Source organism: Paracoccus marinus, from assembly GCF_007018965.1.
Taxonomy (GTDB): Bacteria; Pseudomonadota; Alphaproteobacteria; order Rhodobacterales; family Rhodobacteraceae; genus Paracoccus; species Paracoccus marinus.
Map to the genome: position 1 here is coordinate 498,459 of NZ_VJYZ01000033.1, position 55,477 is coordinate 553,935.

General features: G+C 69.8%; 54 protein-coding genes and 2 tRNA genes (2 of these 56 only partly in view). 33 read left to right on the forward strand and 23 right to left on the reverse strand.

Annotated elements, in window-relative coordinates:
- The 3 genes from FNF32_RS14585 to prfB form a co-directional block, all read left to right on the forward strand.
- Positions 1-106: the 3' portion of an N-acetylmuramoyl-L-alanine amidase family protein gene (locus tag FNF32_RS14585; RefSeq protein WP_131674512.1), read on the forward strand. It extends 1,196 nt beyond the left edge of the window; only the last 106 of its 1,302 coding nucleotides appear in the window; the start codon falls outside the window, past its left edge; its stop codon occupies positions 104-106.
- 116 nt (positions 107-222) lie between these two features.
- Positions 223-2,757 carry a penicillin-binding protein 1A gene (locus tag FNF32_RS14590; protein ID WP_131674511.1) on the forward strand — a complete coding sequence of 845 codons (2,535 nt, stop codon included), beginning with the start codon at positions 223-225 and terminating at the stop codon, positions 2,755-2,757.
- A 147-nt stretch (positions 2,758-2,904) separates the two neighbouring features.
- Positions 2,905-4,032: a peptide chain release factor 2 gene (gene prfB / locus FNF32_RS14595; protein WP_131674510.1), complete on the forward strand. Its 1,128-nt coding sequence runs from the start codon at positions 2,905-2,907 to the stop codon at positions 4,030-4,032.
- A 7-nt stretch (positions 4,033-4,039) separates the two neighbouring features.
- Here prfB and FNF32_RS14600 read toward each other — a convergent pair whose 3' ends face one another.
- Positions 4,040-4,459 (reverse strand): DUF2267 domain-containing protein, encoded by a 420-nt coding sequence (locus FNF32_RS14600; protein WP_131674509.1) that lies wholly within the window; start codon positions 4,457-4,459, stop codon positions 4,040-4,042.
- Positions 4,460-4,473: 14 nt separating this feature from the next.
- Entirely contained in the window at positions 4,474-5,106 is a 633-nt protein-coding gene (locus FNF32_RS14605; protein WP_131674508.1) for a LysE family translocator, read from the reverse strand.
- 138 nt (positions 5,107-5,244) lie between these two features.
- Between FNF32_RS14605 and FNF32_RS14610 the strand changes: the two genes are divergently transcribed.
- Complete coding sequence (locus FNF32_RS14610) at positions 5,245-6,291, forward strand: patatin-like phospholipase family protein (RefSeq protein WP_131674507.1); 1,047 nt, start codon at positions 5,245-5,247, stop codon at positions 6,289-6,291.
- A 19-nt stretch (positions 6,292-6,310) separates the two neighbouring features.
- Here FNF32_RS14610 and FNF32_RS14615 read toward each other — a convergent pair whose 3' ends face one another.
- The 3 genes from FNF32_RS14615 to tyrS are packed head-to-tail and all read right to left on the reverse strand — an operon-like array spanning position 6,311 to position 9,361.
- Positions 6,311-7,225, reverse strand: coding sequence for a pseudouridine-5'-phosphate glycosidase (locus FNF32_RS14615; RefSeq protein WP_131674506.1), 915 nt, complete (start codon positions 7,223-7,225; stop codon positions 6,311-6,313).
- Complete coding sequence (locus tag FNF32_RS14620) at positions 7,222-8,121, reverse strand: PfkB family carbohydrate kinase (protein ID WP_131674505.1); 900 nt, start codon at positions 8,119-8,121, stop codon at positions 7,222-7,224. The genes FNF32_RS14615 and FNF32_RS14620 overlap by 4 nt, the downstream gene beginning before the upstream one ends.
- Complete coding sequence (tyrS, locus tag FNF32_RS14625; protein WP_143796703.1) at positions 8,114-9,361, reverse strand: tyrosine--tRNA ligase; 1,248 nt, start codon at positions 9,359-9,361, stop codon at positions 8,114-8,116. Before tyrS ends, FNF32_RS14620 begins: the two co-directional genes overlap by 8 nt.
- A gap of 84 nt (positions 9,362-9,445) precedes the next feature.
- On the opposite strand from tyrS, the gene FNF32_RS14630 reads away from it, so the two are divergent.
- From FNF32_RS14630 to FNF32_RS14695, 13 genes are all read left to right on the forward strand, one after another.
- Positions 9,446-10,543 (forward strand): anhydro-N-acetylmuramic acid kinase, encoded by a 1,098-nt coding sequence (locus tag FNF32_RS14630; protein WP_143796704.1) that lies wholly within the window; start codon positions 9,446-9,448, stop codon positions 10,541-10,543.
- A 146-nt stretch (positions 10,544-10,689) separates the two neighbouring features.
- The gene (locus tag FNF32_RS14635) at positions 10,690-11,511 is read left to right on the forward strand and encodes a PRC-barrel domain-containing protein (RefSeq protein ID WP_131675071.1); all 822 of its coding nucleotides are present in this window, start codon (positions 10,690-10,692) and stop codon (positions 11,509-11,511) included.
- A gap of 174 nt (positions 11,512-11,685) precedes the next feature.
- The gene (locus FNF32_RS14645) at positions 11,686-12,903 is read left to right on the forward strand and encodes a PRC-barrel domain-containing protein (protein ID WP_185961975.1); all 1,218 of its coding nucleotides are present in this window, start codon (positions 11,686-11,688) and stop codon (positions 12,901-12,903) included.
- 188 nt (positions 12,904-13,091) lie between these two features.
- A tRNA-Asp gene (locus tag FNF32_RS14650) sits at positions 13,092-13,168 on the forward strand.
- A 27-nt stretch (positions 13,169-13,195) separates the two neighbouring features.
- A tRNA-Asp gene (locus FNF32_RS14655) sits at positions 13,196-13,272 on the forward strand.
- Between the two features lie 141 nt (positions 13,273-13,413).
- A complete protein-coding gene (locus tag FNF32_RS14660) occupies positions 13,414-13,890 on the forward strand; it encodes an SspB family protein (protein ID WP_185961985.1) in 477 nt (158 codons plus the stop codon).
- Positions 13,891-14,019: 129 nt separating this feature from the next.
- Entirely contained in the window at positions 14,020-15,432 is a 1,413-nt protein-coding gene (gene fumC / locus FNF32_RS14665) for a class II fumarate hydratase (RefSeq protein WP_131675074.1), read from the forward strand.
- A 130-nt stretch (positions 15,433-15,562) separates the two neighbouring features.
- Positions 15,563-15,769: a DUF4169 family protein gene (locus tag FNF32_RS14670; RefSeq protein ID WP_131675088.1), complete on the forward strand. Its 207-nt coding sequence runs from the start codon at positions 15,563-15,565 to the stop codon at positions 15,767-15,769.
- Entirely contained in the window at positions 15,766-16,104 is a 339-nt protein-coding gene (locus FNF32_RS14675; protein ID WP_131675075.1) for a ribbon-helix-helix domain-containing protein, read from the forward strand. The genes FNF32_RS14670 and FNF32_RS14675 overlap by 4 nt, the downstream gene beginning before the upstream one ends.
- Positions 16,101-16,466, forward strand: a complete 366-nt coding sequence (locus FNF32_RS14680) for a VOC family protein (protein WP_246087860.1) — start codon at positions 16,101-16,103, stop codon at positions 16,464-16,466. Before FNF32_RS14675 ends, FNF32_RS14680 begins: the two co-directional genes overlap by 4 nt.
- Positions 16,467-16,555: 89 nt before the next feature.
- Positions 16,556-17,299: a YebC/PmpR family DNA-binding transcriptional regulator gene (locus FNF32_RS14685; RefSeq protein WP_131675076.1), complete on the forward strand. Its 744-nt coding sequence runs from the start codon at positions 16,556-16,558 to the stop codon at positions 17,297-17,299.
- A 12-nt stretch (positions 17,300-17,311) separates the two neighbouring features.
- A complete protein-coding gene (locus FNF32_RS14690; RefSeq protein WP_131675077.1) occupies positions 17,312-17,920 on the forward strand; it encodes a LysE/ArgO family amino acid transporter in 609 nt (202 codons plus the stop codon).
- A 64-nt stretch (positions 17,921-17,984) separates the two neighbouring features.
- A complete protein-coding gene (locus FNF32_RS14695; RefSeq protein WP_246087861.1) occupies positions 17,985-18,917 on the forward strand; it encodes a DMT family transporter in 933 nt (310 codons plus the stop codon).
- Here the strand turns inward: FNF32_RS14695 and choV are convergent.
- From choV to choX, 3 genes are read right to left on the reverse strand one after another with little or no spacing between them, the layout of a single operon-like run.
- Entirely contained in the window at positions 18,879-19,907 is a 1,029-nt protein-coding gene (gene choV / locus FNF32_RS14700; RefSeq protein WP_131675078.1) for a choline ABC transporter ATP-binding protein, read from the reverse strand. The genes FNF32_RS14695 and choV overlap by 39 nt on opposite strands.
- Entirely contained in the window at positions 19,904-20,758 is an 855-nt protein-coding gene (gene choW / locus FNF32_RS14705) for a choline ABC transporter permease subunit (RefSeq protein ID WP_131675079.1), read from the reverse strand. The genes choV and choW overlap by 4 nt, the downstream gene beginning before the upstream one ends.
- A gap of 4 nt (positions 20,759-20,762) precedes the next feature.
- Entirely contained in the window at positions 20,763-21,707 is a 945-nt protein-coding gene (gene choX, locus FNF32_RS14710) for a choline ABC transporter substrate-binding protein (RefSeq protein ID WP_143796706.1), read from the reverse strand.
- Between the two features lie 79 nt (positions 21,708-21,786).
- Here choX and betI point away from each other — a divergent pair, with 79 nt between their 5' ends.
- Positions 21,787-22,353 (forward strand): transcriptional regulator BetI, encoded by a 567-nt coding sequence (betI, locus tag FNF32_RS14715; RefSeq protein WP_131675081.1) that lies wholly within the window; start codon positions 21,787-21,789, stop codon positions 22,351-22,353.
- Positions 22,354-22,761: 408 nt separating this feature from the next.
- Here betI and FNF32_RS14720 read toward each other — a convergent pair whose 3' ends face one another.
- Entirely contained in the window at positions 22,762-23,580 is an 819-nt protein-coding gene (locus FNF32_RS14720) for a sulfotransferase family protein (RefSeq protein ID WP_131675091.1), read from the reverse strand.
- A 137-nt stretch (positions 23,581-23,717) separates the two neighbouring features.
- Here FNF32_RS14720 and FNF32_RS14725 point away from each other — a divergent pair, with 137 nt between their 5' ends.
- Both FNF32_RS14725 and FNF32_RS14730 read left to right on the forward strand, forming a co-directional pair.
- Positions 23,718-25,295 carry a DUF5928 domain-containing protein gene (locus FNF32_RS14725; protein WP_131675082.1) on the forward strand — a complete coding sequence of 526 codons (1,578 nt, stop codon included), beginning with the start codon at positions 23,718-23,720 and terminating at the stop codon, positions 25,293-25,295.
- Between the two features lie 23 nt (positions 25,296-25,318).
- On the forward strand, positions 25,319-25,696 hold the full coding sequence (locus FNF32_RS14730) for an HIT domain-containing protein (RefSeq protein ID WP_131675083.1): 378 nt from the start codon (positions 25,319-25,321) through the stop codon (positions 25,694-25,696).
- Between the two features lie 32 nt (positions 25,697-25,728).
- On the opposite strand, the gene FNF32_RS14735 is transcribed toward FNF32_RS14730, so the two are convergent.
- Positions 25,729-26,655, reverse strand: a complete 927-nt coding sequence (locus FNF32_RS14735) for an ABC transporter ATP-binding protein (RefSeq protein ID WP_131675092.1) — start codon at positions 26,653-26,655, stop codon at positions 25,729-25,731.
- 167 nt (positions 26,656-26,822) lie between these two features.
- Here FNF32_RS14735 and FNF32_RS14740 point away from each other — a divergent pair, with 167 nt between their 5' ends.
- Complete coding sequence (locus FNF32_RS14740) at positions 26,823-27,068, forward strand: zinc-finger domain-containing protein (protein ID WP_131675084.1); 246 nt, start codon at positions 26,823-26,825, stop codon at positions 27,066-27,068.
- Positions 27,069-27,092: 24 nt separating this feature from the next.
- Here the strand turns inward: FNF32_RS14740 and FNF32_RS14745 are convergent, their stop codons facing one another.
- From FNF32_RS14745 to FNF32_RS14755, 3 genes are all read right to left on the reverse strand, one after another.
- A complete protein-coding gene (locus tag FNF32_RS14745) occupies positions 27,093-28,169 on the reverse strand; it encodes a cation diffusion facilitator family transporter (RefSeq protein ID WP_131675085.1) in 1,077 nt (358 codons plus the stop codon).
- Complete coding sequence (polA, locus tag FNF32_RS14750; protein WP_143796707.1) at positions 28,169-30,976, reverse strand: DNA polymerase I; 2,808 nt, start codon at positions 30,974-30,976, stop codon at positions 28,169-28,171. Before polA ends, FNF32_RS14745 begins: the two co-directional genes overlap by 1 nt.
- A gap of 387 nt (positions 30,977-31,363) precedes the next feature.
- A complete protein-coding gene (locus FNF32_RS14755; protein ID WP_281285695.1) occupies positions 31,364-33,151 on the reverse strand; it encodes a D-alanyl-D-alanine carboxypeptidase family protein in 1,788 nt (595 codons plus the stop codon).
- A 252-nt stretch (positions 33,152-33,403) separates the two neighbouring features.
- Here FNF32_RS14755 and clpS point away from each other — a divergent pair, with 252 nt between their 5' ends.
- Together clpS and FNF32_RS14765 are read left to right on the forward strand one after the other, a co-directional pair.
- The gene (clpS, locus tag FNF32_RS14760; RefSeq protein ID WP_131675309.1) at positions 33,404-33,748 is read left to right on the forward strand and encodes an ATP-dependent Clp protease adapter ClpS; all 345 of its coding nucleotides are present in this window, start codon (positions 33,404-33,406) and stop codon (positions 33,746-33,748) included.
- On the forward strand, positions 33,749-34,774 hold the full coding sequence (locus FNF32_RS14765; RefSeq protein WP_131675310.1) for a class I SAM-dependent methyltransferase: 1,026 nt from the start codon (positions 33,749-33,751) through the stop codon (positions 34,772-34,774).
- Between the two features lie 23 nt (positions 34,775-34,797).
- Here the strand turns inward: FNF32_RS14765 and FNF32_RS14770 are convergent, their stop codons facing one another.
- Complete coding sequence (locus FNF32_RS14770; protein ID WP_131675311.1) at positions 34,798-35,211, reverse strand: hypothetical protein; 414 nt, start codon at positions 35,209-35,211, stop codon at positions 34,798-34,800.
- A gap of 77 nt (positions 35,212-35,288) precedes the next feature.
- Here FNF32_RS14770 and hemF point away from each other — a divergent pair, with 77 nt between their 5' ends.
- Complete coding sequence (gene hemF / locus FNF32_RS14775) at positions 35,289-36,164, forward strand: oxygen-dependent coproporphyrinogen oxidase (RefSeq protein WP_131675312.1); 876 nt, start codon at positions 35,289-35,291, stop codon at positions 36,162-36,164.
- A gap of 7 nt (positions 36,165-36,171) precedes the next feature.
- Here the strand turns inward: hemF and FNF32_RS14780 are convergent, their stop codons facing one another.
- On the reverse strand, positions 36,172-37,041 hold the full coding sequence (locus FNF32_RS14780) for a DMT family transporter (RefSeq protein ID WP_131675313.1): 870 nt from the start codon (positions 37,039-37,041) through the stop codon (positions 36,172-36,174).
- 4 nt (positions 37,042-37,045) lie between these two features.
- Complete coding sequence (hemE, locus tag FNF32_RS14785; protein ID WP_131675314.1) at positions 37,046-38,113, reverse strand: uroporphyrinogen decarboxylase; 1,068 nt, start codon at positions 38,111-38,113, stop codon at positions 37,046-37,048.
- A gap of 61 nt (positions 38,114-38,174) precedes the next feature.
- On the opposite strand from hemE, the gene hemC reads away from it, so the two are divergent.
- Positions 38,175-39,155, forward strand: coding sequence for a hydroxymethylbilane synthase (hemC, locus tag FNF32_RS14790; RefSeq protein WP_131675315.1), 981 nt, complete (start codon positions 38,175-38,177; stop codon positions 39,153-39,155).
- A 570-nt stretch (positions 39,156-39,725) separates the two neighbouring features.
- Here hemC and lexA read toward each other — a convergent pair.
- The 7 genes from lexA to FNF32_RS14825 all read right to left on the reverse strand — a co-directional run bounded on the left by lexA (position 39,726) and on the right by FNF32_RS14825 (position 45,531).
- A complete protein-coding gene (gene lexA / locus FNF32_RS14795; RefSeq protein ID WP_131675316.1) occupies positions 39,726-40,532 on the reverse strand; it encodes a transcriptional repressor LexA in 807 nt (268 codons plus the stop codon).
- 105 nt (positions 40,533-40,637) lie between these two features.
- Positions 40,638-41,834 carry a molybdopterin molybdotransferase MoeA gene (locus FNF32_RS14800; protein ID WP_131675317.1) on the reverse strand — a complete coding sequence of 399 codons (1,197 nt, stop codon included), beginning with the start codon at positions 41,832-41,834 and terminating at the stop codon, positions 40,638-40,640.
- Entirely contained in the window at positions 41,831-42,343 is a 513-nt protein-coding gene (moaC, locus tag FNF32_RS14805) for a cyclic pyranopterin monophosphate synthase MoaC (protein ID WP_131675318.1), read from the reverse strand. The genes FNF32_RS14800 and moaC overlap by 4 nt, the downstream gene beginning before the upstream one ends.
- A complete protein-coding gene (gene trpC, locus FNF32_RS14810; RefSeq protein ID WP_131675322.1) occupies positions 42,340-43,143 on the reverse strand; it encodes an indole-3-glycerol phosphate synthase TrpC in 804 nt (267 codons plus the stop codon). Before trpC ends, moaC begins: the two co-directional genes overlap by 4 nt.
- Entirely contained in the window at positions 43,140-43,853 is a 714-nt protein-coding gene (locus tag FNF32_RS14815; protein WP_143796709.1) for a uracil-DNA glycosylase, read from the reverse strand. Before FNF32_RS14815 ends, trpC begins: the two co-directional genes overlap by 4 nt.
- An 8-nt stretch (positions 43,854-43,861) precedes the next feature.
- Positions 43,862-44,893 carry an anthranilate phosphoribosyltransferase gene (gene trpD / locus FNF32_RS14820; RefSeq protein ID WP_131675320.1) on the reverse strand — a complete coding sequence of 344 codons (1,032 nt, stop codon included), beginning with the start codon at positions 44,891-44,893 and terminating at the stop codon, positions 43,862-43,864.
- Positions 44,890-45,531: an anthranilate synthase component II gene (locus FNF32_RS14825; protein ID WP_246087879.1), complete on the reverse strand. Its 642-nt coding sequence runs from the start codon at positions 45,529-45,531 to the stop codon at positions 44,890-44,892. The genes trpD and FNF32_RS14825 overlap by 4 nt, the downstream gene beginning before the upstream one ends.
- 139 nt (positions 45,532-45,670) lie before the next feature.
- Here FNF32_RS14825 and FNF32_RS14830 point away from each other — a divergent pair, with 139 nt between their 5' ends.
- The 8 genes from FNF32_RS14830 to recA all read left to right on the forward strand — a co-directional run.
- Positions 45,671-46,639, forward strand: a complete 969-nt coding sequence (locus tag FNF32_RS14830; RefSeq protein WP_131675184.1) for a hypothetical protein — start codon at positions 45,671-45,673, stop codon at positions 46,637-46,639.
- Position 46,640: 1 nt separating this feature from the next.
- Positions 46,641-47,834 (forward strand): aminotransferase, encoded by a 1,194-nt coding sequence (locus FNF32_RS14835; protein ID WP_131675194.1) that lies wholly within the window; start codon positions 46,641-46,643, stop codon positions 47,832-47,834.
- Between the two features lie 106 nt (positions 47,835-47,940).
- Positions 47,941-49,935, forward strand: coding sequence for a peptidylprolyl isomerase (locus FNF32_RS14840; RefSeq protein ID WP_246087862.1), 1,995 nt, complete (start codon positions 47,941-47,943; stop codon positions 49,933-49,935).
- Positions 49,935-51,464, forward strand: coding sequence for an anthranilate synthase component I (gene trpE / locus FNF32_RS14845; RefSeq protein WP_131675185.1), 1,530 nt, complete (start codon positions 49,935-49,937; stop codon positions 51,462-51,464). The genes FNF32_RS14840 and trpE overlap by 1 nt, the downstream gene beginning before the upstream one ends.
- 65 nt (positions 51,465-51,529) lie before the next feature.
- Positions 51,530-51,703 (forward strand): hypothetical protein, encoded by a 174-nt coding sequence (locus tag FNF32_RS15375; RefSeq protein WP_185961976.1) that lies wholly within the window; start codon positions 51,530-51,532, stop codon positions 51,701-51,703.
- A gap of 45 nt (positions 51,704-51,748) precedes the next feature.
- On the forward strand, positions 51,749-52,027 hold the full coding sequence (locus FNF32_RS14850; protein ID WP_131675186.1) for a hypothetical protein: 279 nt from the start codon (positions 51,749-51,751) through the stop codon (positions 52,025-52,027).
- Between the two features lie 281 nt (positions 52,028-52,308).
- Positions 52,309-54,423, forward strand: coding sequence for an ATP-binding protein (locus FNF32_RS14855; RefSeq protein ID WP_131675187.1), 2,115 nt, complete (start codon positions 52,309-52,311; stop codon positions 54,421-54,423).
- 133 nt (positions 54,424-54,556) lie between these two features.
- Positions 54,557-55,477, forward strand: the 5' portion of a protein-coding gene (gene recA / locus FNF32_RS14860) for a recombinase RecA (protein ID WP_131675188.1). The gene runs 153 nt beyond the window's last position; only the first 921 of its 1,074 coding nucleotides appear in the window; the start codon lies at positions 54,557-54,559; its stop codon lies off the right edge, out of view.

The window sequence follows — 55,477 nt, forward strand, 5'->3', positions numbered from 1 at the left end:
GGGGCAGATGGCGCAGGCGATCACCCGCGCGGTGACGAACTGGCGCGCCGACCAGGCGGCCGTGTCGAGCCTGCGCGGGGTCGCGATCCCGGCAGCGAAGCCGTGATCCCGACTGCCCGTCCCGCGATCACGCGCGCACACGAAGCTGACATAACGTTGTTTTGACGCCCCCCGGACCGGGGTCTATAGAGAGCCCCTGTCCGCCCGGCCAAAGGGGTCCTCGTGGTTCGTCTTCTTTTGTCCTTTATCGGCGGAATCTTTTCCTGGTTCGTGACCGGGCTTCTGTTCGCTGCGCTGCTGATGGGCTGCGTGTTCTGGATGTACGGCCAGGACCTCCCCAGCCACGAAGAGGTCGCCGCCTATTCGCCCAAGACCATCAGCCGGGTCTATTCGGGCGAGGGCCGGCTGATCGACGAATTCGCGCGCGAACGCCGCCTGTTCCAGCCGGTGTCCGAGATCCCCGAGCTGGTGAAGCACGCCTTCATCAGCGCCGAGGACAAGAACTTCTACATCCACCACGGCTTCGATCCGGTCGGCATGGCGGGCGCGGCGTGGCAGGCGGTGGTGTCGGGCGGGACGAACGTGCGCGGCGCGTCCACCATCCCGCAGCAGGTGGTCAAGAACATCCTGCTGTCCTCGGACCGCAACCTTGAACGCAAGGTAAAGGAACTGATCCTCGCGGTGCGGGTCGAACAGACCCTGTCCAAGGACAAGATCCTCGAACTCTACCTCAACGAGATCTTTCTCGGCCAGAACAGCTACGGGGTCGCGGCGGCCGCGCAGACCTATTTCAACAAGCAGCTGGACCAGCTTGCCCCTCACGAGGCGGCGATGCTGGCCGCGATGCCGCAGTCGCCGTCGCGCTCGCCCGTGACCAACAAGGACCGGATCACCGAGCGGCGCAACTACGTCCTGCGCGAGATGTGGCAGAACGGCTATCTCGACGAGGCGACGTTCCGGCGCGAAGAGGCGCTGCCGCTCAAGACCGTGCAGAACGGCGACTTCCCGTCGTTCCGCAGGCAGCTGCCGCCGCGCGACTACTTCACCGACGAAATCCGCCGCCAGCTCAGCCGCGAGTTCGGCGAGGAGGAGTTCTTTACGGGCGGCCTTGCCATCCGCGCCACGGTCGAGCCGCAGCTGCAGCAGATCGCCGCCAAGGCGCTGCAGGACGCGCTTGAGAAATACGACCGCGGGATCGGCATCTGGCGCGGCACCGGCGTCACCATCCCGGCAGAGGACCTGGGGTCCGAGCAGTCGTGGCGCGCGGCGCTGTCGAAGGCCGAGGTGCCGCGCGACATCGCGGGCTGGTATCCGGCCGTCGTCCTGGAAATCGGCAAGACCGACGCCCGGATCGGGATCGAGCGGGTGGCCGAGGACGCCGAGGAAGCGGGCGAGGACGGTCACCGGATCGTGGCCGAGGACGTGACCTGGGCGAGGAAGCTGATGCCCGGGCGCGAGCGCGCGCCGCAGGCGAAGAAGGCGGGCGATCTGCTGGCCGTGGGCGACGTGGTGCTGGTCCGGCGGATGACGCGCGACGAGGATGGCGGCTTCATCCGCTGGACCCTGCGCCAGGTGCCTTCGATCGAAGGCGGGTTCATGGCGATGGACGTGAACACCGGTCGCGTCATCGCCATGCAGGGCGGGTTTTCCTACCAGTCCTCTGTGTTCAACCGCGCGACGCAGGCGATGCGCCAGCCGGGATCGTCCTTCAAGCCGTTCGTCTATGCCGCCGCGCTCGACAACAACTACACCCCCGCCACCATCGTCGCGGACGAGCCGATCACCGTGAACACGCCGCAGGGGCTGTGGACGCCCAAGAACTCGGGCGGCGGGTTCTATGGACCCGTGCCGCTGCGGACCGGGATCGAGCAGTCGCGCAACCTGATGACGATCCGCATCGCCCAGGACATCGGCATGGACACGGTCGCCAAGTACGCCGAGCGGTTCGGCGTCTACGACCACCTGTCGCCCTATCTCGCAAACAGCCTGGGCGCGCAGGAAACCACGCTGTTCAAGATGGTCGCGGCCTACGCGATGTTCGCCAACGGCGGCGAGCGGGTGGAACCGACGCTGGTGGACCGGGTGCAGGACCGCTTCGGACGCACGATCTATCGCCACGACCGCCGCGTGTGCGAGACTTGCGGCCAGCCCGCGCTGCCCGCGAGCCTTGGACCCCGCATCTCGTCGGACCGCGAGCGGGTGATGGATGCGGTCACCGCCTACCAGCTTACCTCGATGATGGAAGGCGTGGTCAAGCGCGGCTCGGGCAAGGGTGTGAACCTGCCGGTGCCGATCGCCGGCAAGACCGGGACCACGAACGACGCCAAGGACGTCTGGTTCATCGGCTTCAGCTCGAACCTGGTGGCGGGCTGCTACCTTGGTTACGACACGCCGCGCACGCTGGGCGAGGACGCGTTCGGCGGCACGCTGTGCGTGCCGGTGTTCAACGCCTTCATGCGACAGGCCGTCAAGGAATACGGCGGGACCGAGTTCAAGGTGCCGCCGGGCGGCTTCTTCCGCGACGTGCCCTACGGCAAGGGCGTGATCGCCGAATATTTTCGCAACGGCACCGGCCCGGGCACCGGCGGCCCGGTCATGGTCGTCGATGGCGGGTTCGGCCGGGTCGATCCCGACAAGCTGCCGCGGGTGGTGACGGGGCGCGAGGCGGCGCAGACCGTGACGACCGCGAGCGGCCGCAAGAAGGTCATCCCGAAAAAGGCCGACACCTCGACCATTTCGTCGGGCGGTCTTTACTGAGGCAGCCTTACGGGCGGCCTCCGCCCGCTTCCCGACCCAGGCCTGCCCGCCCCCCGCTTGCCTCCGCGCAGGCGTGGCTGTATCAGCGCTGACTTGTTGCCGGTCGCCCGTCCGTGGCGGCCGCATGCCGACCAAGGAACCCCACCCATGCGCGCCGAGACCCAGAACACCGTCGATGCCATCCGCAAGTCGCTGCGCCTGCTCGCGCAGCGGATGGACTGGGAAACCGCGCCGCACCGGCTGGAGGAAATGAACGCGATGATCGAGGACGGCGACCTGTGGTCCGATCCGGCCCGCGCGCAGAAGCTGATGCGGGACCGGCAGGTGCTGTCGGACGCGGTCGAAACCTACAAGCGGTTGTCGAACGACCTCGACGCCAACGCCGAGATGGTCGAACTGGCCGACGCCGAAGGCGACGCCGATCTGGTGGCCGAGGCCGAAGCGAACCTCAAGGCGATCGCCGCCGAGGCCGCGCAGAAGGAGCTTGAGGCGCTGCTGAACGGCGAGGCAGACGGCAACGACACCTTCCTGGAAATCAACGCGGGCGCGGGCGGCACGGAAAGCTGCGACTGGGCGTCGATGCTGGCGCGGATGTACACCCGCTGGGCCGAGAAGAAAGGCTACTCGGTCGAGCTGCAGTCCGAAACCGACGGCGACGAGGCGGGGATCCGCAGCGCCGCCTACAAGATCAGCGGCCCGAACGCCTATGGCTGGCTGAAATCGGAATCGGGCGTCCACCGCCTGGTCCGCATCAGCCCCTACGACTCGGCGGCGCGGCGGCACACCTCGTTCTCGTCGGTCTGGGTCTATCCGGTCGTCGACGACAACATCGAGATCGACATCCCCGACCGCGACATCCGCATCGACACCTACCGCTCGTCCGGCGCGGGCGGGCAGCACGTCAACACCACCGACTCGGCCGTGCGGATCACCCACCTGCCGACGAACATCGTTGTGACCAGCTCGATGAAGTCGCAGCACCAGAACCGCGAGGTGGCGATGAACGCGCTGCGGTCGCGGCTGTACCAGCTGGAACTGGACAAGCGGAACGCGGCCATCAACGCCGCCCACGACGCCAAGGGCGACGCGGGCTGGGGCAACCAGATCCGCAGCTACGTCCTGCAGCCCTACCAGATGGTCAAGGACCTGCGGACCGGCGTGGAAACCAGCGACACCGGCGGCGTGCTGGACGGCGATCTGGATGCGTTCATGGCGGCGACGCTGGCGATGAACGTGGCCGGAAAGAGCCGGGCCGAGGCGAACGTCGAGGACTGAGCGGACCCTAGACCGCCCAGAACGCCACCGCCTGCGGCCCGATCCCTTCCAGCACGCGGTCGAAGTCGCGCGCCCGCACCGTCGCGCGGATACCGGTCAGCAGGTCCTCAAGCAGCGAGGGCGGGCAGAAGTTGTGGTCGGCGCGCAGCGCCAGCATCTCGGCCCGCACCGTCTCGCGCTCGCCCCACGGCAGGCGGGGGGCGGCAAGGTCCCAGCGCCAGACAAGGATCGCGCGCAGCACCGACGGCAGTTCGTCGCCGAGCCGCAGCACGTCCTGCGGTTCGGCCCGGGCGCGAAAGCTGCGGAACACGGCCTCGGTCCCGGTGTAGATCACGTTGTCCGACGCGATGAGCGAGCGTTCCCGCATGTCGCGCAGGTAGGCGCGGAACTCGTCCGTCGCGTGGCGATAGGTGAATGGCATGGGCATGGGTGCCTCCGTGGTCAGCGCCGCGCTTCGGTCGCCATCCTCACCGCGAGCGCCGCCAGCACCGATCCCATTATCCAGCGCTGGACCGCCGCCCAGCCCGGGCGGCGCACGAGAAAGCGCGCCACCGCGCCCGCACCGACAACGAGGCAGCCGTTCACCGCAAGGCTGATCGCGATCTGCACCGTTCCGAGCGCGAGCGTCTGCCCCAGCACGGAGCCGTGCGCCGGATCGACGAACTGGGGCAGCAGCGACAGATACATCACCGCGATCTTGGGGTTCAGCAGGTTGGTGAAAAGCCCCATCAGAAACAGCCGCCGCGGCCCGTCCCGGGGCAGGTCGCGCACGGCGAAGGCCGAGCGTCCGCCCGGCCGCACCGCGCCCCAGGCAAGCCACAGCAGGTAGGCCGCGCCCGCGAACCTGAGCGCGTCATAGGCATATGGCACCGCCATCACGATCGCCGTTATCCCCAGCGCGGCGCACAGCATGTAGATCACGAATCCCGCCGCGATCCCGCAAAGCGAGATCAGCCCCGCGCGCGGCCCCTGCGAGATCGAGCGCGAGACCAGGTAGATCATGTTGGGGCCGGGCGTCAGCGCCATTCCCAGCGCAATCATGGCAAACACGGCAAGGTTGGCAGTATCCGGCATCGGCATTGATCCCCTGCGGCGCGGCAGCTTTTGCGACACAAGCATTCCAGCCGCGGCGGCGCAATGTTATCCGGGGCCACGATCCCGCACCGCGCCCGCAGCCGCCCCAGCCCGCACAGTCCCGAACGGAGAGCGCCGATGACCCGCAACGTCAACCTCGCACTTCAGGGCGGCGGCGCGCACGGCGCCTTCGCCTGGGGCGTCCTCGACCGCCTGCTCGAAGGCGACGAGATCGAGATCGCCGCGATCAGCGGCACCTCGGCCGGGGCGCTGAACGGGGCGGCGCTGCGGGCGGGGCTCGCCACCGCGCCCGGACGGCCGGGGCGCGAGGCGGCGCGCGCGAACCTGCGCCACGTCTGGTCCGAGGTCGCGCGGTATTCCGACAACAGCATGGTCCGCTGGATGACGAGCTTTCTGCCCGTGCCGACACGGATGCAGCGGTTGGCCGAGATGATGTCGCCGATGGCGTGGCTGGAAGGCGTGACGCGGGTCTTCAGTCCCTATGACTACGGCCCGTTCTACCACAACCCGCTGGGCCCGATCATCCGCCGGATGCCGCATCCGCGGCTGGATACGGACGCCGGGCCGCGCCTGTTCGTGACCGCGACCAACGTCCGCACGGGCCGGGTCCGCATCTTTTCGGGGGCGGAGGTCACGGCGGACGCGGTGATGGCGTCGGCCTGCCTGCCCACGCTCTTTCGCGCGGTTGAGATCACCGACCCCGCGACCGGCCGCCGCGAGGCGTTCTGGGACGGCGGCTATTCCGGCAATCCGGCGATCTTTCCGCTGTTCGGCGCGGACCTGCCGCGCGACGTGATCGTCATCGCGGTGAACCCGATGGAACGCGACCACCTGCCGCGCAGCCCGGTCGAGATCCAGGACCGGATCAACGAGATCAGCTTCAACTCGTCGCTGTTGCGCGAACTGCGCGCGATCCAGTTCGTGAAGCGGCTGTCGTCCGAAGGGCGGCTGACCGGCCGCAACATGAAGGAGCCGCTGCTGCACATGATCTTCGACGACGAGCTGATGACCTCGCTCGGGTCGCGCAGCAAGGTGATGCCCGCGCCGGGGCTGGTGGCGCGGATGTTCGATGCAGGCCGCAGCGCGGCGCAGGGCTTCGTGGACGCGAATCTCGACCATATCGGCGCGCGCGACACGGTGGACCTGCCGCCGCTTTACGGCTGAGGGCTCGCCCCCTCGGGGCTCAGGCCCCGGCGGCGGCGATCCTGGCGGCAAGGCGGGCGTTGTTGAGGACCAGCGCCGTGTTGGCGACGAGCGACCGCCCCTCGGTCAGCGCGTAGATCCGGTCCAGCAGGAACGGCGTCACGTCCTTGGCGGCGATCCCCTGCGCGGCCGCGTCGGCCAGCGCCTGTTCGACCACCGGCATGATCTCGGCCCGCGCGATCTCGGCGTCCTCGGGGATCGGGTTCACGACCAGCTGTCCGCCGGGCAGGCCCATCGCGCGGCGCATCCGCGCCGAGGCCGCGATCTGCGCGGGATCGTCCATCCTTAGGGGCGCGGGCAGGCCGGAATCGCGGCTCCAGAACGCGGGCAGGGCGTCCTGGCCGACGGCGATCACCGGGACGCCGAGCGTCTCCAGCAATTCCAGCGTCCGGGGCAGGTCCAGGATCGCCTTTGCCCCCGCCGACACGACCGTCACCGCGGTCTGCGCCAGTTCGTGCAGGTCGGCCGACACGTCCATCGTGTCCTCGACCCCGCGATGGACGCCGCCGATCCCGCCGGTGGCAAAGACGCGGATGCCCGCAAGTGCCGCGCAGATCATGGTGGCGGCGACCGTCGTCGCGCCGGTGCGCCCCGTGGCCACGCAGGCCGCGAGGTCGGCGCGGCTGAGCTTCATCACCGTGCCCTCGGGCGACTGGGCAAAGCGTTCCAGCGCCGCGTCGTCCAGGCCGATGCGGATGGTGCCGTCGATCACGGCGATGGTGGCCGGAACCGCGCCGCCCGCCCTGATCTCAGCTTCGACGTCGCGGGCCATTTCCAGGTTCTGCGGGAACGGCATCCCGTGGGTGATGATCGTGGATTCCAGTGCGACGACCGGGCGGCCCTGATCCAGCGCGGCGCGGACTTCGGCGGTGAAGCTGATGGGAAGGTCGGTCATGCGAAGGCTCCTGAGACGTGGGCTGCGGCGGCGGCGACGGCCGCTTCCAAGGCGCGGGCGGGGTCTGCGCCGCTTCGTTCGGCCACCAGGTGGGCGGCCATGAAGCAGTCGCCCGCGCCGGTCACGCGGGCAATGGTGACGGCGGGGGGCAGGGCGGTCAGCGCGGTACCGTCGGCGCCGGCAAGCGCCACCGCACGCGCGCCGTCGGTAACCAGCACGCGCCGCGCGCCGCGCGCGACGACAAGCGCGGCGGCCTCGGCCGCGTCCGTGCAGGGACGGCCGGCAAGCGTCTGCGCCTCGGCGAGGTTCAGATACAGCGTCGCGTGCCCGGTGGTGATGAGGGGGGACAGCCGTTCCGCCTTGCCGGGGCTGGCCGGGATCACCCGCAGGTCGGCCGCGCGCAGCGCCGGGTCGTCCGCGATGGTGGCCAGCAGGTCCTGCGTCAGGTTCCCGTCCAGAACGACCGGCCCGGACCACGGCGCATCCACCGACCCGAGCCGACCGTCCCGAAGGGGCGCAAGGACGCGCTCCCCCGCCGCCTCAAGCGAATGCGCGTCAGCGATGGCGGCGATCAGGCCGCCCGCGTCCTCGATCGCCATGTAGACGTCGGTGGGCATGCCGTGGTCGCGCACCAGCCAGTCTGGCATGATGCCCAGCGCCCGGATCTCGGTCACCAGCGCACAGCCGTCGGGCTCGTCCCCGACCGCGCCCAGCACGGCCGGGCGCATCCCGCGCCGCGCAAGCTCGGCCGCCGCGTTCAGCGCGACGCCGCCGGGGATGTGGGCGATGCGGCCGGGCACGTCGTCGCCCGCCTGCATCCGGCGCGTGGTGCGGCCGATCACGTCCCACAGCACCGCGCCGATGCAAAGCACGTCGGGGCGGGCGGCGTCAGCCAAGGCGCAGCATCCGGTGCTTCTTGCGCCCGATCGAGACCTTGATGCCCGCGTCCAGCTGGTCGGCGCCGAGCGTCGCCTGCGGGTCGGTCACCGGCTCGTTGTCGAGCCGCAGCCCGCCCTCGGCGATCAGACGCTTCGCCTCCTTCCCCGAGGCGGTCAGCCCCGCCTGCACCAGCACCTGCTGCACGCTGAGCGCACCGCCGTCGAAGGCCGAGCGGGGCAGGGTCGCCGTTTCCAGATCGCCCCCCGCGCCGCCCTGCTCGAACACCTCGCGCGCGGTCGTCTCGGCCCGTGCGGCGGCGTTGGCGCCGTGCAGCAGCGTCGTCACCTCGTTGGCGAGGATCACCTTGGCCTCGTTGATCTCGGACCCCGACAGCGCGCCCAGGCGGTCGCATTCCTCGACCGGAAGCTCGGTATACAGTTTCAGGAACCGGCCCACGTCAGCGTCGGTGCTGTTGCGCCAGAACTGCCAGAACTCGTAAGGGCTCAGCATCTCGCCCGACAGCCACACCGCGCCGCCCTGGCTTTTGCCCATCTTGCGCCCGTCGCTGGTGGTGAGCAGCGGCGAGGTCAGGCCGAACACCTGCGTGTCCAGCACCCGGCGCGTCAGGTCGATCCCGTTGATGATGTTGCCCCACTGGTCCGACCCGCCCATCTGCAGCGTGCAGCCGTAGCGGCGGTTCAGCTCGAGAAAGTCGTAGGCCTGCAGGATCATGTAGTTGAACTCGAGGAAGCTCAGCGACTGTTCCCGGTCCAGCCGCGACTTGACGCTTTCGAACGACAGCATCCGGTTGATGCTGAAGTGCCGCCCGATGTCGCGCAGGAAATCGAGGTAGTTGAGGCTGTCGAGCCATTCGGCGTTGTTCAGCATCACGGCGCGCCCGTCGCCGTAGTCGAGATACTGCGCGAACACCCGCTGCATGCCGTCGATGTTCGTCTGGATCTGTTCGGGGCCGAGCAGCGGGCGTTCGTCTGACCGGAAGCTGGGATCGCCCACCTTGGTCGTGCCGCCGCCCATCAGCGTGATCGGCTGGTGCCCGGATTTCTGCAGCCAGCGCAGCATCATGATATTGAGAAGATGGCCCACGTGCAGCGACGCGGCGGTCGCGTCATAGCCGATATACGCCGTGACCGCGCCTGCGATCATCGCGTCGTCCAGGCCCTGCAGGTCGGTGCAGTCGGCCAGGTAGCCGCGCCGGATCATGGTGTCCAGGAACTCGGATCGGGGCTTCAGGGTCATCGGCGTTTTCCTTCTGTCTCGCCCGCCTATACAGAGCGTCACGGGCAAGGAAAAGCGGGACGGACCCGGCGGAATGGGTGGGACATGCTGGCGCTTGGGATGATGTCGGGCACCTCGCTCGACGGGGTGGACGCGGGCCTGATCGACACCGACGGCGAGACGATCGCGGGCTTCGGGCGGTCCGCCTATCGCGCCTATGCGGGGAACGAGGCCGGGGTGCTGCACGGGGCGCTGGGGCACTGGCCCGGCGATCCCGGCGTGGACGAGGCGGCGGCGCTGTCGGTGGCCGCGCACGCGGCGCTGGCGGTCGACTTCCCCGAGGCGCAGGTGATCGGCTTTCACGGCCAGACGCTGGCGCATGATCCGGGCGGGCGCGGCACCCATCAGGCGGGGCAGGGGTGGGATCTGGCGCGCCGCACCGGCCGCCGCGTCGTGTGGGATTTTCGCACCGAGGACGTGCGCCGGGGTGGGCAGGGCGCGCCGCTGGCGCCGTTCTTCCACCACGCGCTCGCCCGCTGGTCGGTGGCTCAGCAGCGGATGGAGGCCGCGCCGGTCGCGTTCCTGAACCTCGGCGGGGTCGGGAACCTGACCTGGACCGACCCGCGGATCGACGCGCCGGAGGATGCGTGCGTGGCCTTCGACACCGGTCCTGCGAACGCGCCGCTGAACGACCTGATGCGGGCGCGGCGGAACCTGGCGCACGACGACGGCGGCGCGCTGGCCGCCAGCGGCCGCGTGGACGAGGGGGTGATCGCGCGCCTTATCCAACACCCGTTCTTTGCCCGCAGGCCGCCCAAGTCGCTCGATCGCGACAGCTTCGCGGCGCTGGCGGGCGCGGTCGCGGGCGCGTCCGACGCCGACGCGGCGGCGACGCTGACCCACGCGGCGGCGGCCGCGGTCGCGGCGGGGCTGGCGTGGCTGCCCGCGTTGCCATCGGCGCTTCTGGTCTGCGGCGGCGGGCGGCACAACGCCACCATGATGGCCGCGCTGTCCCGTCGCACCGGCATCGACGTGCAGCCGGTCGAGGCAGTGGGGCTCGACGGCGACATGATCGAAGCGCAGGCGTTCGGCTGGCTGGCGGTGCGGGTCCTGCGCGGGCTGCCCACGTCGGGGCCTGCCACCACGGGCGCGCCGGCCCCGGTCTGCGGCGGCCGCATCAGCACGCCGCGCGCCATCCGTTAGGGGCGGTTTCGGCCGCCTCGTCATGGGTTTACGGGCTTTTCGGTCACGACGGCGTCAGCGACGGAACGATAACGGACGGGCAGGGTTATGTCCCCGATGCGGGCGGCGATGCCGCTTCGCGCAGGAGTTCACGAAAGGGATCGACCATGAAAGCTCTGCTTCTTGCAGCTACTTCGACGCTGGCGCTGACCGGCTTCGCAATGGCCCAGACCACCCCCGTGCCCGACGCTTCGGCCACCACGACGACCGCGCCGACCACCGCGCCGATGCCGATGGGCACCGACACCGCGACGCCGACCGCGCCCGCCGCGACCGCCGTCGAAGGTGCGACCGACGTTGACGTCGTCGACTCGGCGACCGACACGATCGACGCCGCCACCGACACCGCTGCCGATACGGCGACCGACGCCGTGGATAGCGCGACCGACGCCGTGACGGACACCGCAACCGACGTGACCACGCCGGACGCGACCATGCCGGCGGACACCACGACCATGCCGGCGGACACGACGACTTCCACCGACACGATGTCGACCGACACCATGTCGACCGACGCAGCCTCCACGGATGCCGCCACCGAAGCGCCGGTCGTGGCCCCCGACGTCTCCGCCCCCGTGCTGAGCGCCGAGAACCCCGGCATGCTGGCGTCGACCGTCATCGGCACGCAGGTCTTCACGACCAACCAGCCCTCGACGACCGAGTTCACGCAGACGGAGCTGACCGAACGCCCGGCCGACTGGACCGACATCGCCAAGGTTGACGACATCGTCTTCAACCCCGAGGGCGACGTGGTCGGCTACATCGCCGACATCGGCGGCTTTCTTGGGATCGGCGCGAAGCGCGTCCTGCTGGGCGTCGATGCGCTGCACCTGACCCGCGTGGGCGAGGACGTGTTCTACGCCACCAACTTCACCGAAGACGAGCTGCGCGCGCTGCCCGACTTCGATAACGCGACCGTGATGCGCTGATCGCCAGCGAATGATCGGGTTTTAACGATCACGGGGCGCCCTTGGGCGCCCCTTTTTCGTGCCCGCCTTCCGCGCCTTCTCGGGAACGTTTTCGTGAGCAGATGTGTTGCCCTGCCGAGGCACCACGCTTCCACCCGCTCGCTTCACGATCGTATTTCCTGAAAGGGTTTCGCTATGCTCAAGCAGCTTCTCGGCACTGCCGCCGCCGTCTCGTTCGTCGCCACCGGCGCGTTCGCCCAGGCCACGCCCCCGGCCATCCCGCCGGCCACGCCCCCGGCCGCCACGCCCGCCGATGCCACCGCCACCACCGACACGGCTGCCGATACGGCGACTGGCACGGCGACCGACGCGGCGACTGGTACGGCCGCCCCTGCCGCGACCGCCGCGGTTCCCGGCGGCCAGGTCGTCGTCGAGCAGGCCGAGCCGGTCGTGAACGTCGAGGTGCCGGACCCGGAAGTGACCGTCACCCAGGCCGCACCGCAGGTGACCGTCGAGCAGCCGCAGCCGACCGTGACCGTGACCCAGGCCCCGCCGACCGTGAACGTGGAACAGTGCGCCCCGGTCATCAACGTGACCCAGGCCGAGCCGACCGTCACCGTCAACATCCCGCAGCCGGTCGTTTCGGTCGCGCTGGCCGACCCGCAGGTCCGCGTGGGTGAAACCGAGCCGGTCGTGACCGTGGACACCCCCGAGCCGGTCGTCAGCTTCATCAACCCCGAGCCGCAGGTTTCGGTCGAAAGCGCCGAGGCACAGGTCAACGTGACCGAGGCCGAGCCGACCGTGAACGTGCAGCGGGCCGAGGAAGCCACCGTCGAGATCGCGCAGGCGCCCGAGGCGGCCGTGAACGTCGAGCAGGCGGGCGAGGCTCAGGTGAACGTGCAGCCCGCGGCCGCGCCGCAGGTCAACGTGACCCCGGCGACCGAGGCGGACGTGAACGTGAACGCGGCCGAGCCGGTCGTTGACGTCACCGGCGCCGATACCACCACGGCGACGGACGCCGCTTCGACCACCGCCGCGGCCACGGCCACCGGCGCCGCCACCGGTGCGGTCGTCGCGCCGGTCATGGCGACCGACGTGGTCGTGCGCGAAGGCTACGAATCCGTGCCCGCCGGCGAGGTCGCGGGTGACGAACTGACCGGCGCCGACGTCTACGCCGCCGGCGACGAGGACATCGGCGAGGTCAAGGACGTGGTCGCCGACCCGTCGGGCCAGATCCAGCAGGTGATCGTCGGCGTCGGCGGCTTCCTGGGGATCGGCGAACGCGACGTGGCCTATCCGTTCGACCAGGTCTCGCTGCAGCGCAACGCCGACGGCTCGGACCTGCGGGTCTATGTCGGCACGACCGCCGAGCAGGTGAAGGATCTGCCCCCCTACACCGCGCCCGCGAACTGATCGCGCAAGATCGACCGTGAAAGGGCCCCGCATCGCGCGGGGCCCTTTTGCATTCCCCGGCCACGCGGCCGTCCGCGCACGTCCGGCGACGCCCGCGACTTTCTTCGTGCCGCCCCGCGCAATCGGCTTGACGCGGGCAATCCCGGCTCGTAAACCCCGCCCACTCCGATCGGATCGGGGTGGTCTGCGCGGTTGTAGCTCAGTTGGTTAGAGTACCGGCCTGTCACGCCGGGGGTCGCGGGTTCGAGCCCCGTCAACCGCGCCATCACCACCCCGCCGCTCGCAGGAATGCGCGGTTGTAGCTCAGTTGGTTAGAGTACCGGCCTGTCACGCCGGGGGTCGCGGGTTCGAGCCCCGTCAACCGCGCCATTCCCTGTATTTTCCCGCCCCGTTCCGGCCGCTTCGCCTGCACGTCCGCTGACGCGCGGCACGTGCAGCGCCATCCCCCACGGGGCTTTTCAAGCCCGCCCCAATCCCTATGCTGGCGCGGGAAGAGGAACGAGGTTGGCGATGTCTGAAATCGAATATGGCGCGATGATGCACCGTGCGATGCAGGGGCTGATCGCGGACGTGCTTCAGGGCGTCGCCGACAACGGTCTGCCGGGCGAGCACCACTTCTTCATCACCTTCGACACGCGCGAGGACGGCGTCGAGATGGCCGACTGGCTGCGCGACCGCTATCCCGACGAGATGACGATCGTGATCCAGCACTGGTTCGACAACCTGGTCGTCACCGACGAGGGGTTCTCGATCACGCTCAACTTCGGCAACTCTCCCGAACCGATGGTGATCCCCTTCGACGCGATCCGCACCTTCGTGGACCCCTCGGTCGAGTTCGGCCTGCGCTTCGAGACGCAGGACAGCGACGACGGCGACGACAACGACGACGAGGGTGAAGCGGACCCGGCGCCGGACGAGGCGTCCCCGTCCGACGCGCCGCCAGCATCGGGGGCCGAGGTCGTGTCGCTGGACAAGTGGCGCAAGTAGGGGCGCGGCCCCACCCGGTGCCGATCCGCCATCCCCGCCGATCCGTTGCCAATCGCGGGCCGCTTGCCTAGAACGCGGCCAATCGTACGCAGGGCCCGCCGACGGCCCACCGGCCCCGGAGGATTGCCCGTGACTGACGCCCCCACCCCGACCCAGACCCGCACCGAAACCGACAGCTTCGGCCCGCTGGAAGTGCCTGCCGACAAGATCTGGGGCGCGCAGACCCAGCGTTCGATCCAGAACTTTCCGATCGGCTGGGAAAAGCAGCCCGTGGCCATCGTCCGCGCGCTCGGCGTCATCAAGCAGGCCGCCGCGCAGGTGAACATGGCGACCGGCAAGCTGGACCGGAGCCTTGGCGACGCGATGGTGCAGGCCGCGTCCGAGGTCGTGGCGGGCAAGTTCGACGACAACTTCCCGCTGGTGGTCTGGCAGACCGGGTCGGGCACCCAGTCGAACATGAACGCCAACGAGGTCATCTCGAACCGCGCGATCCAGATTCTGGGTGGCGAGATCGGGTCCAAGACCCCGGTCCACCCCAACGATCACGTCAACATGGGCCAGTCCTCGAACGATACCTTCCCGACCGCGATGCACGTCGCGATCGGCATGGTCGCGCGCGACGTGCTGCTGCCGGGCCTCGACAAGCTCGCCGCCGCGCTGGAAGCCAAGCGCGACGAGTTCAAGGACATCATCAAGATCGGCCGCACCCACACCCAGGACGCGACGCCGCTGACTCTGGGGCAGGAGTTTTCGGGCTACGCCCACCAGGTCCGCATGGGGATCGAGCGGGTGCGCCTGTGCCTGCCGCAGATCTACGAGCTTGCGCAGGGTGGCACCGCCGTCGGCACCGGGCTGAACACGTCGAAGGGCTGGGACACCGCGATCGCGGCCGAGATCGCCACGATCACCGGCCTGCCGTTCGTCACCGCGCCCAACAAGTTCGAGGCGCTGGCCGCGCATGATGCCATGGTGTTCTTCCACGGCGCGCTCAAGACGGTCGCGGCGAGCCTGTTCAAGATCGCGAACGACCTGCGGCTGCTGGGATCGGGCCCCCGTTCGGGCTTGGGCGAGCTGATCCTGCCGGAGAACGAGCCGGGCTCGTCGATCATGCCGGGCAAGGTGAACCCGACCCAGGCCGAGGCGCTGACGATGGTCTGCGCGCAGGTCATGGGGAATGACGCGGCGGTGGGCTTCGCCGGGTCGCAGGGGCATTTCGAGCTGAACGTCTACAACCCCATGATGTCCTACAACGTGCTGCAGTCGATGCAGCTGCTGGGCGACGCGGCATCGTCATTTACCGACAACATGGTGGTGGGGACGCAGGCGAACACCGCGCGGATCGAGAAGCTGATGAAGGAATCGCTGATGCTGGTGACGGCGCTGGCGCCGACCATCGGCTACGACGCGGCGACCAAGGTCGCAAAGACCGCGCACAAGAACGGCACGACGCTGCGCGAGGAAGCCGTCGCGCTGGGCTACGTGGACGAGGAAACCTTCGACCGCGTGGTGCGCCCGGAGCTGATGATCGGGCCCGAGGACTGATCGGGCCGCAAGCGGTATCGGGGGCGCGCGAGGGGGACCTCGCGCGCCCTTTCTCTTTCGTCGCGGGGATCCTTTGCGCCGTCCTCGTGGGCCTTTGGCTTTTGCACGAAAATGCCGTATGTTCACAGACATGGCCGAGATCACGAACCTCAAGCAGTTCCGAAAGCAAAAGGCCCGGGCCGATAAGCGCCGGCAGGGCGACGCCAACGCCGCGCGCTTCGGGGTGTCGCGGGCCGACAAGGCGGCCGCCTGCACCGCCGCGGAACGTGAGGCGCGGCTGCTCGACGGCCACCGGATCGAGCCTGCGGCCCCGCGCGGCACAGACCACCCCGAATGATAAGGCAGCAGCCCATCAACCTGCCGCCCCTGACCGCGCCGGTGAAGCGCTCGGTGCTTCTTGACGGACATGCCACCTCCGTCAGCCTTGAGGACGCGTTCTGGCGCGCGCTTCAAACCGAGGCGCGGGCCCTGCACATGACGCCCGCGCAACTGATCTCGCGGATCGACCACGAGCGCCCGGCCGAGGTCGGGCTTGCGACCGCGCTGCGGCTGTTCGTGCTGGCGCAGGCGCAGATCGCGGCGACGCGCGCAGGCGACGAGCCGCGCCACGCGGACCACGACGCGCCGGTCCGCCACGACCTGCCGCACGAACGCAGGCCGCGCCTCGAATGATGACGAGCGCCCCGAAACTCACGCCCCAACTCATGTTCCACGGCGGCTTCGACCACGCCGTCGCGCTGTGGCGCGAGGCGTTCCCCGACCTGCGCGTGACACCGCTGGGGCCGGGCCGCGTCCGCATGACCATCGCCGGACAGGACCTGTTCCTGTTCGACAGCCTCGTGAAGCATGCGTTCGACTTCACCCCGGCCGTGTCGCTGGTGGTCGAGACGACGCCCGCCGAGGTCGACCGGATCGCCGGGGTCCTCGGCCGGGACGGCGAGGTGCTGATGCCGCTCGATGCCTACGACTTTTCGCCGCGCTTCACCTGGGTAAACGACCGCTTCGGGGTCAGCTGGCAGATCATGGCGGCCTGAGCGCAACTTGCGCACGCCCGGCCCGCCGACTAGAACGCGGACCACACGCGGCATCCGCCACCAGATACGCCCCACGAAGGACCAGGTTCATGGCAGGCCATTCAAAATGGGCCAACATCCAGCATCGCAAGGGTCGCCAGGACGCGATCCGGTCGAAGCTGTTTTCCAAGCTCGCCAAGGAAATCACCGTCGCCGCCAAGATGGGCGACCCCGATCCCGAAAAGAACGCGCGCCTGCGCCTTGCGGTGAAGGAAGCCAAGTCGAACTCGGTCCCCAAGGACGTGATCGACCGCGCGATCAAGAAATCGCAAGGCGGCGACGCCGAGAACTACGACGAGATCCGTTACGAAGGCTACGGCCCCGACGGGATCGCGATCATCGTCGAGGCGATGACCGACAACCGCAACCGCACCGCATCGAACGTGCGGTCTTATTTTACCAAGCACGGCGGTGACATGGGCCAGACCGGCAGCGTGGCGTTCATGTTCGACCGGGTGGGGGAGATCATGTACCCCGCCTCGGCCGGCGACGCCGACACGGTGATGATGGCGGCGCTGGAGGCGGGCGCGGACGACGTGGAATCCGACGACGAGGGCCACTGGATCTATTGCGCCGACACCGACCTGAACGAGGTGTCGATCGCGCTGGAAGGCGCGCTTGGCGAATCCGAGACCGCGAAGCTCGTCTGGAAGCCGCAGGCGGCGACCGAGGTGACGGACCTCGACACCGCCACCAGGCTGATGAAGCTGATCGAGACGCTGGAAGATGACGACGACGTCCAGAACGTCACGGGCAACTTCGACATCTCCGAGTCCGTCGCGGCGCAGCTGTGAGCTGACCCGAGGATGCCCGGCGGCGGCGCGTTCCTGTCCGGCCTGGGGACCGGGCTTTCCCTGATCCTCGCGATCGGCGCGCAGAACGCGTTCGTGCTGAAGCAGGGGCTGCTGCGGCACCACGTTTTCGCCGTCTGCGCGTTCTGCGCGCTGTCGGACGCCATCCTGATCGCGGCGGGCGTGGCGGGGGCGGGGGCCATCGCCGAGCGCGCGCCGTGGTTCCTGTCGACGATGCGCTGGGGCGGGGCCGCGTTCCTGATCTGGTACGGGATGAAGTCGTTCCGCGCCGCCCTGCGCGGCGGCGAGGGGCTGCGCCCGGAAGGGGTTGCGCCGCCGTCGCTTGCCGCGACCATCGGCACCATCGCCGCGCTGACCTGGCTGAACCCGCATGTGTATCTGGATACGGTGGTGCTGCTGGGGTCGGTGTCGTCCGCGTCGGATGACCGGCTGGCCTTTGCCGTCGGCGCGATGACGGGATCGTTCCTGTTCTTCTTTTCGCTGGGCTACGGCGCGCGGCTGCTCGCGCCGCTGTTCGCACGGCCGGTGGCGTGGCGCATCCTCGACGCGGGTGTGGGCGTCGTCATGTGGACAATCGCCGCGACGCTGGTGCTGGCGGGCTGACCGGCGGGGGGCTGGCTGGCGCGGGTGCCCTTGCAACCCGCACCGGCAACGGCCAACAGGGGCCATGGACGCAACCGCCGCTTACCCGCCGCAGCAGACCCGGTCGAACCTCGCAGGCATCGGCTGGATGCTGGTCACCGGGCTGTTCTTCGTCGCGGTGAATGGCACCGTCCGGTGGATCGGCGACGACCTGCCGGCGGCGCAGTCGGCGTTCCTGCGCTTCGTCCTCGGGCTTCTGCTCCTTGCGCTGCCGCTGGCGCGGGCGCTGCGGACCGGCTTTCCGGCGCCGGTCTGGCGCCGGTTCGTACTGCGGGGCGCGATCCATGTCTGCGCGGTGGTGCTGTGGTTCTATGCCATGGCGCGGATCCCCGTGGCCGAGGTCACCGCCATCGGCTTCATCAACCCGATCGTCGTGACCGCAGGCGCCGCGCTGTTTCTGGGCGAGCGGTTGGGGTGGCGGCGCGTCCTTGCAATCGGCGTGGCGCTGATGGGCGCGCTGATCGTGCTGCGGCCGGGCGTGCGCGATCTCGAGCCCGGGCATCTCGCGCAGCTATGCGCGGCGGTGTGCTTTGGCTCGTCCTACCTGATCGCCAAGCAGCTGACGCGCGTCGCGCCGGCCACGACCGTCGTGGCGATGATGTCGCTGACGGTGACGGTGGGGCTGGCCCCGCTGGCGGCGCTGTCCTGGGTGCAGCCGACCTTGCCGCAGCTTGTGGCGCTGGCGCTGGCGGCGCTGTTCGGGACGGCCGCGCATTACTGCATGAGCCGCGCGTTCCAAGCGGCGCCGATGACCGTGACCCAGCCGGTGGTTTTCCTGCAGCTGATCTGGGCCAACCTGCTTGGCGTCCTCGCCTTCGGGGAAGCCGTCGATGTCTGGGTGATCGTGGGCGGCGCGGTGATGATCGGCGCGATCAGCTGGATCACCTGGCGCGAGGCGCAGCTGGCCCGGCGTCGCGCGTCAGCCCTGCGGATCGACGAGCCTGGCCAGCACGCTTGACCGGGTGACCCGGCCGCCGCCCTCGACCGGCAGCATCTCGGCGGTCGAAAGCGCCTGCATCACCGCGCGCGCGGGAAGTTCGCGGGGCAGGGGCCGGCCCTCGGCCGTGCCCGGCTCGGCGATGTCGGCGGCCGTCAGTACCTCGATCGGATTCATGTGCTGGACGAAGTCCTGCACGTAGTCGCTGGCAGGGTTCTGGATGATCTCGCGCGCGGTGCCGACCTGGACGATGCGCCCCCCCTCCATCAGCGCGATCCGGTTGCCGAGCTTGAACGCCTCGTCCAGATCGTGGCTGACGAAGATGATCGTGCGCCGCTGGGTGCGCTGCATCGCCAGCAGGTCGTCCTGCAACCGCGTGCGGATCAGGGGATCGAGGGCCGAGAACGGCTCGTCCATCAGCAGGATCGGCGCGTGGGTCGCGAAGGCGCGGGCAAGGCCCACGCGCTGCTGCATTCCGCCCGACAGGTCGCCCACCTTGCGGTCGGCCCAGTCCGACAGGCCCACGAGCGCGAGTTGTTCGTCCACCCGCGCGCGCCGCTCGGGCCGCGTCATGCCCGCAAGCTCAAGCCCCAAGCCCACATTCTCGCGCACGCTGCGCCACGGCAGCAGGCCGAACTGCTGAAACACCATCGCCACGTCATTCAGGCGGAGGTCGCGCAGCGCGTCCCGACCGGCGGCGCTCACGCTCTCCATCCCCCGCGCCGTCCGCAGCCGCACGTCGCCGCGCACTGTGGGGGCGAGCGCGTTCACGGTGCGAAGCAGCGTGGACTTGCCCGACCCGGACAGGCCCATGAGGACGAGTATCTCGCCCTCGGCCACGTTCAGCGAACAGTCGTGGACGCCCAGCACCTGTCCGGTCGCCTGGCGGATCGCGGCGCGGTCCAGCCCCTGATCCATCAGCGGCAGCGCCGTCCCGGGCTTCTCGCCGAACACGACCGAGACCCGGTCGAACACAACCGCGTCCCGCGCGTCGTCGGCCGCGCCGGTCATTCGGCCCGCCTTACGCTGAGGATGCGGTCGAGGATCACCGCCACCACCACGATGACGATGCCGGATTCGAACCCGAGCGCCGTGTTCACGCTGTTCAGGGCACGCACCACCGGCACGCCCAGGCCCGACGCGCCGACCAGCGCCGCCACGACCACCATCGACAGGGACAACATGATCGTCTGGTTCAGGCCGGCCATGATCTGCGACCACGCGCTTGGAAGCTCGACCTTCCACAAGAGCTGGCGGCGGGTCGCCCCGAAGGCGCGCCCCGCCTCGATCAGCGCCTCGGGCGTGGACGAGATGCCGAGGTGGGTGAGCCGGATCGGCGCGGGCAGGACGAAGATCACCGTCGCGATCAGCCCCGGCACCATGCCGATGCCGAAGAACACGATCGCGGGGATCAGATAGACAAAGCTCGGCAGCGTCTGCATCAGGTCGAGGACCGGCTTCATCCAGCGGTAAAGCCGTGGCCGGTGCGCGGCGGCGATGCCGATCGGCACGCCCGCGGCCATGCAGACGAACGCCGCCGACAGGACGAGCGTAAGCGACTGCATCGTCTCGTCCCAGTAGCCCTGGTTCAAAATAAACAGGAATCCCAGACCCACGCCGACGCAGACCCCGACGCTGCGGCGGGTGAACCAGGCCAGCAGCATGGCCAGCGCGGTAAAGACCAGCGGGTGCGGAAACTCCAGCACCGTCTGGAAGCCGGCGATCAGGCTGTCCAGCACCACCGCCACGGCGTCGAACACGGGTGCGGCGTTGGCCCGCAGCCAGTCGAAGCCCAGCCGCGCGGTCTGGCCGACCGGGATCTTGTGTTCGGTCAGCGCCGTGGTCAGCCAGTCCGGGATCATCCGTTCACTCCGCCAGCGCCTCGGTCACGGCCGCGGCCGCGTCGCCGCCATCGGCGGTCGTCACCCCGTCGAGCCAGCCGGTCACGGCCTGCGGGTTCTCACGCAGCCAATCGCCGGCGGCGCGCCCGGGTTCCTGCCCGTCGTTGAGGATCCGGCCCATCACCTCGTTCTCCATCGGCAAGGTGAACGTCAGGTTGGCAAGGAACCGGCCAAGGTTCGGGCAGTCCTTGGCGAGCCCGGCGCGGGTCGCGGTCAGCACCTCGGCCCCGCCAAGATTGGGGCCGAACACCTCGTCGCCGCCGGTCAGGTAGGTCAGCTGGAACTGGCTGTTCATCGGATGCGGCTCCCACCCCAGGAACACGACCGGCTCACCGGCGCCGTCCGCGCGCGCCACCTGCGCCAGCATCCCCTGTTCCGAGGATTCCACCACCTCGAAGGTGCCCATCCCGAACTTGTCGGTCGCCACCATGTCCAGCAGCAGGCGGTTTCCGTCGTTCCCCGGCTCGATCCCGTAGATCTTGCCGTCGAGGTCATCCGCGTGCGCGGCGATGGCGTCGAACGACGTGATGCCAAGGTCCGCGCCTGCCTTGTTGGTGGCAAGGGTGTATTTCGCGCCGGTGAGGTTTGTCCCCAGCAGCTCGACGGTGCCCGCATCGCGATAGGGGGCCACGTCCGCCTCCATCGTCGGCAGCCAGAGGCCCAGGAACACGTCGAGATCGTCGGTCGACAGGCCGCTGAACGTGACCGGCACGGACAGGACCTGCGTCGTGGTCTCATACCCCAGCGCCTCAAGCACCGTGGTCGTCAACGCGGTGGTGGCGGTGATGTCGGTCCAGCCCACGTCCGAGAAGCTGACCTTGTGGCAGGCGGCGGGGTCCGGCGCCGCCTGCGCAAGGGCGGGGGACGCCAGCGCGGCGGTTGCGATCAGGGCGATAGAGGTGCGGATCATGCGATGGTTCTTTTCTTGATTGACGCGTCAATGAACTTGGGGCTAGATGAACCTGCGCGATTCTGGCGAGGGTTCAGTCATGCCCAAGGTTGGGGCCGAACCTATCCGAAAGGCCGCGCTTATCAATGCCACAATCGAAACCGTGGGGCGAACCGGCTCGCTCGACGTGACCGTCGCGCAGATCGCGCGCGAGGCGGGAATGTCGCCTGCGCTGGCGCATCACTACTTCGGCTCCAAGGGCGACATCTTCCTGGCGGCGATGCGCCACATCCTGTCACGTTACGGTGACGGCGTGCGCGCGGCGCTGGTGGCGGCGGACGGGTCTGGCGGGCGGCTGCGCGGGATCGTGGACGAAAGCCTTGCGGGCGGGAACTTCGACCTTGCGGCGATGTCGGCGTGGCTGAACTTCTATGCCCTGGCGCCGACCGACCCGCAGGCGGCGCGGCTGCTGCGGGTCTATCACAGGCGCCTGCGGTCGAACCTGATCCACGCGCTGCGGCCGCTGGTGGCGGACGCGGCGGCCGAGGCCGACCGGCTGGCCGCGCTGATCGACGGCGCCTATCTGCGGGCGGTGCTGGACCCCGACATGCCGCCGGATCGGGCGCGGGCCCTGGTGATGGACGAGGTTCGGCGGATTACCGGGTAAATCTTCGGGTTGCTTCAGCCGCGGTCACCGCCGGTCCTTCGATGCACCCGCCGGTCCGCCCAATGCGGACCGGGACGCGCCCGCCCGCCCCTTGGCGGGCGCGTTCGCGCCCACCCGGGCGGACGCGTCCCTCCGGTGTGCTGACGTCACCGAACCGCCGGGAACGAGCTTGTGGCCCGTTCCCTTCAGGAGAACCGCCCCTTCAGATCACTCGCAAGTCGCTGGGCTTGCCTCGGGCTCCGGTCCTTCAATGCTCCCGCCGGTCCGCTCAAAGCGGACCGGGACGCGCCCGCCCGCCCTCAGGCGGGTGCGTTCGCACCCACGCGGGCGGACGCGTCCCTCCGAGGTGCCGGTGTCAACGGACTGCCCGGAAACGGGCTGGTGGCCCGTTTCCTTCAGCAGGACCGCTTACCGACCCAGTTTCCGGTGAACCTCGTCCAGGTCCACCTCGCCCTTCGGCATCTTGTTGTCCGGGTTGTCGAAATCGTACCGGAACAGCTGGAAATCCTTCTTGTAGATTTCCCACATCAGGTGCCGCGACAGGTCGTCGAAATACTCGCTGACCTTGTGCGCCCGCTTGGGCCCGTGCCCCTCGCTCTCGTTGAAGCGGGGCACCGTTTCCAGGTCGAGATCGTGGCGGACATGGGCGCGGTCCAGCACCTTGCGCATGCCCGGGTTGAAATCCTCGGTCGGGAAGATGCTGTCGTAGCGGCCGCCGTTCACGATGAAGGTCGCGATGTGGCCCGACATGGCGGACCAGTGGATGTCCGGCTCCATCGGGCGGCGCCAGCGGATGGTGTCGCGCGCGAACAGAAGGAAGCGGCGGAACGACTTGACCTGGTCGAAATCGAAGTCGTCCTCGGGGCTGCCGACCTCGATCCCGTAGCGCTGGATCAACTGCGGAACGAGGTTTCCGCGATAGCGCTTGCCGTTGCGCTGGATGCCGCAGATCTTGTCGAAGAACGACGACAGGATGCGCGCATACGGGTTGCGGACGACGGTGAAGTTCAGCGCCGTGTGGCCGGCGGCGGCGGCGCGGATCGGGTCCTGACTTTCGGGCTGGTTCCACTTGTGCATCCCGGCGGTGGAATCGTGGATGTCGCCGTCGAAGTAGCGCCCGTTGTCGGAATGGAACATGACCTGGCCGATCGTCGAACACGCGCATTTCGGCACGACCCGGTAAAGCATGCTGCCGCTTTCGGTCATCCACGTGCCGGGAAAGTTCATCGCGTTGTCCTCTGGCCTGAAACCCGGTTGCTCCCGCCCGGGAAATCGCTATGCACACAAAACAGATTGCCGCAGGTTCAGCAATGTCTTGACGGCTTTTTTCGACCGCTGGCTGCGCTCGCAAGAGGCTTTCGTCAATGGCCAAGATCGCCTTCATCCTGCTGACGCACAAGGATCCCAAGGGGCTGATCGCGCAGGCGCGGCGGCTGACCGATACCGGCGATTACGTCTCGATCCACTTCGACGCGCGTGCGAGCGACGAGGATTTCGCGCTGATCTACGCGGCGCTGCGCGACAACCCCGGCGTCACATTCGCTGCCCGGCGGCTGAAATGCGGCTGGGGGGAGTGGTCGCTGGTCGCGGCCAGCCTTCTGGCCGTGCGCGCCGCGGTCAAGGCGTTCCCGCGCGCGACCCATTTCTACATGTTGTCGGGCGACTGCATGCCGGTCAAGACGGCCGTCTACGCCCACACCTTCCTCGACGACGAGGACGTGGACTACATCGAGAACTTCGACTTCTTCGACAGCGACTGGATCAAGACCGGCTTCAAGGAAGAGCGCCTGTTCTACCGCTTCTGGTTCAACGAGCGCACGCAGTCCAAGCTGTTTTACGCCAGCTACGAAATCCAGAAACGGCTGGGCCTGACCCGCGAGGTGCCGCGCGACATCCAGGTCATGATCGGGTCGCAATGGTGGTGCCTGCGCCGCCAGACGATCGAGAAGGTGCTGGATTTCTGCGACAGCCGCCCGGACGTGATGCGGTTCTTCGCCACCACCTGGATCCCGGACGAGACGTTCTTCCAGACCATCGTCCCGCACGTCGTGCCCAAGAACGAGATCAGGTCGCGCACGCTCACCTTCCTGATGTTCACCGACTACGGGATGCCGGTCACGTTCTACAACGATCACTACGACCTGCTGCTGGGACAGGACTTCCTGTTCGCGCGCAAGATCAGCACCGACGCGATCGAGTTGCGCCAGCGGCTCGGCGCGCTGTGGCAGGCCGACCAGCAGGCGTTCTCGATCTCGAACGAGGCGGTGGGGCTGCACCGCTTCCTGACCCAGCGCGGCCGGATCGGCCGCCGCTTCGGCGAACGCTTCTGGGAGGTCGAGGGCAACCTGGGCCGCGGCCGCACGCTGCTGATGATCGTGTGCAAGAAATGGCACGTCGCCAAGCGCCTGACCGAGGCGGTGCGCCGGGAAACGCCCATCCCGGCCGTCGATTACCTGTTCAACGAACAGGACGCGGCGCTGCCCGACATGGGCGGGGTGGAAAAGACCATCGAAAAGCGCGAACGCCACCGCAAGGCACTGGTGCGGATCCTGTTCGACCAGTTCGGCAGCCGGCAGCTCGCAATCTGCCTTGACCCGGCCGCGCTGGGGCTGGTGCAGGACTTTGCCGACGACAAGGCCGAGGTGCGGGCGCTGCTGATCGAATCCGACTTCGACGACGATTACGTCCGCGGGCATATCGGCCGCACCGGGCTGGCCCGCGCGGACGCGGCGGAAAGCACGATCAACCGGCTCGTCCCATCGGTCCGCAGCGCGCTGGAACACGAGGCCGACCGCATCTGCGATCTCGAGCTCGGCTCGTTCCACACGATTTCCAGCGACCGGCCCGACGCCGAGAACGCGGCGGCGCTGGCGCAGTTCATGGGGATCGACATGGATACCGCGTGGCGGCTGGCCCAGACCGACCACCTGTTCGCCGACTGACCGCAACCGCAAGAGGCCCCGCGATGACCGCCTATGACGACCAGAACATCTTCGCCCGCATCCTGCGCGGCGAGATCCCCGCCGACAAGGTCGCGGAAAACGACCATGCGCTTGCGTTCCGCGACATCCGACCGCAGGCGCAGGTCCACCTGCTGGTGATCCCCAAGGGGGCTTACGTCAGCTACGACGATTTCGCGGCCAACGCCTCGGACGCCGAGATCGTGGGCTTCAACCGGCTGGTGGGTCAGGTGGCGAAAGACCAGGGGCTTTCGCTGGCCGAGGGCGGCAAGGGCTTTCGCGCGATCACCAACGCGGGCGAGCACGGGGTGCAGGAAGTGCCCCATTTTCACGTGCATATCATGGGCGGCCACAACATGGGCCGGATGGTGTCGCTGCTGTAAGGCGCGCGCCTGCGGGCGCGTCCCGGGCTGCGTCAGCCGGTCAACTGGCGGAACACGTCCTCGAGGTCCGGCTGTTCGGTCTGCAGGTCCAGCATCGGCACGCCCGCCGCGCGCAGGCGGTCCACGATCTGGTCGGCCTGCATCCGGCCGGGGGCATAGCTCAGCGCCAGCGTGCCGTCGGGCCGCCGTTCGCCCTTGGCCCCCTCGGGCAGCGGCGGCAGTTCGCCCGCCCAGTCGCCGGGGTCGATCACCAGCGTCTTGCTTTCCGTCCGCCCCAGCAGCCGCGTGGTGCTGTCATGCGCCACGACCTGCCCGTAGTTGATGATCGCGATCTCGTCGCACATGTCCTGCGCTTCTTCCAGGTAATGCGTCGTCAGGATCACGGTCATCCCGCGTTCGTTCAGGCGGCGCACGTTGGTCCACAGCATCTCGCGCAGCGCGATGTCCACGCCCGCCGTGGGCTCGTCCAGGACGAGGATGCGAGGCTTGTGGACCAGCGCCTTGGCGAGCAGCAGCCGCCGCTTCATCCCGCCCGACAGCTGCCGGGTGTAGCTTTCGGCCTGCGCGGTTAACCCCACGAGTTCCAGCACCTCGTCGGTCCAGCGGTCGGCCCTTGGCACGCCGTACAGACCCGCCTGCACCTCGAGGCTGGCGCGCGGGGTGAAGAACGGGTCGATGTTGAGTTCCTGCGGCATCACCCCGATGGCGGCGCGCGACTGGCGCGGGTTCACGTCCTGATCGAAGCCCCAGATCTCGACCTTTCCGGCCGTCTTGTTCACCAGCCCCGCCAGGATGTTGATCAGGGTGGACTTGCCCGCGCCGTTCGGTCCCAACAGGCCGAAGATCGACCCGGCCGGGATCGTCAGGTCGATGCCTTTCAGCGCGTGTTTCTCCGGTGCCCGGCCGGACGCGGCATAGGTCTTGCGAAGCGCGGTCAGCCGGATGGCGTCGCGGGGCATCGGGGTGCCGCGCCGCGCGGATGCTGCGGCGGGTGCCGCCTTGGCGGGGGCTTGATCCATCGGCGTTGCGTCTTTCCGTTCTGGCGCGGCCTTGTCGGGGCGGGCGCGTTGGCTAGAATGGCACGAACCTTAAACCGGGCCGAGCCCGCCTGCACAAGAGAGCCGCGATGCCGCACGCCACCCCGACCGACGAGTCGCTGTCCACCAACCAGGACCCGGCCGCCGAGCCGCTGCCGGCGCCCGCGACGCAGGTGGTGACATCGTGGCGCGTCAGCTGTGCGGGCGACGAGGCGATGGGCCTTGGCCACCCGCTGGTCTGGATGGCGATTTCGCCCGCCAGCGGCTTTGTGGAATGCGGCTATTGCGACAAGCGTTTCGTGATCGACCGCACCCACGTCCAGGACGGTCACTGACCATCTGACGCCCTTCGCGGCGGCCTAGTGCCGCATCCCGGTCAGGCGGTGGTGATCGTGGGTGGCGTCGTCGTGGTCGTGATCCGCATGATCGTGGTGGTCGTGGTCGTGGTGATGCGCCTCGGACGGGTTGTCGGCTGATCCCGCGCACACGGGGTCCGCGCAGCCGGTGGTCGGGGTCTCGATCTCGACCGTCGAATGGGCGATGTCGAACCGATCGGCCAGGCGCGCCTTGACGCGGTGGCGGATCGGGTGCGGGTCGTCGCCGTCCGCGACCACAAGGTGCAGTTCCGCCGACATCCGCTTTTCGTCGATCTGCCAGACATGCAGGTGGTGGACCCCGATCACGCCCGGCTGCGCCGACAGATCGTCGCGGATCGCGCCCGTGTCCACACTTGCGGGCGTCCCCAGCATCAGCATCCGCAGGATCGGCCCCATGTCGCCCCGGATGTGCCACAGGATCACGACCGAAATGAGCAGCGTCAGCACCGGGTCGGCGATGCGCCAGCCGAAGGCCCAGATCAGCGCCCCGCCCAGCAGCACCGCGACCGACACGGCCGCATCGGCGAGGTTGTGCAGGAAGGCCGCCCGGATGTTCACGCTTTCCTTGGCCAGCCGCATCGTCAGCCACGCGGTCCCAAGGTCGATCACCAGCGCGAAGGCGGCCAGAGCCATGACCAGCCCGCCCTGCACCTCGGGCGGGTCCGCCAGGCGGCCGAACGCCTCGACCATGAGCCACAGCGACACCGCGATCAGCGCGATGTAGTTGACGAAGGCCGCGAGGATCTCCGACCGGCTCCACCCGAAGCTCCATTCCGGCGTGGCGGGCCGCTGCGCGAGCTTGCGGGCGCCGAACGCCAGCACCAGCGCCATCGCGTCGCTGAGGTTGTGGATCCCGTCCGCCACCAGCGCGACCGATCCCGCGACCGAGCCGCCGATGATCTGCGCGGCCGTCAGCGCAAGGTTGATCGCCACCGCCCACAGCAGCGCCCGGTCGCCAAGGCCCGCGCCATGCGCGTGCCCGTGGCCGTGCCCGTGTCCGTGGCCGTGACTATGGCCGTGATCGGGCCCTTCACCGCCGTGCGGATGCGCGTGTCCCATCAATGCGCCTCGGCCCAGTTGCGGCCCGTCCCGGCATCGACCACCAGCGGCACCGACAGGTGGACGGCCGGATCGGCGGCGCCTTCCATGACCTCGCGCGCGCGGGCGATCAGGTCGTCCACGGCGGCCTCGTCAGCCTCGAACACCAGTTCGTCGTGGACCTGCAGCAGCATCTTCGCGTCGAGCCCCCCGATCGCGGCGTCCATGCGGATCATTGCGCGGCGGATGATGTCGGCGGCGGTCCCCTGGATCGGCGCGTTGATCGCCGCGCGCTTGGCCCCGCCGGCCGCCGGGCCGGTCTGGTTGATGCCAGGCGTGTTGATGCGGCGGCCGAACAGCGTGCGGACGAACCCGTCGCGCTTGGCGTTCCGAACCGTGTCGTCCATGTAGGCGCGGATTTCGGGGAAGCGCTTGAAATAGGTGTCGATGAATTCCTGCGCGTCGGCGCGCGGGATGCGCAGGTTGCGGGCCAGGCCGAAGCCCGAGATGCCGTAGATCACGCCGAAGTTGATGGCCTTGGCCTGCCGGCGGATCATCGGGTCCATGCCTTCAACGGGCACGCCGAACATCTGGCTCGCGGTCATGGCGTGGATGTCGATGTTGTCGCGGAAGGCCTGCTTCAGCGCCGGGATGTCGGCGGTGTGGGCGAGGATGCGCAGTTCGATCTGCGAATAATCCAGCGACACGATCTTCCGTCCCGGCGCGGCGATGAACGCCTCGCGGATGCGGCGGCCTTCCTCGGTCCGCACCGGAATGTTCTGCAGGTTCGGATCGGTCGAGGCGAGGCGGCCCGTGCTGGCCCCCGCGATCGAATAGCTGGTGTGGACGCGGCCGGTCTCACTGTTCACATAGGTCGGCAGCGCATCGGTGTAGGTCGATTTCAGCTTCGACATCGCCCGCCAGTCGAGGATCTTCGCGGGCAGTTCGTGCCCTTCGGCGGCCAGGTCCTCCAGCACGTCCACGGCGGTGGACAGCGCGCCCGACTTGCCCGACCGCCCGGCGGTCATGCCCATCTGCCGGAACAGGATCTCGCCCAGCTGCTTGGGCGAGCCGAGGTTGAACTTGCCGCCCGCAAGCCCGTAGGCCTCGTCCTCGATCTGCGCCATCTTCTGCGCAAAGGCGCCGGACATGGCGCGCAGATGCGCGGGGTCGATCAGGACGCCCGCCATCTCCATCCCCGCCAAGACCGGGATCATTGGCCGTTCCAGCGTCTCGTAAACCGTCGTCACCGCCGCCGCGGGCAGCTGCGGGCGGAAGATGCGCCACAGCCGCAGCGTGATCTCGGCGTCCTCGCCGGCATAAGCGGTCGCCTTGTCGATCGGCACCTGCGCGAAGGTCTTCTGGTTCTTGCCGGTGCCGATCAGGTCCTTGATCGGCTGGCAGCGGTGGCCGACATAGCGGTCCGCCAGTTCGTCCATGCCGTGGTTGTGCAGCGCCGCGTTCAGCGCGTAGCTCATCAGCATGGTGTCCTCGACCGGCGCGACCTCGATCCCGTGGCGGGCGAGCAGCTTCCAGTCGTACTTGGCGTTGTGCAGGATCTTCAGGATCGCCGGATCTTCCAGCACCGGCTTCAGGATCGCCAGCGCCTCGTCCCTATCCATTTGCCCTTCGGCGCGCGCGCCGCCGCCGAACAGGTCCGCCTCGCCCGCGACGTGGCCCAGCGGGATATACGCCGCCATGCCGACGTCGGGGCAGATCGAGATACCGACCAGCTCGGCCTGCATCTCGTCAAGGCTGGTCGTCTCGGTATCCAGCGCGACCGACCCCTGCTGGCGGATCGCGTCGAGCCAGGTCCGCAGCGTCGCCGCGTCGCGGATGGTGACATAGGCCGTGCAGTCCACCGGCGGAAACTCGGGAGCGGCGGGGGCGTCGGCGACCGGGGCAGGGGGGACGACCTCGGGCAGCGGGGCCTTGAAGCGTTCGGCCACGCGGGTGGTGAGCGTGCGAAACTCCATCAGGTTCAGGAAGTCGATCAGGACCGGCGCGTCGGGGCTGCGGACCTCGAGGCTGCCGAGCGTGAAATCCAGCGCCATGTCGCAGTCGAGCTTGACGAGGCGTTTCGAGATGCGGATCTGGTCGGCATGGTCGATCAGCGTCTGGCGGCGCTTGGGCTGCTTGATCTCGTCCGCGCGGGCGAGCAGCGTTTCCAGGTCGCCGTATTCCTGGATCAGCTGGGCGGCGGTCTTGATCCCGATACCGGGCGCGCCGGGCACGTTGTCGATCGGGTCGCCCGCAAGCGCCTGCACGTCCACCACGCGTTCGGGGTAGACACCGAACTTCTCGAACACCTCGTCGCGGCCGATCGCCTTGTTCTTGATCGGGTCCAGCATCTCGACGCCGTCGCCCACCAGCTGCATCAGGTCCTTGTCCGAGCTGATGATCGTCACCCGCCCGCCCGCGTCGCGCGCCTGGCAGGACAGGGCGGCGATGATGTCGTCGGCCTCGAACCCCTCGATCTCGATGCAGGGCAGGTTGAAGGCGCGGGTGGCGTCGCGGGTCAGCGGGAACTGGGGCTTCAGCTCCTCGGGCAGGTCGGGGCGATTCCCCTTGTAGTCGCCGTAGATGTCGTTGCGGAACGTGCGGGCGGAGTGGTCGAAGATCACCGCGGCATGGGTCGGGGCATCGGCGCCGCGCGCTTCCTCGATGTATTTCCACAGCATGTTGCAGAACCCGGCGACGGCGCCGATCGGCAGCCCGTCGGACTTGCGGGTCAGCGGCGGCAGCGCGTGATAGGCGCGGAAGATGAAGGCCGAGCCGTCGATCAGGTGAAGGTGGCTGCCCTTGCCGAAGGTCGTATCGCTGGTCATAGCCGCTGGTCCCCGCATCGTCCCGCCCGTTCCGGTCCCGTTCTGACACGGGACGGGTGGGGGCGCAAACGGGGCGGATGGGGGTGTTCGCGGGCGCGGGTCGGGGCGCGGGTGGCGATTGCGACGGTTGTGCGGATCGGCGGACGGAGGTTCTGGGCGAGGTTGCGGGGCGGGTGGGTGTATCAGGTCAGCGATCCGCCCGACGGCGGAGTTTTCCTGGAAACGAGCCCTACCGAAGGGGCAAGCCGGGCTCGATCCGACTCCCGAATAGCCCACCGCGCAGCCCCCTGTTCGTCCGGTGTCAGACGCCCAGTCGACCCGCAGAACGGAAACGGGCGCGGCCATGCCGCGCCCGACCCTCATCTCGTGCTTTCCGCGCAAACCGCCTTACGGCTGGACGGAACATTCCTGCCGGCGTGCGTTCAGCTTGCCGCAGACCAGTTCGGCGGCGGTCTTGCTCAGGCCCACGAAGTTCGCCTGAAACCCCTTGTTGGTGTCCGCGATGTTGCGGGTGGCGTTGTCGAGCGTCGCGCTTTCCTGCAGCGCGGTTTTCAGCAGCCGCTGCTCCGCCTCGGAGCGCGACTTGTAGTGGCCGAGCGACACGCCGTAGCCGCCCTTGCCCGACCCCGGCCGCGACACGACCTCCAGATCGGCGTCGGTTTCGGTGGGGTCGGGCGCTTCCATCGCCGCAAGGATGATGGTGTCGGACCGGGGCGCGGGCTTGGCGGACCGGCTCAGCGCGATGCTGTCGTCGCTGCGGTCGCCTTCTTCCAGCAGCTCCTCGGCCTCGGCACCCGCATCAGTCCCTCGCACGGCCGGCGCCGCGCTTGCCACGACCACGGTTGCTGCCGACGCGGCGGCATCGGCCGCGGCGCGCTTGCGGGCGCGTGGCGGACGGGCGCTTTCGGCGAGGCCCGAGGTCGACGCGGCCGCAGCCGGCTGCGCGGGGGCCGCGGCCTGCGCGTCGGATGCGGCATCGTCCGGCCGTGCGGTGGGGGCAAGCGCCATCGCCACGGCGTCGTCGGTCGTGGCGGCGGTGTCGGCGGCCCGGGCGGTCGCGGCTTCGCGGTCGCCGCGCGGTTTCGGCCGGTTGCCCGACGACACGCGATAGGCGCTGGCGTCGGGCGATTTCGCCTGCGCCGCCGCGCCGTCCGCGGCCTTGCCCACCGCGATCACGCGCGGCGTTGGGGCGGGGGACGCCGCAGCGGCGGTCGCCTGCGGCACCGTGCTCGCCCGCGCGGCGGGGCGACCGCCCGCGGGCACCGCCACCGGCGCCACCGGCTTGATCTCGGCCCTAGCGATCTGGACCGCGCGTTTCTTTTCGACCGCTACGACCGGGGCCTCGGGTCGTATCTCCCGCACCTGTGAGGGGACGCTGCCAAACCCGGTATCCAGCAGCTGCGCCATCGTCGCGTTGCGCATCGCGGTGGACGTGCCGCCAAGGACGGTCGCGATGATCCGCTTGTTGCCGCGCTGCGCCGAGGCGGTCAGGTTGAACCCCGCCGCCCGGGTGTAGCCCGTCTTGATCCCGTCCGCGCCCTGATAGCTGTCGAGGAAGCGACGGTTGGTGCTGGACACGGTGGCGATCCCCGCATCCGCCGTGCGGCGCGAGAAGATGTTGTAATATTGCGGGAAATCGTAAAACAGCCGCCGCCCCAGCGTGGTCAGGTCGCGGGCCGAGCTGTAATGGCCTTCCATCGTCAGGCCGTTGGCGTTGCGGAAGTTCGTGTTCCGCATCCCCAGCGCCCGCGCCGTCGCGGTCATCTGCGCGGCGAACTTCGATTCGGACCCCGCCAGCCCTTCGCCGATCGCGGTCGCCGCGTCGTTCGCGGATTTCACCGCAGCGGCGCGGATCAGGTAGCGCAGCTCGATCTGCTGGCCCGCGCGCAGGCCCACCCGCGAGGGCGCCTGCCCGGCCGCGTGGGACGACACCGTCACCTTGCTGTCCAGGCGGATCTTGCCCTGCTCGATCGCGGCAAAGGTCATGTACAGCGTCATCATCTTGGTCAGCGACGCGGGATGCAGCCGCGCATCGGCGTTCTTGCTGTAGATTTCCTTGCCGGTCCGCGCGTCCATCACATAGGCCGCGAAAGGCGCCGCGCTGGCGGAATGAGGCGCCAGCGCGCCAAACAGCGCGATGCACCCCAACAGAAGGGTCTGGAGAAACTGCTTCACTGTCCCGGTCTTTCTGCCTGTGGGCGCGTTCTTTGTTGCACGCCATTCTTTAATGAACCGACAATAGCACCGAAAATCGCTTCCGAAAACCCGCCACATGCGTGGAAGGACAACCTGAGCGCGATCGGTGCGATGCCGCCCGCGCTGCCGGATCGCGGATTGCACGCGCCGTGCCTGCGCGGTGGCCGCCCGGTGCCCTTTCATTGCCGGGTCCGTGCGCTATATTCAGGCCAAGCCCCCGACAGCCGCAGGATGCCCTTCGCAGTGACCGATGAACGCTTGAACGACACGCCCGGCGGCCGGGACGACGCCGATCTGGCGATCAGGACCAAACCCAAGACGCAGCGCCCGCCGCTCTACAAGGTCTTGCTTCTCAACGACGATTTCACGCCGATGGAGTTCGTGGTCCACGTTCTCGAACGGCTTTTCACCATGACCCACGCGCAGGCGATCGAGATCATGCTGACGGTGCACCGCAAGGGGATCGCCGTCGTCGGCGTCTTCAGCCACGAGGTGGCCGAGACGAAGGTCGCGCAGGTCATGGAACTTGCGCGCCGCCAGCAGCACCCGCTGCAATGCACGATGGAAAAAGAATAGGTGGCGGGCTCAAGGCTTGACCTGATCGCGCCGGTCGCGCCCGCGCTTCTGATCGGCGCGCGGGGCTTCGACGACCTGTCGGGGTTCGATCCCGCCAGCTCGACGGTGGTGCAGGGGCTCCGGCCCGACCACGACGCGCTTGCGGGGCGGGGCTTTACGCTGCTGCCGACGCTGGGCGACCTGCCGCCCGGTGACGGCACGTTCCAGTCCGCGGTCGTGTTCCTGCCGCGCGCCCGCGCGCTGGCCCGCGCGCGGATCGCCGCCGCGGCCGCCGCGCTGCCGACCGGCGCGGCCCTGTGGATCGACGGCCAGAAAACCGACGGGATTGATGCGGTCGTGAAAGAAATGCGCGGCCTCGCGCCGGTGGACGACGTGCAGGCGCGGGGTCACGGCAAGATCTTCCGCGTGACCGTTCCCGCGCCGGGGTGGCTGCCCGCCGACTGGGCGGCGGCCGACACCCGCCTGCCCGACGGCTTCGTCACCCGTCCGGGGTTGTTCTCGGCCGACGGGGTCGATCCGGCGTCCGCGCTGCTTGCCGCGCACCTGCCGGCCAAGATGCCGACCCGGGTCGTGGATTTGGGGGCGGGCTGGGGCTGGCTTTCGGCGCAGGTGCTGGCGCGGCCCGGCATCGAGACGCTGCACATGGTCGAAGCCGACGCAGACGCGCTGGCCTGCGCCCGTCTGAACGTCACCGATCCCCGCGCGCGGTTCCACTGGGCCGACGCCACGACCTTTGCCCTGCCCGAGCCGGTGAACGGCGTCGTCATGAACCCGCCCTTTCACGACGGGCGCGCGGCCGACCCCAAGCTTGGCGCGCGCTTCATCCGGGCGGCGGCGAGCCTGCTGACCGGGGCGGGGCGGCTGTGGATGGTCGCGAACCGGCACCTGCCCTACGAGGCGGCGCTGGCCGAGCATTTCGGCGACGTGGCCGAGATCGGCGGCGACAACCGCTTCAAGATCATCTCGGCGACCGGCGCGCGCCGGGCCGCTGCCCCGAAGGGGGCATCGCGCCTGCGACGCCGCTGAAGCCGCGGCTTCGGCGTCCGGCCTCAGCCCTGCTGTTCGGGATAGGCCGCGCGGCAGGCGCCCACGGCCCGCTCTGCCCCGCGCGCAAGGACCGCCTTGCGGGCCAGCAGGTTGTCGCGCTTGCGCCCCTCGGCCGCCGGGTCGATCGGCACCCGGTAGCGTTCGATGTCGGTCACGTCGCGAAAGCAGGTGCGGTAGCTAGGCGCGATCGTGCCGTCCTTGCGGCGCACGAAGTCGCGGCAGGTGCCGATCGCCGTGCGCGTGACCGGCCGCTCTTCCCAGGCGTAGCCACGCGCGATGTTGCCCTGCACCTCGGCCAGAAGCCGGCTGACGGTGCGGTATTCGCGCGTGTTGCGGTCGATGCACTGTTCCTGCGGCGTGCCGCAGGCGGACAACGTGACGCAGACGAGTGCTGCGATGGTGATGTTGCGGGTCATCCCGGGTGCCTTTACCAAGTGCCAGCCCCAGCCTAGCGCCGCGACCGGCCGCCGTGCAATTCACGAAAGGATGGCTCATGGAAATGGGTTCCGAACGAGCCGAAGCCGCCCTGTGGTTCCGCGAACTGCGCGACCGGATCGTGGCCGCGTTCGAGGGGTTGGAGGACTGCGCCGCAGGCTTGGTCCCCGCCGGCCGGTTCCAGGTTTCGCAGACGCGCCGCGACGGCGGCACTGCGGGTGGCGAAGGCGGCGGCGGGATCATGTCGGTCCTGCGCGGCGGCCGCGTGTTCGAGAAGGTCGGCGTGAACTGGTCCGAGGTGCATGGCACGCTGGGGTCGCGCGCGCAGTCCGCCATGGCCGCGCGCGGCGTGCCCGGGATGGCGGACGACCCGCGTTTCTGGGCGTCGGGCATCAGCCTTGTCGCCCACATGCAGAACCCGCACGCGCCAGCGGTCCACATGAACACGCGGATGTTCTGGACACCCGGCGCCTGGTGGTTCGGCGGCGGGTCGGACCTGAATCCCTGCATCGAATACGAAGGGGACACCGCGCATTTCCACGACACGCTGCGGGCCGCCTGCGCGCCCCACGGCGTCGATTACTACGACCGCTTCAAGGCGTGGGCGGACGAGTATTTCTTCATCCCCCATCGCGGCCGCGCGCGGGGCGTGGGTGGCATCTTCTACGATGACCTGAACACGGGCGACTGGGCGGCGGACTTCGCCTTTACCCGCGCCGTGGGCGAGGCGTTCCTGCCCGCGTTCCTGCCGCTCGCCGAACAGCGCGCAAGCCAGCCGTGGACGGACGGCGACCGCGACGCGCAGTTGGTCCACCGGGGCCTTTATGCCGAATACAACCTGGTCTACGACCGGGGCACGAAGTTCGGGCTGGAAACCGGCCACAACGCCGACGCGGTGCTGATGAGCCTGCCGCCGCTTGCGAAGTGGGTCTGACCGGGACCTAGCGCGCGGTCCACAAGAGCCAGCCCACACCCGCGACGATCAGCGCCATGCCGGCGAACTGGCGTGGGCCCAACGCCTCGGCCCGCCTGCGCGACACGGCGGCGGCGAAGGCGACCTCGACCAGCGCCAGCGTGCGGACGTTGGCCGCGGGCGCGAGGGCGAAGGCCATGAACCAGAACTGCGACGCCAGCGCGCCCAGGAACCCCGCGCCCAGCGACTGCCGCCACGCCCCGGCCATGCCCCGCAGCGCCGCGCGGTCGCGAAGGCCGAGCCATGCCCCCACCATCGCCGTCTGCATCGCCAGCGACAGGACCAGGATGGTGGTCGCCCGCACGACCGGACTGCCATGCCCCAGCGCAAGGACGGCGCCGCGAAACCCGATCGCCGACACTCCGAACAAGGCGCCCGCCAGAACGGCGATCAGGATGGGAGCCGCGCCCGCGCGCCGCCATGCGACCCCCGACATGACGAGAACGCCGATGGTCGCCACGACAATCGCGGCCAGCCGCGCGGGCGTCAGCGCCTCGCCCAGCAGCACGGCGGCCATGATCGCCAGCGTCACCGGCTCGGTCTTGATGAGCGCGGTCGCGACCGCGAAGCCGCGCCGGCGCATGGCCGCAAGCATCAGCGCGGTCGCGGCGATCTGCGCCACCGCGCCCACGGCCGCGTAGCCCACGGCGGTTCCGCCGGGGCGCGGCACGGGACCCGTCATCGCCAGCACGCCCAGGAACAGCAGCGCGAACGGCAGGCCGAACAGGAACCGCACGCCGGTCGCGCCCATGGTTCCGATCCGGCTCGTCAGGTCGGCCTGCGCCGCGTTGCGCATCGTCTGCGCCATCGCGGCGATCAGCGTGGCCGCGATCCACATGCGTTCAGCGCCGCTCGCGCACCGTGCGGACCATCAGCGCGACGTTTTCGGGGTCGGCGTCCGGGGTGATCCCATGGCCCAGGTTGAAGATGTGCGGCCCGCTTGAGAACGCCGCGACGATCCGCCGCGTCTCGTCCACCAGCGCCTGCCCGCCCGTCACCATGTGGTGCGGCGCGAGGTTCCCCTGCACGCAACCGTAACGCTGCACGTTCCGCGCGGCCCAGGTCGCGTCGACCGAGTTGTCCAGCGCCACGCAGTCGGCCCCCGTCGCGCGGGCAAAGCCGCTGTAGCGCGGCCCCGCCTCGCGCGGGAACGCGATGACGGGGATGCCGGGATGGCGGGCTTTCAGCGCCGCGATGATCCGGGTCGCGGGGGCGACGGCGAAGGCGTCGAAGTCCGGCCCGCGCAGGCTGCCGGCCCAGCTGTCGAACAGCTTCACGACCTCGGCCCCGGCCTCGATCTGGGCCGAGAGGTATTCGATGGTGGCGTCGGTGATCCGGTCGATCAGTGCCGCGAAGGTCGGGCGGTCGGCCTCCATCAACGCGTGCGCGGGTGCCTGGTCCTTGGTGCCGCGCCCCGCGATCATGTAGGTGGCGACGGTCCAGGGCGCGCCGGCAAAGCCGATCAGCGTGGTCTCGTCGGGAAGTTCGCGGCGCAGGATGCGGACGGTTTCGTAGATCGGTCCGAGGGTGTCGTGGACGGCGTCCGCGGGCTTCAGTGCGGCGATCTCGGCCGGGGTGGTCGCGGTCGACAGGCGCGGCCCCTCGCCGGTGACGAACCACAGGTCGAGCCCCAGCGCCTGCGGCACCAGCAGGATGTCGGCGAACAGGATCGCCGCGTCGAAGCCGTAGCGGCGGATCGGCTGCAGCGTGACCTCGGCCGCGAGGTCGGGGTTGTAGCACAGCGACAGGAAGTCGCCCGCCTGCGCCCGAGTCGCGCGGTATTCGGGCAGGTAGCGGCCCGCTTGCCGCATCATCCAGACCGGCGGCACGGGCAGCGTCTCGCCGGCGAGCGCGCGCAGGATCGTCTTGGTCGGGCGGGATGGCGCCCCGGCGTCGTTCGTGATGTCCATGGCCCTTCATCGCGACGCCCGCCCGGTTGTCAAGCCGCGCCCGCGGGCGTAACCGGGGCCGATGACCGCCTCTTTCCCCGACCTTTCCCGCCCGCTCCGCATCGGCACGCGCGGCTCGGCCCTTGCGCTCGCGCAGGCGCACGAGACGCGCGACCGGCTTATGGCCGCCCACGGGCTGGCCGAGAATGCGTTCCGCATCGTCGTCATCAAGACGACCGGCGACCGCATCACCGACCGCCCGCTGAAGGACATCGGCGGCAAGGGCCTGTTCACGCGCGAGATCGAGGACGCGCTGCTCGACGGCGAGATCGATCTGGCGGTGCATTCGATGAAGGACATGCCGGTCCTGCAGCCGGACGGGCTGGTGATCGACTGCTACCTGCCGCGAGAGGACCCGCGCGACGCCTTTGTCAGCCGCCGCTACGGATCGATCGCCGAGATGCCGGCGGGTTCCCGGGTCGGATCGTCGAGCCTGCGCCGCCGCGCGCAGCTGATCCATGCCCGCCCGGATCTCGAGGTGGTCGAGTTCCGGGGGAACGTGCAGACGCGGCTGCGCAAGCTGGACGACGGGGTGGCGGACGCCACGTTCCTTGCGATGGCGGGGCTGTCGCGGCTGGGGATGACCGGGATTGCGCGCCCGATCGAGGTGAGCGAGATGCTGCCCGCCATCGCCCAGGGCGCGATCGGGATCGAGCGTCGGGCCGACGACGCGATCGCCGCGGCGCTGGTCGCGGCGGTGGCCGACCTTCCGACCGCCCTGCGGGTCGGGGCCGAGCGCGCCTTTCTGGCCCGCCTGGACGGGTCGTGCGACACGCCCATCGCGGGCCTGGCCGAATTGGAAGGCAACGGGACCCTGCGGCTGCGCGGGCAGATCCTGCTGCCGGACGGGTCGCTGTGCCTGTCGGGGGAACGCGAGGGTCGCGCGGGCGACGGACCCGCCATGGGGATCGACCTGGCCGACGACCTGCTGCACCGGGCGCCGCCCGCGTTCTTCGAGCTGACGGGGATCAGTGCGGACCGGGGCTCGCCGCCGACGGTGTGAGGGGGTGCGATGCCGGGCGGGCGGCCTGAATGCGGGCAGGTTCGGGAGGTTTGCGCGATTTTGGTAACCGGAACCGGCGGCTGGGTTGGTGACCGAAGGATCCGGGGACTGAGCTGGTAGGCAGACCAACGCGAACGACCGAAGTGCGTGGGGCCGTCACCTTCACCCGTCGGACTGGCGGTCACATCGGAACGCGACGCGTAAGCCGACTGATGAGCGGATCGCCCTAGCGGCCAGATCGCCGCTTCGGCTGACGAGCATACCGCCGCTTCGGCTGACGAGGATATTGCCGACTACCTCGGACGTTGAGGTTGCAATAACAACGGAACGTTTCGTTTGTTCGGCGAGCGAACGCACCGGGCAGTCTTAGGCAAGAACGCAACGCCTGACTTCCCGGTCGCGTCGAGGAAAACCTTGCGAGCCACGCCATCAAGCACAGACGAGTGACGGAAACCCGCGACAGGCGCACGGGGACCGCATACCCCGTGTCGCGAAAATCTGCCCTAGGATCGTGCCTGCCTCCGCTCCCCAGTTGCCGGCAGCGCCAAGCACCACGCCGTGCGCTTCCATTCAGTAGCTGCGGATCAGCCCCACCAGCCGGCCCTGCAGGCGGACCTTGTCTTCCGGCAGGACGCGGGTTTCGTACGCGGGGTTCGCGGCTTCCAGCGCGATCATGCCGGCGCGGCGGCGATAGCGTTTCAGCGTCGCCTCGGACCCTTCGACCAGCGCCACCACGATGTCGCCGTTGTCGGCGTGGTCTTGTTCGCGGATCACCACAACGTCGCCGTCGTTGATGCCGGCGTCGATCATCGAATCCCCCCGCACCTCCAGCGCATAGTGATGTTCGCGCCCCGACAGCATCGAGCTGGGAACGGCGATGTGGTGCGACACCTCGGAAATCGCCTCGATCGGCACACCCGCCGCGATCCGGCCCATGACCGGCAGTTCTGTCGCGGGGCTGTCGACGATGGTGCGGGCACCGCGAGGCATCGCCGGGCGGAAGCTCGCGCCCCGTTCCTGTCCCCGCGCCGGGCGGTCGCCGTCGATCACCTGCGGGGTGAACCCCGCGCTCCCGTCGGCGCCCCCGACAGGCGCATCGGCCCGCTGTGCCTGCGTGCCGTCCGCATCGGGCCAGCCGCCGGCGCGCGCACCGCCGCGAAGGTTTTCGGGCAGCCGCACGATTTCCAGCGCCCGCGCGCGATGCGGCAGGCGGCGGATGAAGCCGCGTTCCTCGAGCGCCGTCACCAGGCGGTGGATGCCCGACTTGGACCGCAGGTCCAGCGCCAGTTTCATTTCGTCGAAGGACGGGGGAACGCCGTCGCGCGCCATCCGCGCCTGGATGAATTCGAGCAGCTGGATCTGTTTGCGCGTCAGCATGGTCGGCCGCCTGTCCTTGGGGTCGTAAAGAAGCGATGTTCAAGGATTGTTCTAGTCGCAATCCCCTGTTCGGTCAACGGCTAAGCTGATTCGCTGAAGATTTGGTTAAGGGCAGTCAAGCGGAATGAACGCGACCCGCTCACCTTTACGCCGCGCCGGATCGCCGGGCGGCCGCACCAGCAGCGCCTGCGCGTTCGCCATCAGCGTCAGACGGGCCGAGTCCTGGTCGGCGAAGGGCGTCACGACCGTACCCTCCGGCCCGTGTTCGACGATGGCGCGCAGGTAATGTGCGCGCTCCCCCTCGGTCGGCAGGTCGCGGCCAAGCGTGCCGTGGCGCAGCGCGTGCCCGGCCCATGCCCCCTGCATCCGGCGGATCAGCGGCTGCAGGAACAGGATCGCGCAGACGGTCGCCGAAACCGGGTTGCCCGGCAGCCCCAGCAGGACCGATCCGCCCAGGCGGCCCGCCATCAGCGGTTTTCCCGGCCGCATCCGCACCTTGTAGAAGGACTGGTCGACCCCCATCCCGGCCGCCACCCGCCCGATCAGGTCATGGTCGCCAACCGACGCGCCGCCGATCGTCACGATCACGTCGGCATCGGCCGCGTCCGACAGGATCGCGCGCAGGCTGTCCTCGGTATCGCGGGCAAGGGGCATGATCCGCGCTTCGCCCCCCGCCTGCGTGGCGAGCGCGGCCACGGTCAGGTCGTTGGAGCTGATGATCTGCCCCTCGCCGGGCGGGGTGCCGGGGCGCACCAGCTCGTCGCCGCCCGCCACGATCGCGACGGTGGGGGCGCGGGCCACGGTCAGCCGGGGCACGTTCATCGCGGCCAGCAGGCCAAGATCGGCGGGCCCGATCCGGCGCCCGGCTTGCACGACGTCGCCTTGCAAAAAGTCGCTGCCGCGCGGGCGGATGTGCGGGCCCGTCGCGCCCGGCTGGACCGTGATCGCGTCGCCGTCGCGGGTCACATGTTCCTGCATCACAACCCGGTCGTATCCGGGCGGCACCGGCGCGCCGGTGAAGATGCGGACGGCGGTGCCGGGGGCGGCCTGCCCCGGCCAGCCACGGCCCGCCGCGGCTTCGCCGACGATTTGCAGCGGCCCGGACGGGTTCCCGTCGCGCAGGTCGGCCCCCCGCAGCGCGTAGCCGTCCATTGCCGCCGCGTCGAAAGGCGGCTGCGTCATCCGCGACACGGCCGGTTCCAGCAGCACCCGGCCAAGCGCGTCCGACAGGTCGATATCCTCGGCCACGGGCGCAGGGGCGAGCGCCAGCACCCGTGCCAACGCCTCGTCAACGTCGATCACTGGCGCGGCTCCGGGGCCGTTTCGCCGGGCGCAACGTCGGTCGCCGCCGAAAAATCGCCGGACTTGCCGCCGGTCTTCGACAGCAGCCGCACGCCCTCGATCCGCATGTCCTTCTGCGCCGCCTTCAGCATGTCATAGACGGTCAGTGCGGCGACGGTCGCGGCGGTCAGCGCCTCCATCTCCACCCCGGTCTTGCCGGTGGTGCGGGCGGTCGCGGTGATGCGGATGCCCGGCAGGCGCGGGTCGGCGGCAAGGTCGAGCGCGACCCGGTCGAGGGGCAGGGGATGGCACAGCGGGATCAGGTCGGCGGTGCGCTTGGCGCCCATGATCCCGGCCAGCCGCGCCACGCCCATGACGTCGCCCTTGGCCGCGCCGCCCTGCGCGAGCGCCAGCGTATCGGCGGACATCAGCACCAGCGCCTCGGCCACCGCCTCGCGCGCGGTCGGGGCTTTGCCGGACACGTCCACCATGTGCGCCTGCCCGGCTGCGTCGAAGTGGGTCAGCGTCATGGCCGGTCTGCCGGAGCGGCGCCGAGGATCTCGCGGGTCGCGCTCGCGACGTCGTCCTGCCGCATCAGGCTTTCGCCGATGAGGAAGCGGCGCACGCCCGCGTCCACCATCCGCCCCACGTCGGCCGCTGTGAAAAGGCCGCTTTCGCACACCGCGTCGCGCCCGTCAGGCACACGTGGCGCCAGCTCCAGCGTCGTCTCAAGGTCCACGTCGAACGTCTTGAGATTGCGATTGTTTATTCCAATCAACGAGGATTTCAGCCGCAGCGCGCGGTCGAGTTCGCCCGCGTCATGCACCTCGATCAGCGCGTCCATCCCCCAGTGCAGGGCGGCATCCTCAAGCTCGGCGGCAAGGGTGTCATCGACCGACGCCATGATGATGAGGATGCAGTCGGCGCCCCAGGCCCGCGCCTCGGCGACCTGGTAGGGGTCGTGCAGGAAATCCTTTCGCAGCACCGGCAGGTCGCAGGCGGCGCGGGCGGCGATCAGGAACCCGGGATCGCCCTGAAAGCTCGGGCCGTCGGTCAGGATGGACAGGCAGGCCGCGCCGCCGTCCTGATAGGCGCGGGCCAGCGCAGGCGGATCGAAGTCGGGGCGGATCAGGCCCTTGGACGGGCTCGCCTTCTTGATCTCGGCGATCAGCGCCGGGCCGGTCGCGGCGGCGCGGGTCAGCGCGGCGGCAAAGCCGCGCACCGGCGGCGCGGCGCGGGCCGCATCCTCGACGACGGCAAGCGGCCGGGCGGCCTTCGCCTCGGCGATTTCCTGAAGCTTGTAGGCCTTGATGCGGTCGAGGATGTTCATGCGCCGGTGATAGCCGCGCGCGGGTCCGTTTCGCAACCGCCCCCTGCTCCGGTTGTGGCCCCCGTCCAGTCGATCGGCGTCCGCCCTTGCGACCGCAGCCAGTCGTTGGCGCGGCTGAACGGGCGCGAGCCGAAGAAGCCGCGCCGGGCCGACAGGGGCGAGGGGTGGGCCGACGCGATCACCAGATCCTGCGGCCGTGGCAGCCCCTCGGCCGCCGCCTGCGCGTGCCCGCCCCACAGCATGAAGGCGAGCGGGCCGTGGCGCTGCGCCTCGGTAATTGCCTGCCGCGCTAGCGCGTCCCAGCCCCAGCGCGCGTGCTTGCCCGCGCCGCCCGGCGGCACCGACAGCGATGTGTTGAGCATCAGCACCCCCTGCCGCGCCCAGTGCGACAGGTCGCCCGCCAGGGGCGCGGCACCCGTATCGGCCCTGAGTTCGGCCATGATGTTGGCAAGCGATCGCGGCAGGGGCACGCCCGCGTTGACCGAAAAGGCAAGGCCGTTCGCGTGGCCCGGCGTGGGGTAGGGATCCTGGCCCAGGATCACGACGCGCACCCGGTCCGGCGGCACGGCGTCGAGCGCGGCGAAGACATGGGCCGGGCCGGGCAGCCAGTCGGACGCGGACAGGCGGTCGCGGATCGCGGGCCATCCTTGCGCGAAAAACGGAAGCTGCTCCCAGGCAGGCGGCACGACGGCGGCTCCGGCAGGCGGCATCTGTCCGCTCACGCCTCGGGCGCGCCGACGGCCGCGACCAGCCGCGCAAGGCGGTCCCGCGCCGCGCCGCTGTCGATCGAGGCGCGGGCCATCCCGGCCCCTTCCCGCAGGTCCGTGGCGCGTCCGGCGACCAGCAGCGCGGCGGCCGCGTTCAGCAGCACCGCGTCGCGGTAGGCGCCCGGTTCACCGTCCAGAAGCCGCCTCAGCGCGGCGGCGTTCTGCGCGGGCTCGCCGCCCACGATGTCGTCGAAGGGATGCACCGGCAGCCCCGCATCCTCGGGCGAAATCTCGAACTCGCTCACCGCGCCGTCCTTCAGCTGCGCGACCCGGCTTGGGGCGGCGATCGACAGCTCGTCGGTGCCGTCGCCGCCATGGACGATCCAGACCGAGGACGACCCCAGCTCGCGCAGCACCTCGGCCATGGGGCGCAGCCAGTCGGGCGAGAAGGTGCCGGTCAGCTGCCGGGTGACGCCGGCCGGGTTGGTCAGCGGCCCGAGCAGGTTGAAGATCGTGCGGGTGCCAAGCTCGGACCGCGCGGGGCCGACGTTGCGCATCGACGGGTGGTGCATGGGCGCCATCATGAAGCAGATGCCGCAGTCGTCGAGCGCGCGCTGCGACGTTTCGGGCGTGCCCATGACGTTCAGGCCCAGATGCGTCAGCGCGTCGGCGCTGCCCGATTTCGAGGACAGGTTGCGGTTGCCGTGCTTGGCGACCGGCACGCCCGCGCCCGCCACGACAAACGCGGTCGCGGTCGAGATGTTCAGCGTGCCCTTGCCGTCGCCCCCGGTACCCACGATGTCGATCGCGCCCTCGGGTGCGGTCACGGGGTTCATGCGCGCGCGCATGGCGCGGCTCGCGGCGGCGATTTCCTCGACCGTCTCGCCGCGGACCCGCATGGCCATCAGAAGCCCGCCGATCTGCGCGGGCGTGGCGCGCCCGTCGAACAGCGCGGCAAAGGCCGCGCCCGCCTCGTCCGCGGTCAGCGGGCGCGACGCGGCCAGGCCGATGAGCGGGCGGATGTCGATCGCCGCGTCGGTCATGCGGCGGCCACGCCGGCGGCCACGGGGGCGGCCACGGGGGCGGCCGCGCGGGGGGCTGCGCGGGGGGCTGCGCCGTCCACGCAGCGGCGCAGGAAGTTCTCGATCATCGCATGCCCGTGGTCCGAGCGGATGCTTTCGGGATGGAACTGCACCCCCTCGATCGGAAGGGTGCGGTGCGCCAGCCCCATGATCGTGCCGTCGCCCGCCGTGGCCGTGATCCGCAGCGCGTCCGGCAGGCTGTCGGGGCAGACGGTCAGCGAATGGTAGCGCGTAGCCCGCAGGGGCGAGGGCAGCCCCGCGAACAGCCCGGTCCCGTCGTGGGTGACGTCATCGACCTTGCCGTGCAGCACCCGCGCCGCGCGGACGATCCGGCCCCCGAACGCCTCGCCGATGGCTTGGTGGCCCAGGCAGACGCCCAGCACCGGCACGCCCGCGTCGGCGGCGCGGCGGACCAGCGGCACGATGATCCCGGCCTGACCGGGCGCGCAGGGGCCGGGCGAGACGACGATGCCCGCCGCGCCACGCGCCAGCGCCTCGTCCACCGTGAGCTGGTCGTTGCGGACGACCTCGACCTGCGCGCCCGCCTCGCCCAGGTAGTGGACGAGGTTCCAGGTGAAGCTGTCGTAGTTGTCCACCATCAGGATCCGGGGCGAGCCGGCGACAGCGGGAGAGGACGGCGGCAGTTGGATCGGGCTGGGGTCCGGCATGGGGGTGGCTCCGCTTGAACGGTCGGGTATAGATGGGCCAAAGCCCCGCCCGGAGCAAGGTGGGAGCAAGGTGAGAGCAAGGCGGGAGCAGGGCTGGCACGCGGCCGGTGCGGTGCGGCGGGTCGGCCCGGCAGGGGCGGAAGCGGGGGACATGGCGGGCGGGTTCTTCAAGGGTCTGGTGCACGGAACGCTGATGTGCGGCGCGGCGCTGGCGGCGCTGTCGCTGGCCGTGCCGGCCGAGCGGACGGCCGGGCGGTCCTCTGCCGGGACGAACGTGGTGCGGGTCCCCGTGCAGGATGCGACCGCAACCGACGCGACTGGTTCGACCGCCCCCGAAGTCTTTGCGTCCCAGAACGTGACGCCTGCGGACGACCAACCTGCACTGGCAGACGCGCCGGATGCCCCAGCCGCCGCGGTCCTGCCGCTTCCGGTCGGGTCCGAGTTCGCGCGCGGCACCGACATCCAGCCGTCCGTCCCGCAGCCGCTGCAAGCCCCCGCGCCTGCGATGCAGGCCGGGCCGCCCGTCGCGGTGCTGCCCACGGCGGAACCGGCGCCGGCACTCGCCGCCGCCCTCTCCTCGGCCGCCGCCGACCAGCCTGCCGCGCCGCCGCGCGAAGCCGCGGCCCCTGCATCGCCGCAGGCCCCGGCCCCCGTAGCGGACGAGCCCGACCTGCCGCATGCGCCCACGCCCGAGGCGGCGATCCCCGTTCCGCCGCCGGGCAAGGTGCTGACCCCCGCGCTGGACCGCCGCCCCGAACTTGCCGGTCCGCCTGATTTCACGGCGGGAGGGGCAGGGCAGTCCGAACCGTCGGCGGCCATCCCAAACGCGCCGACCGATGCGCCCGACCCTGTGGCCGCCGCTCCGGCCGCGACAGCCTTGAACGCGGTCGGCGCAGAGGCGGACGCCGCCGCCCCGGACCGCGCTGCGCCTGCCACCGAAAACTCCGCCCCCGTCACCGCCCCCGCGCTGCCATCGCCCGGCCTCGACCTGTCCACGCCCCCCGACCTCACCGACCTGCGCGCGATGGAGCGTGACTGACATGATGCCGCTGAACCCCGCCCTAGCCGCCACCTTCCGCCCCCCGGTGATGGAGGCTCGGCGCTGGCTGGAAAACGTCACCTTCCCGCCCGACCGCCCCCTTATCAACGTGAGCCAGGCCGCCCCCGTCGATCCGCCGCCCGTAGGGTTGCGCGCGGCGATCGCCGAGGCCGCGCTGACCCGGCCGGACGCGCATCTTTACGGGGCCGTGCTGGGGAACGCCGATCTGCGGGCCGAGGTCGCGGCGCAGTGGACGCAAGCCTATGGCGGCGCGGTGGCGCCCGGAAACGTCGCAATCACGCAGGGCTGCAACCAGGCCTTCTGCGCGGCGATGGCGACGCTGGCGGGTCCGGGGGACGAGGTGATCGTGCCCGTCCCGTGGTACTTCAACCACAAGATGTGGCTCGACATGCAGGGGGTGGCCGCGGTGCCGCTGGACTGCGGGCAGGGGATGGTCCCCGACCCCGACCGGGCCGCCGCCCTCATCACCCCGCGCACCCGTGCGATCGTGCTGGTGACGCCCAACAACCCCTCGGGCGCGGAATACCCGCCCGAGGTCGTCCGCGCCTTCTTCGATCTGTGCCGGGCGCGGGGGATCGCGCTGGTGGTGGACGAAACCTACCGCGACTTCGATTCGCGCGAGGGCGCGCCCCACGACCTGTTCGCCGATCCGGACTGGGGCGACACGCTGATCCAGCTGTATTCGTTTTCCAAGGCCTACCGCCTGACCGGGCACCGGGTCGGCGCGCTGATCGCCGGACCCGCGCGGCTGATCGAGGTCGAGAAGTTCCTTGACACCGTCGCGATCTCGACCGGGCAGCTTGGCCAGATCGGGGCGGTCTGGGGCATGCGGCATCTGGGCGCGTGGCTCGCGGGCGAGCGGGTCGAGATCCTGCGCCGCCGCGCCGCGATGGTGGCGGGGATGGCCACGCTCGACGGCTGGCGGCTGAAGGGCTGCGGGGCCTATTTCGCGTGGGCGGAACACCCGTTCCCGATCGCCTCGAACGACCTCGCCCGCAGGCTGGTGGCCGAGGCGGGGGTGCTGCTTCTGCCCGGCACCATGTTCATGCCCGAGGGCGATCCGATAGAGGGGCGCCATGTGCGGATCGCGTTCGCCAACGCCGACGCGGACGGGATCGCCCGGCTGATCGAACGGCTGGCTGCCTTCGGCGACGCGGCTCGGGGACGCGCCTGACCACCGGTCACGCAGCGCTGAAGGGCGCAAGGCTTGCCCGGCCGGGCCGCTGGCCATAAAGACCTTCCAAATCCTGAACGAACGGCAAGGCGGGGACGGCAACCAGATGACCAGCATGCGCACCAAGGGCAAGTCCACGATCGTCTGGCTGCTGATGGGGATGCTGCTTCTGGGCCTCGGCGGTTTCGGCGTCAGCAACTTCGCGGGCGAAGGCGCGGGCGAGCTTGGGCAGGTCGGTTCGACCCCGGTCGACGCCGACGACTACCTGCGCGCGATCGACGCCGAAAAGCGCAACTTCGCGGCCCAGACCGGGCAGACCCTCAGCGCCGAGCAGGCGCGCCAGATCGGCCTGACGCAGGTCGTGCAGTCGCGGCTTTTCACCGCCGCCGCGCTTGAGGACGAGGCGAGGCGGATCGGCGTTTCGGTCGGCGACCAGGTGCTGGCGTCCGAGTTGCGCGATCAACCGGCGTTCAAGGGCCCGACCGGCAAGTTCGACCCGGCCCGTTACGCCGAGGTGCTGCGCAGCCAAGGGCTGACGGCGTCCGATTTCGAGCATGACGTGCGGATGGACCAGGCGCGGCTGATCCTGCAATCGGCCGTCACCGACGGCGTGGCCGCGCCCGAGGTGATGAGCCAGCGCACCGCGGGCTGGATCCTGGAAAGCCGCGACATCGCCTGGCAGGAACTGACCGACGCGGACCTGCCCGCCCCCATCGCCGCCCCCGACGAGGCGACGCTGCGCGCCTGGCACGAGGCGAACGGCGCGCGCTTCACCGCGCCCGAGAAACGCCAGATCACCTATGCGTGGCTTACGCCGGAAATGCTGGTCGACAGTGTGCAGCTGGACGACCAGGCCCTGCGCGACATCTATCAGCAGAACATCACCCAGTATCAGCAGCCCGAACGGCGGATGGTCGAACGCCTGCTCTACCCCAGCGAGACCGAGGCGCAGGCCGCCAAGGCGCAGCTTGACGCAGGTCAGGCGACGTTCGAGCAGCTGGCGAACGCGCGCGGGCTGCAGCTGACCGACATCGACCTGGGCGAGGTGGCGAAACCCGATCTGGGTGCCGCGGGCGATCCGGTCTTTGCGCTGGCGCAGCCGGGCGTCGTGGGACCCATCGCCACCGATCTCGGCCCGGCGCTGTTTTCGATGAACGCGATCCTCGACCCGGTGAACGTCCCGTTCGAGCAGGCGCTGCCCGACCTGCGCGCCGAGGCCGCGATCGACGCCGCCCGCCGCCAGATCGACGAGCGCACCGCCGAATACGAGGACCTGCTTGCGGGCGGGGCCGAGCTGGAGCAGCTGGCCGACGAAACGCCGATGGAAGTCGGCAAGATCGACTGGTCGCAGGGCGTCGAGCAGGCGCATGGCGGCATCGACGCATATCCCGAGTTCCGCGAGCGCGCGGCGGCCGTTACCGCCGAGGATTTCCCCGAGCTGATCACGCTCGAGGATGGCGGCGTCTTCGCGCTGCGTCTCGACAACATCGTCCCCCCGGCGCTGATCCCCTTCGATCAGGCGCGTGACCGCGTGCTGGCCGACTGGACCGCGGCCGAGCGCCTGCGCCGCCTGGAATCCGTCGCCGAGGAACGCAGGCTGGCCACCATGGCGCCCGCCACCGCGCCCGCACCGGGGCCGCTGCCCGCGCAGGCGCCCGGCGCGCCGGCGGCTACGGCGCCTGGCACGACGCCGGCTCCGGCTCCGGGGCAACCCGCGCCTGCCGCGCCTGTCACCACGGCGGCACCCGCCGCGACCGCGCCCGCCGCGCCGCAACTCACGCCCGCAACCGGCCTGACGCGCGACACCATGCTGGACGGCGCGGAGCCAGACGTGGTCGCCGCCGCATTTGCGCTGACCGAACCGGGCGAGGCCGAGGTCGTGGTCGCGAACGGGCGGGTCTTTCTCGTGCGGCTGGACGCGGTCCACCCCGCCGATCTCAACGCCGAGGATGCCAGGGGCACCAGCGCGGCGGTGTCGCGCCGCCTGACGGAATCGCTGCAGGCCGACCTGTTCGACTTCTACGCCCGCGCGCTGCAGGCCGAGCGCGGCGTGCAGGTGAACTCTGCCGCCGTCGCCGCCGCGAACGCCCGCATCCAGTAATGGACCTGTCGCCCGATTTCGCCGCGTTCGAGGCGGGCTGGGCGCGCGGCCGCAATCAGCTCGTCACCGTCAGCCTGCCCGCCGATCTCGACACGCCGGTCAGCCTGATGCTGAAACTCGCCGCCGCGCAGCCCAACAGCTTCGTGCTGGAAAGCGTGACCGGGGGCGAGCAGCGCGGGCGCTATTCGATGGTCGGCATGAAGCCCGACCTTGTCTGGGAATGCCGTGACGGCCGCGCCCGCATCAACCGCCGGGCGCTGTGGTCGGAAGAGTTTCAGGCCGACGACCGGCCCGCGCTCGACAGCCTGCGGGCGCTGATCGGCGAAAGCCGGATCGACATGCCCGAGGGCATTCCGGCCGGCGCTGCGGGGCTTTACGGCTATCTCGGCTACGACATGATCCGGCTGGTCGAACATCTGCCCGACGTGAACCCCGACCCGATCGGCGCGCCCGACGCGATGCTGATCCGCCCTTCGGTCGTGGCGGTGCTGGACGGCGTCAAGGGCGAGGTGACGCTGTGCGCGCCGGCCTGGGCCGACGACGGCCTGCCCGCGCGCGCGGCCTATGCCCAGGCGGCCGAGCGGGTGATGGAGGCGCTGCGCAGCCTTGACCACCTGCCGGTCGAGCACCGCCCCCTGGGCGACAGCCGCCGGGTGGGCGAGCCGCAATCGAACTTTGCCCGCGCCGACTACCTGGGGGCCGTCGAACGCGCCAGGGACTACATCCGCGCGGGCGACATTTTCCAGGTGGTGCCGTCGCAACGCTGGTCGCTGGACTTTCCGCTGCCGCCCTTTGCGCTTTACCGATCGCTGCGCCGCACCAACCCGTCGCCGTTCATGTTCTTCCTGAACATGAAGCCTGACGCGGGCTATGGCGACGGCGGCCCGTTCCAGATCGTCGGCGCCAGTCCCGAGATCCTCGTGCGCCTGCGCGGCGGCGAGGTCACGATCCGCCCCATCGCCGGCACCCGCCCCCGCGGCGCGACCGAGGCCGAGGACCGCGCCCACGAAGCCGATCTCCTTGCCGACGAAAAGGAGCTGGCCGAGCACCTGATGCTGCTCGATCTCGGCCGCAACGATGTCGGCCGGGTGGCGAAGATCGGCACCGTGCATCCGACCGAACAGTTCATCATCGAACGCTACAGCCACGTCATGCACATCGTGTCGAACGTGGTGGGCGAGCTGCGCGAGGGCGAGGATGCGCTGTCGGCGCTGCTCGCCGGGATGCCCGCGGGCACGGTCAGCGGCGCGCCCAAGGTCCGCGCGATGCAGATCATCGACGAGCTGGAGCCGGAAAAGCGCGGCGTCTATGGCGGCGCGGTCGGCTATTTCGCCGCCAACGGCGAGATGGACATGTGCATCGCGCTGAGGACCGGGGTGGTCAAGGACGGCACGCTTTATATCCAGGCGGGCGGCGGGGTGGTCTATGACAGCGACCCCGCGGCCGAGTTCCAGGAAACGGTGAACAAGTCGCGCGCCCTGATCCGCGCGGCCGAGGGCGCGGCGCGCTTCGTTCCCGGGAACCGCTGAGCCCGGCCGTTCGGAACCCCCGCACCGCCCCGGCCGTTGGACCTGTCCAATGACAGGAGAGTGCGATGAAAACCGAACAGCTTCGCGATCCCAACAAGAAGCCGTCCGAGGGCGGCATCCTGCAGGACACCGGTGAAGGCGACGCCGTGCGCGACGGCATCCCCGCCAACGGCACCCGACCGACCGAGCCTCAGGGCCCCGAGGACATGACCGGCGGCGCGACCCCTCCGGTCGGCTGACCTAAAGCCGCCGCTGATCGCAGCGGTACAGGAAAGGACGACGACATGGGCAATCTTCCCTTCGAACGCACGCGCTACAACCCCGTGCAGGACGTCACCGGCGAAGAGGCCGAGCGTAACAAGCAGCAGATGAACACCGCCGACGCCGCGCGCGAGCGGACGCAGGCGGTTCCCGCGCAGGGTTCCGCCGGCGACGATGACGACGCGAAGCCCGGCCCTCAGGACGGCAGCGCCAAGGCGGATGCGACGCCATCGGGCACCGGGCAGTCCGGGAACGCCGGTTCCGGCACCGGCGGGTCGGGCGCGGGCCAGTCCCAAGGCTGATACGCCTGTACGTTCGCAACAGGGGCAAGGTGGCGGCACGTCCGCCGCCTTGTCGTTTGTTCCCACGCGATTGAAGCTGGCGCGAGCCCCAGGCTCATGTATGGCGCTGGTTTTCAACCCGCAATCGCTGCCTCGTCCCGCCGACCCCTGTTCGCCGAGCCGCGCGGCAGAACGGATCGCCCGGCTTTCCCAATATCTCGCACCATCGGGCGATGTTAACCCACTGTTAAGCTCGGACGGGTTATCAGCGCTGAAGTGGCTTGCCGACGGATGCCGACAGGATGATGAACAAGACGCCCTCGCAGACGCAGTTTCCGCTGGTGCTGGTGCCGCTTCTGATGCTGCCGGTGCTGGTGGGTGCGGTGTGGCTGGTGATCCAGCCGGGGCGGCCCGCGCCGGGACTGCTGGTGATCGTGGGGGCGGTTGCGACGGCGTGCTATCTTCTTGGCGGGATCGCCGCGGGGTCGCGGCTGATGCAGGAACTGCGGCTCGGGCGCGATCTTCGCGCGGCAAGGCGCGCGCTGGCGGCGTCGGAACGTCCCGGCTGGGCCGTCGATCCGTCCGGCAGGATCCTGGCCCAGAACCCGGCAGGCGCGGTGCATCACGACCTTGTCGGCCACCAGGCATCCGAACTGCTGGGGCGGTTCCGCGCCAACCCGGACGCGCAGCTTCGGCTGGCGCTGTCGCGCCGGGGCGGAACCCTGCCGCTGACCATTCCGCTGCAACCGGTGGGCCGGGTCGAGGTGACCCGCCGTCCCGGATCGCAGGTCCAGCTTTGGACGCTGGACACCGGCGCGGACGCGAGCCGCGACACCGCATCGGCCACGACCGCGGCCGAGGGCTGCGCCGCCCGCAATGAGCGGGTCCTGGCGACCGACCTGCCCGTGGCGCTGCTGTGGCTCGACGCCGACGGCGCGATCGTGGATGCGAACGAACGCGCCCGCGCGCTACTGGGCGACGCTTCGGCCGGTCGTCCGCTGGGAGAGATCATCGAAGGGCCGGGACGCCCGATCCGCGACTGGATTTCGGATGTGGCGCAGGGTCGCGCGGCGCCCCGGGGCGAGGTCCTGCGGTTCATCGGCGACGAATCCGAAAAGTTCCTTCAGGTCGCGCTGTCACCCTCCCGGCTGGGCGAGGCGGGGGCGGGCGTCGTGGCCGTCCTGACCGATGCTAGCGCCATGAAAACGCTTGAAGAAAAATTCGTCCAAAGCCAGAAGATGCAGGCGATCGGCCAGCTGGCGGGCGGCATCGCCCACGACTTCAACAACCTGCTGACCGCGATCACCGGGCATTGCGACCTGCTGATGCTGCGGCGCGACAAGGCCGATCCGGAATACGCCGACCTCTACCAGATCGAGCAGAACGCGAACCGTGCCGCCGCGCTGGTCAAGCAGCTGCTCGCCTTTTCGCGCAAGCAGACCCTGAACCCCGAGGTGGTGGACCTGCGCGACACGCTGTCGGACCTCACGCATCTTCTGAACCGCCTGGTGGGCGAACGGGTCCGCCTGACCTTTACCCACGATCCCGGCCTGATGGCGATCCGGGCCGACCGGCGGCAGCTGGAACAGGTGCTGATGAACCTGGTCGTGAACGCGCGCGACGCCATGCCAGACGGCGGCGAGATCGCGATCCGCACCGACAACGTGCGCCTGGTCGAAGGTCAGGCGCGCGACCGCGTAACCCTGCCGCGCGGCAGTTACGTCCGCGTGACGGTGGCCGACCGTGGCTGCGGCATCCCAGCCGACAAAATGGGCAAGATCTTCGAGCCGTTCTTCACCACCAAGCGGCAGGGCGAGGGGACCGGCCTTGGCCTGTCGACCGCCTACGGCATCGTCAAGCAGACCGGCGGCTTCATCTTCTGCGACAGCACCGTGGGGCAGGGGACCACGTTCGAACTGTTCTTCCCCGTCCATCGGCAAACCTCCGAACCGCCCGCCCCGGCCGCCGCCCCGGTGCCCGTCCCGGCCGCCATCGGCACCCCCACCGGCACGATCCTGCTGGTCGAGGACGAGGCCCCGGTCCGCGCCTTCGCCGTCCGCGCGCTTCGCCTTCGTGGCCTCGAGGTGCTGGAAGCCGACAACGCGGAATCCGCGCTGGCCATCCTCGCCGACGACCGGGTGCGCGCGGACGTATTCGTGACCGACATCGTCATGCCCGGCATGGACGGACCCGCCTGGGTGCGCGCGGCGCTGCGCGACCGGCCGGGCACCCGCGTCGTGTTCATGTCGGGCTACACCGAGCATTCGCTGGCGGACGGCGCGCTCGCGATCCCGAACTCGGTCTTCCTTCCCAAGCCGTTCTCGCTGTCGGACCTGATCGCCTGTGTCGAAAACCAGCTGGCCGGGCGTGCGCCCGTGTCGCCGGCGATCACGGCCGCCGATCTGGTGCCGGCATGACACGACCCGAAGCATCGTGGTGTTTGCGATTGATCGCGCAACAAGATGTTGGCATAACAGGAACAACACAAGAACACCGGCGGCGGCGGTGCATTGCCGCAAACCGGCCGGTGTGAAACAAGAGGGCAAGCAGATGGCAGGGGCAGATATCTTGCAGATGAACGACAAGCGGTCCGCCGACAAGCAGAAGGCGCTGGACAGCGCGCTCGCGCAGATCGAGCGGCAGTTCGGCAAGGGCTCGATCATGAAGCTCGGCGCCGACAACCCCGTGGCCGAGATCGAGGCGACCTCGACCGGCTCGCTGGGGCTCGACATCGCGCTGGGGATCGGCGGCCTGCCCAAGGGCCGGATCATCGAGATTTTCGGCCCGGAAAGCTCGGGCAAGACCACGCTGACGCTGCATGTGGTGGCCGAGGAACAGAAGAAGGGCGGCGTCTGCGCCTTTGTCGACGCCGAGCACGCGCTTGACCCGCAATACGCCCGCAAGCTGGGCGTGAACCTGGACGAGCTGCTGATCTCGCAGCCCGACACCGGTGAGCAGGCGCTCGAGATCGTGGACACGCTGGTCCGGTCGGGCGCGGTCAGCCTGGTGGTCGTCGACTCGGTTGCGGCGCTGACGCCCAAGTCCGAGATCGAGGGCGACATGGGCGACATGCAGATGGGCAGCCAGGCCCGGCTGATGAGCCAGGCGATGCGCAAGCTGACGGCCAGCATCGGCCGCAGCAACTGCATGGTCATCTTCATCAACCAGATCCGGATGAAGATCGGCGTGATGTTCGGCAACCCCGAGACGACGACCGGCGGCAACGCGCTGAAGTTCTATGCCTCGGTCCGCCTCGACATCCGCCGCACCGGCTCGATCAAGGATCGCGACGAGGTCGTGGGCAACACCACCAAGGTCAAGGTCGTCAAGAACAAGGTGGCTCCGCCCTTCAAGCAGGTCGAGTTCGACATCATGTACGGCGAGGGCATCTCCAAGGTGGGCGAGCTGATCGACCTTGGCGTGAAGGTCGGCGTGGTCGAGAAGTCGGGCGCCTGGTACTCGCACGGCGAC

Bases quoted from the DNA above. Each gene is read 5' to 3' on its own strand.
- tyrS (WP_143796703.1), bottom strand. From the start codon at position 9,361: ATGACCCTGAAGCCCCGATCCGAGTTCCTGGACACCATGATCCGGCGC.
- hemE (WP_131675314.1), bottom strand. From the start codon at position 38,113: ATGGACATCACGAACGACGCCGGGGCGCCATCCCGCCCGACCAAGACG.
- hemF (WP_131675312.1), top strand. From the start codon at position 35,289: ATGGAAATGGGTTCCGAACGAGCCGAAGCCGCCCTGTGGTTCCGCGAA.
- FNF32_RS14835 (WP_131675194.1), top strand. From the start codon at position 46,641: ATGATGCCGCTGAACCCCGCCCTAGCCGCCACCTTCCGCCCCCCGGTG.
- FNF32_RS14725 (WP_131675082.1), top strand. From the start codon at position 23,718: ATGGCCAAGATCGCCTTCATCCTGCTGACGCACAAGGATCCCAAGGGG.
- FNF32_RS14730 (WP_131675083.1), top strand. From the start codon at position 25,319: ATGACCGCCTATGACGACCAGAACATCTTCGCCCGCATCCTGCGCGGC.
- prfB (WP_131674510.1), top strand. From the start codon at position 2,905: ATGCGCGCCGAGACCCAGAACACCGTCGATGCCATCCGCAAGTCGCTG.
- FNF32_RS14770 (WP_131675311.1), bottom strand. From the start codon at position 35,211: ATGACCCGCAACATCACCATCGCAGCACTCGTCTGCGTCACGTTGTCC.
- FNF32_RS14605 (WP_131674508.1), bottom strand. From the start codon at position 5,106: ATGCCGGATACTGCCAACCTTGCCGTGTTTGCCATGATTGCGCTGGGA.
- hemC (WP_131675315.1), top strand. From the start codon at position 38,175: ATGACCGCCTCTTTCCCCGACCTTTCCCGCCCGCTCCGCATCGGCACG.
- FNF32_RS14780 (WP_131675313.1), bottom strand. From the start codon at position 37,041: ATGTGGATCGCGGCCACGCTGATCGCCGCGATGGCGCAGACGATGCGC.
- choX (WP_143796706.1), bottom strand. From the start codon at position 21,707: ATGATCCGCACCTCTATCGCCCTGATCGCAACCGCCGCGCTGGCGTCC.
- FNF32_RS14660 (WP_185961985.1), top strand. From the start codon at position 13,414: ATGTCTGAAATCGAATATGGCGCGATGATGCACCGTGCGATGCAGGGG.
- clpS (WP_131675309.1), top strand. From the start codon at position 33,404: ATGCCCTTCGCAGTGACCGATGAACGCTTGAACGACACGCCCGGCGGC.
- FNF32_RS14680 (WP_246087860.1), top strand. From the start codon at position 16,101: ATGATGACGAGCGCCCCGAAACTCACGCCCCAACTCATGTTCCACGGC.
- FNF32_RS14735 (WP_131675092.1), bottom strand. From the start codon at position 26,655: ATGCCCCGCGACGCCATCCGGCTGACCGCGCTTCGCAAGACCTATGCC.
- trpC (WP_131675322.1), bottom strand. From the start codon at position 43,143: ATGAACATCCTCGACCGCATCAAGGCCTACAAGCTTCAGGAAATCGCC.
- FNF32_RS14850 (WP_131675186.1), top strand. From the start codon at position 51,749: ATGGGCAATCTTCCCTTCGAACGCACGCGCTACAACCCCGTGCAGGAC.
- FNF32_RS14675 (WP_131675075.1), top strand. From the start codon at position 15,766: ATGATAAGGCAGCAGCCCATCAACCTGCCGCCCCTGACCGCGCCGGTG.
- trpE (WP_131675185.1), top strand. From the start codon at position 49,935: ATGGACCTGTCGCCCGATTTCGCCGCGTTCGAGGCGGGCTGGGCGCGC.
- polA (WP_143796707.1), bottom strand. From the start codon at position 30,976: ATGACCAGCGATACGACCTTCGGCAAGGGCAGCCACCTTCACCTGATC.
- choV (WP_131675078.1), bottom strand. From the start codon at position 19,907: ATGACCGGCGCGGCCGACGACGCGCGGGACGCGGTTGTGTTCGACCGG.
- FNF32_RS14670 (WP_131675088.1), top strand. From the start codon at position 15,563: ATGGCCGAGATCACGAACCTCAAGCAGTTCCGAAAGCAAAAGGCCCGG.
- FNF32_RS14695 (WP_246087861.1), top strand. From the start codon at position 17,985: ATGGACGCAACCGCCGCTTACCCGCCGCAGCAGACCCGGTCGAACCTC.
- FNF32_RS14645 (WP_185961975.1), top strand. From the start codon at position 11,686: ATGCTCAAGCAGCTTCTCGGCACTGCCGCCGCCGTCTCGTTCGTCGCC.
- moaC (WP_131675318.1), bottom strand. From the start codon at position 42,343: ATGACGCTGACCCACTTCGACGCAGCCGGGCAGGCGCACATGGTGGAC.
- FNF32_RS14720 (WP_131675091.1), bottom strand. From the start codon at position 23,580: ATGAACTTTCCCGGCACGTGGATGACCGAAAGCGGCAGCATGCTTTAC.
- choW (WP_131675079.1), bottom strand. From the start codon at position 20,758: ATGATCCCGGACTGGCTGACCACGGCGCTGACCGAACACAAGATCCCG.
- FNF32_RS14690 (WP_131675077.1), top strand. From the start codon at position 17,312: ATGCCCGGCGGCGGCGCGTTCCTGTCCGGCCTGGGGACCGGGCTTTCC.
- FNF32_RS15375 (WP_185961976.1), top strand. From the start codon at position 51,530: ATGAAAACCGAACAGCTTCGCGATCCCAACAAGAAGCCGTCCGAGGGC.
- betI (WP_131675081.1), top strand. From the start codon at position 21,787: ATGCCCAAGGTTGGGGCCGAACCTATCCGAAAGGCCGCGCTTATCAAT.
- FNF32_RS14745 (WP_131675085.1), bottom strand. From the start codon at position 28,169: ATGGGACACGCGCATCCGCACGGCGGTGAAGGGCCCGATCACGGCCAT.
- trpD (WP_131675320.1), bottom strand. From the start codon at position 44,893: ATGACCGACGCGGCGATCGACATCCGCCCGCTCATCGGCCTGGCCGCG.
- lexA (WP_131675316.1), bottom strand. From the start codon at position 40,532: ATGCTGACGCGCAAACAGATCCAGCTGCTCGAATTCATCCAGGCGCGG.
- FNF32_RS14840 (WP_246087862.1), top strand. From the start codon at position 47,941: ATGACCAGCATGCGCACCAAGGGCAAGTCCACGATCGTCTGGCTGCTG.
- FNF32_RS14855 (WP_131675187.1), top strand. From the start codon at position 52,309: ATGATGAACAAGACGCCCTCGCAGACGCAGTTTCCGCTGGTGCTGGTG.
- FNF32_RS14610 (WP_131674507.1), top strand. From the start codon at position 5,245: ATGACCCGCAACGTCAACCTCGCACTTCAGGGCGGCGGCGCGCACGGC.
- FNF32_RS14685 (WP_131675076.1), top strand. From the start codon at position 16,556: ATGGCAGGCCATTCAAAATGGGCCAACATCCAGCATCGCAAGGGTCGC.
- FNF32_RS14635 (WP_131675071.1), top strand. From the start codon at position 10,690: ATGAAAGCTCTGCTTCTTGCAGCTACTTCGACGCTGGCGCTGACCGGC.
- FNF32_RS14630 (WP_143796704.1), top strand. From the start codon at position 9,446: ATGCTGGCGCTTGGGATGATGTCGGGCACCTCGCTCGACGGGGTGGAC.
- FNF32_RS14815 (WP_143796709.1), bottom strand. From the start codon at position 43,853: ATGCCGCCTGCCGGAGCCGCCGTCGTGCCGCCTGCCTGGGAGCAGCTT.
- FNF32_RS14600 (WP_131674509.1), bottom strand. From the start codon at position 4,459: ATGCCCATGCCATTCACCTATCGCCACGCGACGGACGAGTTCCGCGCC.
- FNF32_RS14825 (WP_246087879.1), bottom strand. From the start codon at position 45,531: ATGGTGGACAACTACGACAGCTTCACCTGGAACCTCGTCCACTACCTG.
- FNF32_RS14615 (WP_131674506.1), bottom strand. From the start codon at position 7,225: ATGACCGACCTTCCCATCAGCTTCACCGCCGAAGTCCGCGCCGCGCTG.
- FNF32_RS14740 (WP_131675084.1), top strand. From the start codon at position 26,823: ATGCCGCACGCCACCCCGACCGACGAGTCGCTGTCCACCAACCAGGAC.